Source organism: Draconibacterium orientale (assembly GCF_900111425.1).
GTDB classification, from domain to species: Bacteria; Bacteroidota; Bacteroidia; order Bacteroidales; family Prolixibacteraceae; genus Draconibacterium; species Draconibacterium orientale.
Map to the genome: position 1 here is coordinate 1 of NZ_FOHT01000010.1, position 57,671 is coordinate 57,671.

At 42.4% G+C, this 57,671-nt stretch carries 40 protein-coding genes (1 of these 40 running past the window's edge); 28 read left to right on the forward strand and 12 right to left on the reverse strand.

Features of this window, described 5'->3' with window-relative positions; translation table 11 throughout:
- Window positions 1-429 precede the first annotated feature (429 nt).
- The gene (hutI, locus tag BMW53_RS07205) at window positions 430-1,683 is read left to right on the forward strand and encodes an imidazolonepropionase (protein WP_038554465.1); all 1,254 of its coding nucleotides are present in this window, start codon (window positions 430-432) and stop codon (window positions 1,681-1,683) included.
- 411 nt (window positions 1,684-2,094) lie between these two features.
- Complete coding sequence (gene ftcD, locus BMW53_RS07210; protein WP_038563527.1) at window positions 2,095-3,792, forward strand: glutamate formimidoyltransferase; 1,698 nt, start codon at window positions 2,095-2,097, stop codon at window positions 3,790-3,792.
- Window positions 3,793-3,920: 128 nt separating this feature from the next.
- Here ftcD and BMW53_RS07215 read toward each other — a convergent pair whose 3' ends face one another.
- Together BMW53_RS07215 and BMW53_RS07220 are read right to left on the reverse strand one after the other, a co-directional pair.
- Entirely contained in the window at window positions 3,921-4,670 is a 750-nt protein-coding gene (locus BMW53_RS07215) for a DUF5995 family protein (RefSeq protein ID WP_038554462.1), read from the reverse strand.
- 118 nt (window positions 4,671-4,788) lie between these two features.
- Window positions 4,789-5,166 (reverse strand): MotA/TolQ/ExbB proton channel family protein, encoded by a 378-nt coding sequence (locus BMW53_RS07220; protein WP_038554459.1) that lies wholly within the window; start codon window positions 5,164-5,166, stop codon window positions 4,789-4,791.
- A gap of 210 nt (window positions 5,167-5,376) precedes the next feature.
- On the opposite strand from BMW53_RS07220, the gene BMW53_RS07225 reads away from it, so the two are divergent.
- The 6 genes from BMW53_RS07225 to BMW53_RS07250 all read left to right on the forward strand — a co-directional run bounded on the left by BMW53_RS07225 (window position 5,377) and on the right by BMW53_RS07250 (window position 10,339).
- Window positions 5,377-6,462 (forward strand): sensor histidine kinase, encoded by a 1,086-nt coding sequence (locus BMW53_RS07225; protein ID WP_038554456.1) that lies wholly within the window; start codon window positions 5,377-5,379, stop codon window positions 6,460-6,462.
- Window positions 6,455-7,168 (forward strand): LytR/AlgR family response regulator transcription factor, encoded by a 714-nt coding sequence (locus tag BMW53_RS07230; protein ID WP_038554453.1) that lies wholly within the window; start codon window positions 6,455-6,457, stop codon window positions 7,166-7,168. The genes BMW53_RS07225 and BMW53_RS07230 overlap by 8 nt, the downstream gene beginning before the upstream one ends.
- A 240-nt stretch (window positions 7,169-7,408) precedes the next feature.
- On the forward strand, window positions 7,409-8,068 hold the full coding sequence (locus tag BMW53_RS07235; RefSeq protein WP_051567511.1) for a TetR/AcrR family transcriptional regulator: 660 nt from the start codon (window positions 7,409-7,411) through the stop codon (window positions 8,066-8,068).
- Window positions 8,069-8,072: 4 nt separating this feature from the next.
- The gene (locus BMW53_RS07240) at window positions 8,073-8,927 is read left to right on the forward strand and encodes an ABC transporter ATP-binding protein (RefSeq protein WP_038554451.1); all 855 of its coding nucleotides are present in this window, start codon (window positions 8,073-8,075) and stop codon (window positions 8,925-8,927) included.
- Window positions 8,920-9,618, forward strand: coding sequence for a fluoroquinolone export ABC transporter permease subunit (locus BMW53_RS07245; protein ID WP_038554448.1), 699 nt, complete (start codon window positions 8,920-8,922; stop codon window positions 9,616-9,618). The genes BMW53_RS07240 and BMW53_RS07245 overlap by 8 nt, the downstream gene beginning before the upstream one ends.
- A 10-nt stretch (window positions 9,619-9,628) precedes the next feature.
- Complete coding sequence (locus BMW53_RS07250) at window positions 9,629-10,339, forward strand: Rv2686c family ABC transporter permease subunit (RefSeq protein ID WP_038554445.1); 711 nt, start codon at window positions 9,629-9,631, stop codon at window positions 10,337-10,339.
- Window positions 10,340-10,345: 6 nt separating this feature from the next.
- Here the strand turns inward: BMW53_RS07250 and BMW53_RS07255 are convergent, their stop codons facing one another.
- Both BMW53_RS07255 and BMW53_RS07260 read right to left on the reverse strand, forming a co-directional pair.
- Window positions 10,346-11,098, reverse strand: coding sequence for an NUDIX hydrolase (locus BMW53_RS07255; RefSeq protein ID WP_038554442.1), 753 nt, complete (start codon window positions 11,096-11,098; stop codon window positions 10,346-10,348).
- Window positions 11,099-11,263: 165 nt separating this feature from the next.
- Complete coding sequence (locus BMW53_RS07260) at window positions 11,264-12,136, reverse strand: AraC family transcriptional regulator (RefSeq protein WP_038554439.1); 873 nt, start codon at window positions 12,134-12,136, stop codon at window positions 11,264-11,266.
- A gap of 132 nt (window positions 12,137-12,268) precedes the next feature.
- Here BMW53_RS07260 and BMW53_RS07265 point away from each other — a divergent pair, with 132 nt between their 5' ends.
- The 5 genes from BMW53_RS07265 to BMW53_RS07285 all read left to right on the forward strand — a co-directional run bounded on the left by BMW53_RS07265 (window position 12,269) and on the right by BMW53_RS07285 (window position 17,775).
- Complete coding sequence (locus BMW53_RS07265; RefSeq protein WP_074780414.1) at window positions 12,269-13,396, forward strand: L-rhamnose/proton symporter RhaT; 1,128 nt, start codon at window positions 12,269-12,271, stop codon at window positions 13,394-13,396.
- A complete protein-coding gene (gene rhaM, locus BMW53_RS07270; RefSeq protein ID WP_038554436.1) occupies window positions 13,396-13,710 on the forward strand; it encodes an L-rhamnose mutarotase in 315 nt (104 codons plus the stop codon). Before BMW53_RS07265 ends, rhaM begins: the two co-directional genes overlap by 1 nt.
- Before the next feature lie 24 nt (window positions 13,711-13,734).
- Window positions 13,735-14,997, forward strand: a complete 1,263-nt coding sequence (locus BMW53_RS07275) for an L-rhamnose isomerase (protein ID WP_038554433.1) — start codon at window positions 13,735-13,737, stop codon at window positions 14,995-14,997.
- A gap of 71 nt (window positions 14,998-15,068) precedes the next feature.
- Complete coding sequence (locus tag BMW53_RS07280) at window positions 15,069-16,430, forward strand: FGGY-family carbohydrate kinase (protein ID WP_038563522.1); 1,362 nt, start codon at window positions 15,069-15,071, stop codon at window positions 16,428-16,430.
- Between the two features lie 49 nt (window positions 16,431-16,479).
- The gene (locus BMW53_RS07285) at window positions 16,480-17,775 is read left to right on the forward strand and encodes a class II aldolase/adducin family protein (protein ID WP_038554430.1); all 1,296 of its coding nucleotides are present in this window, start codon (window positions 16,480-16,482) and stop codon (window positions 17,773-17,775) included.
- Between the two features lie 285 nt (window positions 17,776-18,060).
- On the opposite strand, the gene BMW53_RS07290 is transcribed toward BMW53_RS07285, so the two are convergent.
- Complete coding sequence (locus tag BMW53_RS07290) at window positions 18,061-18,780, reverse strand: GntR family transcriptional regulator (protein ID WP_038554427.1); 720 nt, start codon at window positions 18,778-18,780, stop codon at window positions 18,061-18,063.
- Between the two features lie 194 nt (window positions 18,781-18,974).
- On the opposite strand from BMW53_RS07290, the gene BMW53_RS07295 reads away from it, so the two are divergent.
- The 6 genes from BMW53_RS07295 (at window position 18,975) to BMW53_RS07320 (ending at window position 29,514) form a co-directional block, all read left to right on the forward strand.
- Window positions 18,975-20,288 (forward strand): dihydrolipoamide acetyltransferase family protein, encoded by a 1,314-nt coding sequence (locus tag BMW53_RS07295; protein ID WP_038554424.1) that lies wholly within the window; start codon window positions 18,975-18,977, stop codon window positions 20,286-20,288.
- Window positions 20,289-20,431: 143 nt separating this feature from the next.
- Window positions 20,432-21,793: a dihydrolipoyl dehydrogenase gene (lpdA, locus tag BMW53_RS07300; protein ID WP_038554421.1), complete on the forward strand. Its 1,362-nt coding sequence runs from the start codon at window positions 20,432-20,434 to the stop codon at window positions 21,791-21,793.
- 137 nt (window positions 21,794-21,930) lie between these two features.
- On the forward strand, window positions 21,931-24,399 hold the full coding sequence (locus BMW53_RS07305; RefSeq protein WP_038554418.1) for an alpha-ketoacid dehydrogenase subunit alpha/beta: 2,469 nt from the start codon (window positions 21,931-21,933) through the stop codon (window positions 24,397-24,399).
- A gap of 95 nt (window positions 24,400-24,494) precedes the next feature.
- Complete coding sequence (locus BMW53_RS07310; protein ID WP_051567510.1) at window positions 24,495-25,712, forward strand: PHP domain-containing protein; 1,218 nt, start codon at window positions 24,495-24,497, stop codon at window positions 25,710-25,712.
- 112 nt (window positions 25,713-25,824) lie between these two features.
- Window positions 25,825-27,786, forward strand: a complete 1,962-nt coding sequence (locus BMW53_RS21250) for an SDR family NAD(P)-dependent oxidoreductase (protein WP_038554415.1) — start codon at window positions 25,825-25,827, stop codon at window positions 27,784-27,786.
- Between the two features lie 453 nt (window positions 27,787-28,239).
- Window positions 28,240-29,514 (forward strand): zinc-binding dehydrogenase, encoded by a 1,275-nt coding sequence (locus tag BMW53_RS07320; RefSeq protein WP_038554413.1) that lies wholly within the window; start codon window positions 28,240-28,242, stop codon window positions 29,512-29,514.
- Between the two features lie 287 nt (window positions 29,515-29,801).
- On the opposite strand, the gene BMW53_RS07325 is transcribed toward BMW53_RS07320, so the two are convergent.
- The 5 genes from BMW53_RS07325 to BMW53_RS07345 form a co-directional block, all read right to left on the reverse strand.
- Window positions 29,802-32,096, reverse strand: coding sequence for an alpha-L-rhamnosidase-related protein (locus BMW53_RS07325; protein WP_051567509.1), 2,295 nt, complete (start codon window positions 32,094-32,096; stop codon window positions 29,802-29,804).
- Entirely contained in the window at window positions 32,089-33,312 is a 1,224-nt protein-coding gene (locus BMW53_RS07330) for a YyaL domain-containing protein (RefSeq protein ID WP_081804736.1), read from the reverse strand. Before BMW53_RS07330 ends, BMW53_RS07325 begins: the two co-directional genes overlap by 8 nt.
- A gap of 163 nt (window positions 33,313-33,475) precedes the next feature.
- A complete protein-coding gene (locus BMW53_RS07335) occupies window positions 33,476-35,188 on the reverse strand; it encodes a RagB/SusD family nutrient uptake outer membrane protein (protein WP_081804735.1) in 1,713 nt (570 codons plus the stop codon).
- A 12-nt stretch (window positions 35,189-35,200) separates the two neighbouring features.
- A complete protein-coding gene (locus BMW53_RS07340) occupies window positions 35,201-38,260 on the reverse strand; it encodes a SusC/RagA family TonB-linked outer membrane protein (RefSeq protein WP_081804734.1) in 3,060 nt (1,019 codons plus the stop codon).
- Window positions 38,261-38,311: 51 nt separating this feature from the next.
- Complete coding sequence (locus BMW53_RS07345) at window positions 38,312-39,214, reverse strand: glycoside hydrolase family 16 protein (protein ID WP_038563505.1); 903 nt, start codon at window positions 39,212-39,214, stop codon at window positions 38,312-38,314.
- 324 nt (window positions 39,215-39,538) lie between these two features.
- Between BMW53_RS07345 and BMW53_RS07350 the strand changes: the two genes are divergently transcribed.
- From BMW53_RS07350 to BMW53_RS07360, 3 genes are all read left to right on the forward strand, one after another.
- Window positions 39,539-43,693, forward strand: coding sequence for a hybrid sensor histidine kinase/response regulator transcription factor (locus tag BMW53_RS07350; RefSeq protein ID WP_074780443.1), 4,155 nt, complete (start codon window positions 39,539-39,541; stop codon window positions 43,691-43,693).
- A 153-nt stretch (window positions 43,694-43,846) separates the two neighbouring features.
- Entirely contained in the window at window positions 43,847-45,028 is a 1,182-nt protein-coding gene (locus tag BMW53_RS07355; RefSeq protein ID WP_081804733.1) for a glycoside hydrolase family 43 protein, read from the forward strand.
- A gap of 12 nt (window positions 45,029-45,040) precedes the next feature.
- Window positions 45,041-46,849, forward strand: a complete 1,809-nt coding sequence (locus BMW53_RS07360) for a glycoside hydrolase family 2 protein (protein WP_038554405.1) — start codon at window positions 45,041-45,043, stop codon at window positions 46,847-46,849.
- Between the two features lie 221 nt (window positions 46,850-47,070).
- Here BMW53_RS07360 and BMW53_RS07365 read toward each other — a convergent pair whose 3' ends face one another.
- Window positions 47,071-47,982 (reverse strand): AraC family transcriptional regulator, encoded by a 912-nt coding sequence (locus BMW53_RS07365; protein ID WP_038554402.1) that lies wholly within the window; start codon window positions 47,980-47,982, stop codon window positions 47,071-47,073.
- Between the two features lie 122 nt (window positions 47,983-48,104).
- Here BMW53_RS07365 and BMW53_RS07370 point away from each other — a divergent pair, with 122 nt between their 5' ends.
- The 4 genes from BMW53_RS07370 (at window position 48,105) to BMW53_RS07385 (ending at window position 53,776) form a co-directional block, all read left to right on the forward strand.
- Complete coding sequence (locus BMW53_RS07370; protein ID WP_038554399.1) at window positions 48,105-49,892, forward strand: L-fucose isomerase; 1,788 nt, start codon at window positions 48,105-48,107, stop codon at window positions 49,890-49,892.
- Window positions 49,893-49,897: 5 nt separating this feature from the next.
- Entirely contained in the window at window positions 49,898-51,373 is a 1,476-nt protein-coding gene (gene fucK / locus BMW53_RS07375; protein ID WP_038554397.1) for an L-fuculokinase, read from the forward strand.
- Between the two features lie 35 nt (window positions 51,374-51,408).
- On the forward strand, window positions 51,409-52,197 hold the full coding sequence (rhaD, locus tag BMW53_RS07380) for a rhamnulose-1-phosphate aldolase (protein WP_051567507.1): 789 nt from the start codon (window positions 51,409-51,411) through the stop codon (window positions 52,195-52,197).
- Between the two features lie 376 nt (window positions 52,198-52,573).
- Window positions 52,574-53,776 (forward strand): multidrug effflux MFS transporter, encoded by a 1,203-nt coding sequence (locus tag BMW53_RS07385; protein ID WP_038554394.1) that lies wholly within the window; start codon window positions 52,574-52,576, stop codon window positions 53,774-53,776.
- 270 nt (window positions 53,777-54,046) lie between these two features.
- Here the strand turns inward: BMW53_RS07385 and BMW53_RS07390 are convergent, their stop codons facing one another.
- Window positions 54,047-54,763 carry an NUDIX hydrolase gene (locus BMW53_RS07390; RefSeq protein WP_051567506.1) on the reverse strand — a complete coding sequence of 239 codons (717 nt, stop codon included), beginning with the start codon at window positions 54,761-54,763 and terminating at the stop codon, window positions 54,047-54,049.
- Window positions 54,764-54,990: 227 nt separating this feature from the next.
- On the opposite strand from BMW53_RS07390, the gene BMW53_RS07395 reads away from it, so the two are divergent.
- Complete coding sequence (locus BMW53_RS07395) at window positions 54,991-57,417, forward strand: glycoside hydrolase family 3 N-terminal domain-containing protein (protein WP_038563498.1); 2,427 nt, start codon at window positions 54,991-54,993, stop codon at window positions 57,415-57,417.
- A 113-nt stretch (window positions 57,418-57,530) separates the two neighbouring features.
- On the forward strand, window positions 57,531-57,671 hold the beginning of the coding sequence (locus BMW53_RS07400) for a carboxylesterase/lipase family protein (RefSeq protein WP_051567505.1). It continues 1,425 nt past the right edge of the window; the window shows 141 of its 1,566 coding nt (coding positions 1-141); it begins with the start codon at window positions 57,531-57,533; the stop codon falls past the right edge of the window.

Genomic DNA, 57,671 nt, shown 5'->3' on the forward strand with positions numbered 1-57,671 from the left:
CGTTTTCTTTTCGGATTGTTATCGTAAGGTAAGAAGTTGTTAATTAAGGAACCGCCGTATACGAGAACCGTACGTACGGTGGTGTGAGAGGTCGGAAAATAAAGTAGGAGGAAAACTATTTTATTTTCCTCCTACTCGATCTGCTGAGTATTTTATAGATCCACAACTTTCAAATAAATCTGATTTTCCATTAAACTGGAAGCTTCTTCCGGAAAGTTATCGGAAATCGTTTTCCAGCCCTATTTGATGAAGTAATTAAACTCGTCGTTATTTCACTATTTCCATTGGCAAATTTACCAACTACGGTTCTATTATTTTAAACTTTAATTTGGTTTTGCTGATTTCCATCATTTCAAAAACGGCTGGTAAAAGGTTGATTTATGCCTGCATTTTTGTACCTTTTTAAAACAAACAGTAAACAGCAGCAGAATGAAATTATTACTTGAAAATATAAAAGAGCTGGTTCAGGTGGAGGATCAACCCGTTTTGTTCAGGGCCGGAAAAGAAATGGCAAAGGTGAATACCATAAAAAATGCTTTTCTGATTATCCGCGATGAAGTGATTGAGGATTTTGGGCCGATGGACCAGCTAAAAGACAAATATTTGGATGATGACCTGCTGATTGAGATTGATTGCTCGAACCGATTGGTTTACCCCAGTTTTTGCGATTCGCATACGCACCTGGTTTATGCAGCACCGCGCGAAAAGGAATTTGTGGACCGGATAAAAGGCCTGTCGTACGAAGAGATTGCCCGCCGGGGTGGTGGTATTTTAAATTCGGCAAAACTGCTGCACGAAACCTCGGAAGAAGAACTGTATGAAAGTGCCATGGAGCGCCTTTGGGAGATTGTAAAAATGGGAACCGGAGCCGTGGAAATAAAAAGCGGGTACGGCCTGAATACCGAAGACGAATTGAAAATGTTGCGTGTAATTCAACAGATTAAACGCACTTCGCCCATTTGTGTGCGTGCGAATTTTCTGGGGGCTCACGCTATTCCGCTGGGGTATAAAAATAATCCATCGGAATATGTCGATATCATCATCAACGAAATGATTCCGCAGGTTGCTGCCGAAGAACTGGCCGATTTTATTGATGTGTTTTGCGATCAGGGCTTTTTCTCGGTAGAGGATACTGAACGTATTCTTATGGCCGGATTAAAATATGGCTTGCGGCCAAAAATTCACGCGAACGAACTGGGATTAACCGGCGGTATCCAGGCCGGGGTGAAATACAACGCACTTTCGGTCGATCACCTGGAATATGTGGGCGAAGATGAAATTGCCGCGCTCATAGATTCGGAAACGATGCCGACTGTTTTGCCGGGAGCTGCTTTCTTTCTGAATATGAAATTGTCGCCGGTGCGCGAAATGATTGAAGCCGGTTTGCCGGTAGCGCTGGCATCCGATTTTAACCCCGGTTCGTCGCCCAGCGGAAACATGAGCCTGATTTCGGCAATGGGCTGCATTAACTTTAAAATGTTGCCCGAAGAAGTGATTAACGCCACCACACTAAATACAGCCTATGCCATGGGAATTAGCGAAAGCTACGGAAGTATTGCCCGCGGAAAAATTGCGAATCTGTTTATTACCACTGAAATACCGGGAATTGAATATCTGCCGTATGCCTACGGTTCAAACCTGATAGAAACGGTTATCATTAACGGCGAGGTTCAAAACTTTTAGGCTTCGACACCACTCAGCGTGATTGTTTTTAATTCTACTTTTACAGATTATCTTTATATCAGATTTTATGGATTTTTACCGCTTTGAAGAGCAATGTAATTAGGTTAAGGCTGTAAGCCTTTGTTAATTCAGCCCAAGGCGACGCCTTGGGGCCAACGATTGATGTTTTTGGTCGCCCTGAAAGGGCAGCTAAATTGCCTTTTGGGATTAGGGGAAAACAGATTGATTTTATTAATAGATTAATGAATCTGTTGAAGTGGAATTAATCACTGCAAAAAATCATAAGCTAAATCTTTTGCTATTTATACATTCGCATAAATTGTCATTTCGACGAGTAGGCGAGGAGAAATCTGTTGCAAAACGAAGAGATTTCTCACTGTGTTCGAAATGACAGAAATAAACCGAAACAAAATGAAAAAAATAATCGAATGCGTTCCCAACTTCTCTGAAGGGCGTGATATGAGTATAATCAAGGAAATTACCAATGCCATTGAAAGTGTGGCCGATATTAGTTTGCTGGATGTCGATCCCGGAAAAGCAACCAACCGTACTGTAGTCACTTTTGTAGGTACGCCCGATGATGTGATTGAAGCTGCATTCCGTGGAATAAAACGCGCTGCCGAGTTAATCGATATGCGACAGCACAAAGGAGAGCATCCCCGTTTTGGTGCCACCGATGTTTGTCCGCTGGTGCCGGTGGCTAACGTAAGCATGGATGAAGCCATAGAATATGCACGAAAACTGGGGCAGCGTGTTGGCGAAGAACTCGGAATTCCGGTGTTTAGCTACGAGTTTGCCGCTTTTAAAGAAGAACGCCGCAGTTTGGCCAATTGCCGTTCAGGCGAATACGAAGCCTTGAAAGAGCGCATCACAACAGAAAAATGGAAACCTGATTTTGGCCCCAATGAATGGAACGACAGAGTTGCCGGAAGTGGTGCAACAGCTATTGGGGCCCGCAACTTTTTGGTAGCTTACAATATCAATCTGAATACAACATCAACACGCCGTGCCAATGCTATTGCTTTTGATATTCGCGAAGCCGGACGTGTAAAACGCGAGGGAAACCCCATTACCGGAAAAATTGTAACCGATGAAAATGGTGAGCCGGTTCGTATTCCGGGCAGCCTGAAAAAGACCCGCGCCATTGGCTGGTACATCGAAGAATATGGTGTGGCTCAAATCTCCATTAACCTAACCGACATAACCGTTACACCGGTATATGTGGCTTTTGATGAAACCTGCAAAAAAGCAACCGAACGTGGAATTCGTGTTACAGGTTCGGAGTTGGTGGGTTTGATTCCATTACAGGCGATGCTGGACGCCGGAAAATATTTCCTGCGCAAACAAGAACGTTCAACCGGTATTTCGGATGAAGAGCTTATAAAGATTGCCATCAAATCATTGGGGCTGGATGAACTGGCACCTTTTGATCCGAAAAAGAAAATCATTGAATATGTGATCGAAGATAAATCAGTGAAAAAGCTGGTTGATATGACTTTAACACAGTTTAAAGATGAAACAGCTTCGGAATCGCCGGCTCCGGGAGGTGGTTCCATTTCGGCTTATGTTGGTGCTTTAGGTGGCGCTTTGGGAGCGATGGTGGCCAATCTTTCGGCACATAAACGTGGTTGGGACGAGCGTTGGGAAGAATTCTCTGATTGGGCTGAAAAAGGCAAATATTACCACAGCGCCTTGCTGAATTGTGTGGATGAAGATACCGATGCATTTAATAAAATTATGGCCGCTTTTGGATTGCCAAAATCCAGCGATCAGGAAAAAGCCGAGCGCAAACAAGCCATTCACGATGCTACAAAAAATGCCATTGAAGTGCCACTAAAAGTAATGCAACTGGCGCACGATTCATTGGAAGTAATGCAGGCGATGGCAGAAGTTGGTAATCCGAATTCGGTTTCCGATGCCGGGGTAGGAGCCTTGTGTGCACGAACAGCTGTTCATGGTGCCTACCTGAATGTAAAAATTAATGCAGCTGGTTTTGCTGATGCAGATTTTCTGGAAAAGGCTTTGGAAACAGCTGAGAACTTACTAAAAGCGGCAAAAGAAAAAGAGGCTGCAATTCTGGCAATTGTGAAGCTTAAAATAGAAGGCTAAAATCCTTTGAGAAACTTTGTGACCCACTTCGTGTACTTTGTGGTTAGAAATTTAACCACGAAGTTGCGCAAAGATCGCTCAAAGTTTCACAAAGTATGCTGAACAAATTAAGGCGTTGAAGCCAAATTTTATCGCCTTAATTTTTGAATTTTATCGGCAACCGTGCCACGTTCGGTCCATCGAATAATTTGGAACAAGAAGTTGAGAACTTTCCCGGGATCGGTTATCAGCCGGGTTTTATCAGCAACTTTTTTGTCTCTGACTTTAATCGTTTCGGGCCAGTCGTTTTTGTCAACAGCAACAATTTCTTTGGCAAAGTTCCAGGCACCATCCCGCGCAATTTTCATACTAAAATCTACCAGAAAATTATCGGCCTGACCCAGCCACAAAAGCAACTTTCGGAGAAAAGGCCAAATGGAAGAGAGCCCGTTTTGCACTTCATCTACCATCGATGCCAAAATCTCGTTTATCCGTTTAAAATCATCTTCCAGTTCAACAATGTTAGTGTTGTTTGAAATTTCAGCGGCCGCAATGCCAAGATCAAGGTTAATGTGTGCGTTCATTCCCAGTAAAAGGTGTTGAACCACCAGATGGTTATTGTTTTTGGCTTCAGTAAAGGCAATGTTCCATGAGTGAGTTACCGGGTTATTCTTCCCGGCAAAATACGCATCGATGTAGCGTTTGGCAAAAACAACATCAAGCTTTTCCATTCGCGGGCCGTCATCAAAATAATTATTCTGGATTTCCTCTTTTACCTTAATCGTTACCTTTTGGTAGAGTACGGCAAAATAACCCAGCGTACTTCCGGTTCTCAAAGACTCTTCAATAATGGAATTCAGTGCAAGAATAACATCATCAATATTTTCGATTGGTTTCATTTAGTGCATCATTTGGTTGCGTTATAATTAAGCAACAAAAAACAGGGGTAAGTGTTGAAATTATGCGCTAAGCGGACCAAACCGCAAAGTGCACAAAGCAATGGAATGACAGTATTGTTTAATTGTTTTCGTGTGGCTGAAAGTTCTTTTGCATACTGATAAGCACAACAATTCCCAGTCGTGTTAAAGCAAATACCAGAATGCCGCACAAAGGAGCAATCAATGCTATTTTTAGTCCGTCAGCAAAAACACTTGGCGCTACATCGCCCATTGCCTGAACTTTATCGAAGATCATAATAAGTCCGAAAACGCGCCCCAAAAATCCCCAGGCAACTGCAAACCAGCTTATTTGCTTCATTAATTCAATGGTTTTGTATTTTTCTCCTTTCATTAATATTCCGCGTACAAACAGCCCGATAAGTACAAAAAATGTCAGTAAAATAATGTAGGTAAAAGCAGGACCGCCTTCGTTAAGTTTGTCGATAATTGCATTCATAATTTTAGTTTTAAATAAATACTAATCAAATGTACGTCAGAAAATGATGGCATTTATTTTATTGCGACAGATGGAACATTCTATGCGCGTTTTTTCAAAATTAATCTTATAAACCGAAAACGGAATGTTGTAAATGCAACAAAACGATGAAAACCCGTAATTCGTCGCTAAAAAAATGCCGGTTCACGAAAATTAAGTAGTATTGTATTAATGAACTTTTGGAAGAAAATAAATTTTAAAACGATCCTTTTTCATTCGCTGTTTTGGGTGGCGGTGTGGTTTTTCTTTTTCTATTTTTTTAGCTATAATTCGGATAAAGTGGATTATGCACTGTGGTTTTCGAGCGGGTTATTGCCCTTAACCATTGGCGTTACCTATTTTGTAAATTACCGCCTAATTCCGCGGTATTTGCTGGCCAAACGTTATTGGAAATTCGCACTGTACAGCTTTTATACCTTCGTTTATATTTCATACGTTATCTCTTTGCTTATTTATACCTGCCTGATTTTGGTACTTAAATTCAACCTGAACGAGATGCCGCCAATGAGCAAAAATTTCTTCTTTGTTTTGCTGCTGGTTATTATCGTTGTTGGTGTAATTAGTTTTGTAAGCATATTAAACCAGAGTTTTAAAACCGCTACAGCAAATAAGGAATTGCAGAACAAAATTCTGGAAACGCAACTTCAGTTAAAGGAGCAGGAGTTGCTTTATTTGAAGCGCCAGATTCATCCGCATTTTTTGTTTAATACTTTAAATACCATTTACGGTTTTGCCTTGAAACAGTCGAAACAAACGCCCGATATTATTCTGAAACTCTCGAATTTGCTCGATTATATATTGTACCAGGTAAATAAACCGCTGGTAAGTTTGAAAGAAGAAGTGCTTCATATTCAGGAATACATTGAGCTGGAGAAAGTGCGTTTTCAAGACACCTTGAAAGTAGATTTTCAGTCGTCGGAAGTGAAGGAGGAAATTCAGGTGGCGCCAATGTTACTGATTCCCTTTGTTGAAAATGCCTTTAAACATGGTAACTTAGTGGATGGATTTTTGCAAATTAAAATTGAGGTGCAGGTTGACAATGACTGCCTGGAATTTGAAATTGCAAATTCGTTTATTAATGAGGATAACGCACACAAAAATGGCGGGCTGGGATTGCTGAATATCAGAAAACGGCTGGATTTGAATTATCCGCGAAATTATGAATTAACACACGAGATAAAAGAGAACTGGTATCGCGCGAAACTAGTTATTTGCGACCTGGCAAAAAACGAACAATCGAACCGGAAAGATGAGTAAAAAAATACCTTGCATAATAGTTGACGATGAGCCCATGGCACGTGAAATTCTGAAGAGCCACCTCCGGAAAATTGAAACGGTTGAAATTGTTGCGTTGTGTAAAAATGCTATCGAGGCTTTTAATGTGATCAGCAACCAGTCGGTTGACCTGATTTTTCTTGATATAAATATGCCGGAGATTTCGGGGCTGTCGTTTGCCAAATCCATTAACAATTCGGTGAAAGTAATTTTTACCACAGCCTATCGCGAGTATGCGGTTGACGGTTTTGATTTGCAGGCCGTGGACTATTTGCTGAAACCCATTTCGTTTGGCCGGCTGATGCAAAGTATTAATAAATACCTGAGCGAAAATCAGCAGGTAGATTTTGATGAACCTGTACGAATTGAGCCCGAAAAAAGTGAGTCGATATTTGTTCGCTCCGACCGCAAAATGATTAAAATAAATTTCCCGGAGATCCTGTATATCGAAAGCCTGGCCGATTACATAAAAATTCATTTAAGGGATAAAACCATTGTAACACGCGAAACCATCTCGAGCATTGAAGCCAAATTACCACAGCACGATTTTTTGCGGGTACACCGCTCGTTTATTGTGGCCGTAAGGGCAATTAGCTCGTTTACTGCCGAAATCATTGAAGTTGGTAAAAAGCAAATTCCGGTAAGTCGCAGTTATAAAGATGCAGTGCTGAAAAAGCTTCAATCCTGAATGTTTTTCATTAGTACGATTTCTATATTAATTTAAGTAGGGGAGAGATGCTGAATCGAGTTCAGCATGACGTTTCAATTTATTTACTGTGTTTGTTCTGGCGTCAACCTGAACTTGATTCAGGGTCTTTAATTGTCTGTACAAAGACGAGAGGTTGTTGTAAAACATGATCCATTTATAATATATATGACCACTCAGTCATTTTATTATTTTTACATTTGTGACTGAGCAGTCATAATTATGCCAAAAGAAACATTTATAAAGCTGAAGGAGGAAAAGAAAAAGCAGATTACCGATGCTTTTTTGAGGGAGTTTGCGGTGAAAACCTACGACGAAGCTTCCATTTCGATGGTGGTAAAAAGGTTGGGAATTGCCAAAGGCAGCGTTTACCAATATTTCAATGATAAACTCGATTTGTTTATGTATCTGGTAAACGAATCGGTGGCTGTTAAAATAAAGTACACCGAAGCCGTTAAACGCGAAAATTACCCCGACTTTTGGGCTTTCTTTTCAGCTTTGTACGAACACGGATTTCGTTTCGATGACGAGAATCCCTTGCACAGCCATTTTTTGCATAACCTAACCCAAAATCTTAATTCGCCTTCCATAAAACATTTGTATAACGAATTGCTTTCGCAGGTGGTGGCAGCTTTTGAAAATATGGTGGAATATGAAGTGGAAAAAGGTTTATTCCGTTCTGATATTCCGATAAATACACAGGGATTTTTTTTGTATAAACTGGGCGTAAGTATTCAGGAGCAACTGGAAGTGACAGGAATAATTCACCCCAAGGAAAGTATTGAAAAGCTGCAGCCGGTTTATTTTGGGAAAAAGAACGATTTAATGCAAGTGGTTGCTGATTATATAAAGCTGGCCAGACGGGCTTTTGATAAAAACTAAACGAATGATACAGGTTGAAAATTTGGTGTTTCAATACCCCGGAAATGATGAACCAACGTTAAAGGGGCTTGATTTTTCGATTGCCAAAGGCGACATTTTTGGTTTTCTCGGGCCATCGGGAGCCGGGAAAAGTACCGCGCAAAAAGTTCTGTACAAAATTCTGGAAGGCTACAAAGGACAGGTGAATATTGATGGGAAAAATCTTTCGGAATGGAACAATTCGTATTTTGAACGAATCGGCGTTGGTTTTGAGTTGCCCAACCATTACCTGAAGTTAACGGGGAAAGAAAACCTGGAGTTGTTTGCGGCTTTCTACCCAAGTGGTGAAAAACAAAACAATGCACAGCTGTTTGAAATGGTTGATTTGCAAGATGCCATGGACAAGCCGGTTGAAACCTATTCGAAAGGCATGAAAATGCGCCTGAATTTTATCCGGGCCATACAACACGATCCTGATATTTTGTTTTTCGATGAGCCAACCACCGGCCTCGATCCGGTGAATGCACGTAAAATAAAACAGCATATTCTGGATTTGAAAAACCGGGGTAAAACCATTTTTGTAACTACGCATAGTATGGAAACCGCCGATGGTATTTGCGATCGTGTGTCGTTTATTGTAGATGGGAAGTTGGTGCTTACCGACACTCCTCGCAACCTGAAGAGTATTTACGGTAAAGAAGCGGTAACCGTTGAGCTGAAAAACGGGCAGTCGGAAGAGTTTCCGCTGAAAGACCTTGGTGTAAATCCGAAATTTCTGGACTTTATAAAGCAGGATGAGGTAAAACGCATTCATACGCTGGAAGCTACTTTGGAAGAGGTTTTTATTCGTGTAACCGGAAAATCGTTGGGTGATGAATAGTTTTGGCTCGCAACTAAAATGGCAGTTTATTTTGCTGCAAAAGAACAGCATTATAACAATCAGTTTTGCTGTAACATTGGTATATGGCCTTCTATTATATTTCTTAAGAGACATTGGCAGTTTGGATAAATTGCTGATTGCTCTTGTGCTGAACGATCCGTCGGTAATTGGTTACTTTTTTATTGCACTGGCCATTTACATCGAGATGAAACACCGGATTTTGCAGGCCATTTTTGTAACGCCGTTTAACCTGCATCATCTGTTTTTGTCGAAAGTTATTTCGGTCTCGTTAATCGGGATGGTGTGTTCGTTGGGGTTGGCATTTTCCGTAAAAGGATTTCACTTTAATATCGCCTGGTATGCAATTGGTTCGCTTTCCATCTGTGTTCTTTCTTCGTTGTTGGGCTTGTATATGCTTACATTTTCCAACGAGTTCTTAAAATTTGCCATGACCTCAATTCCTGTTTTTCTGATATTTGTAAACCTGCCACTTCTTCAATATTTAAATGTTGTTGAAATGGGATTGGTGAAATACATTTTTCCCATTCAGGGAAGTCTCGATCTGATTGATTATTCGGTAAGCGGCACAGCAATTAATTTTGCATTTGCAATCGCATCAATTGTGGTGTTTATTCCGTTTTTTTACTGGCTTGCATTTCGCCGCTTTTCACGAAAAATTGTTCATCAATAAAACACCGGAGATGAAAAAGTTATTAAAACTGGCTTTTACTGATTTTAAGCTGATTTTTCGCGATCCGTCGCTGAGATCGTTTTTGGTGTTGCCCGTAATTCTGTTTGTGCTTATTATTTGGGGCGTGCCTCCTTTAATCGAAAAATACGATTTTTTGTTTCCGTACCTGTCGTTGTTTTTGGTGGTTGGCGTTATCGAAAACACCCAAATGTTTTGCTTTATAAATACCATGGTTTTGATAGACGAAAAAGAGTCGGATGTGGCAAAAGTTTATGGAGTTGTTCCGTTAAGCAAGATGGAATATGTGTTTTCCCGTTTTTTGCTTCCGTACCTGTTTACTGTTGTTTTGAACCTGATTTTATTATTTGTTCAAACAATTTGCGATATTTCGACGGCATCAGCACTGCTTATTTCGTTTCTGGCTGCGCTGGTGGTGCCGGTTTATGCCTTGGCAATAAATTCACTTGTGCAAAACCGCATGCAGGGAATGGTGTATGTAAAAGCATTTAATATGCTGGTGTTGATTCCGCTTGCTGCCTTTTTTGTTCCCGAAAAGTTCGTGCATTGGTTTGGTGTTTTTCCAACGCACTGGGTATTTCAGGCAATCGATCGGGCAACACAAAACCTGTCGATAGGAGTATTTGCGGCCATTGGATTTGTTTTTTTCCTTGCTTTGTTGTGGTTGGTAAGCCGAATTTTTGTACGGAAACATTTTGTGTAAAAGCTTCTACCAAATTCCACTCAATCCATCTTCCAGCGCTTTTTTGTAGCTTTCGCGGTTAAATTCGTACAAAAACGGTGCTTTATGGGCGCCGCCGGTTTTTCGCTCATTCAGTTTGTTCAGAATTTTATACGATAATATTTTTCGCTGAAAATTTCTACGGTCGAGTTCGCGTCCCAATATCGTTTCGTAAAGTTTTTGCAATTGCGGCATGGTAAACTTCCGGGGCAGCAATTTTAATCCAATGGGTTGCTGATTTAGTTGAATGCGCAAGGTTGTCAGTGCTTTATCGATAATATCCTTATGGTCGATAAACATCTCAACATCGGCAAAGGGGCTTATCCATTCGCAGGATTCCGAAAGTGCATCGGGCTGGGGATTTACTTTCGAGAATTCAACCAGGGCATAAAATCCAACTGATATGAAACGTTTTTTGAAAAATGCTACAATTTCAGGTGGTTTATTTTTTAAAAATTCAGGATCGTCTTTTTTGGGTTTATCCCTGTACGGGTCGCTAAACACATTAAACTGTTTCAGAAAAATGTTGTCCAATCCGGTTCGTTCTTTAAGCGTGCGCTCGGCTGCCTGCTCCAATGTTTCTTCGTGCTTTAAAAAACCACCGGGCAAACCATAGGCATCCGTATGTTTTAACCGAAGCATTAAAACCTTTAGTTCATTATCGTGAAAACCAAATATTACACAATCTAAAGAAATATGATCGAGTACCTCTGAAACGTTGAGTTGATGTTTATTAGCCAATGTATAAATATTTAAAAAAACACAAAATAACCGATTTTTTTTGAATCTCAGCTGCTTCCGCGAACTTAGATGGGTTGGCGGTTAAAAGCAATGACATTTACATGTTTTTTGAGACATGCTTCTGGAATGGCAGTATCCGTTTTTTTTGAAACGCTTTTTTTGCAATTAATTCACACGTTTACGAAATTCCGAAGGATTCATGCCCACTTTCTTTTTAAATATCAAACTGAAATAGTGAATGGTTTGAAAGCCAAGCTCAAGGCTGATCTCCTTAATGCTTTTATCGGTAGAAATCAGCAGTTCTTTGGCACGTATTATACGCAGTTGCAAATGATACTGGCCGGGCGAAACACCGGTGTATTTTTTAAACATTTTACGAAAATACGAATAGCCAACATTGTGCCGGCATGCCAATTCCTCTAAGTCGAATTCCTGCGCCGCATTTTGTCGCATTAAAAAACGTACTTCTTCAATTACCTTCGAAATCTGCTTTCCGGAGAAACCTTTTCGTTTTTCAATTGAAATAATGTAACCCAGCAGTTTTACCACCATTCCTGATGCGATTTGCTGATAGCCGGGGTGTTCTTTTTCAATCAGGTCGAATATTTTTAAATACGAATCGATAATATCTTCGCGAATGCCACATTGTATAACCGGTTGCCGTACCGAGAATGTGGGGTGTTTTAATAGATGGCTGGCTACACTCCCGTTAAATCCTACATAGTTTTCTACCCAGCCTGTTTTTTTTAGGGGGCGATACCGGTGCCATTCATCCGGGAAAATAACGAGCAAACTTCCCGGCTTTACCTGGAATTTTCCGGCTGAATTTTCAAATATTCCTGTGCCTTCTGTTATGTAATTCAATTGAAATTCATGAAGAACCCGTCCGTTTTTCCATTCAAAATAATATTCCGACGGATGTTCTTTGGTTGGGTAATGTGTATTGGCTTTTATTCGGGCATATCCGGCCACCTTTAAATATAAGCCCCAGTTTATATCCTCTTCACTTGTTGTTAGATATTTAAAATACTCGTTCATTTAAATTGTGCCAAAAAATATAAATTATTTGCCAGTTTCTGTATTGATGCGCAAGAAAAAGCATAATATTTTTGACTTGTCTTTACATAACAGAACTTAAAACTTTTATAAACCAATTAAAAATTAATCAAAATGCAGGCTCTACTCGGAATTATTTTTCATTCGCTTGGAGGTATGGCATCCGGAAGCTGGTATATGCCGTATAACTGGGTGAATAAATGGCGGTGGGAAATCTACTGGATTACAGGCGGAATATTCTCGTGGCTGATTATGCCTTATCTGGCTGTTGTTTTTACGATACCCGACTGGCAGGGAATTCTTCAATCAGCCGAAGGAAGTGTTATCCGCAATACCTACATAATGGGATTACTTTGGGGGATTGGCGGATTAACCTATGGTTTGGCCATTCGCTATCTGGGTATGTCGCTGGGTAATTCCGTATTGTTAGGAATAACTTCAGTGGTTGGGTCGCTGGGCTTACCTATTTTGCGTAATATTCCGGGAGTTGCCGATTTGCTCCCCGCAGGACTTTCTTTCTCCGACCTTTTTGGTAGTACCGGCGGTAGAATTGTGTTACTGGGTATTGTTATTTTGGTAGTTGGAATTATTTTGAGCGGACGCGCCGGAATTATGAAAGACCGCGATTTGGCAGGGAATAAGGAAGGTGTTAACGAAGAATTTAAACTGGCAAAAGGACTTATTATAGCCGTTATTTCGGGTGTTTTAAGTGCATTTTTTAGTTTCGGAATCGATACCGGAAAAGAAATGGCAGAAGTGGCCCGGTCGATGGCTGTGGAGCAGAACTATTCTTTTATAACAGAAAATGGCAACGGATTTAAATATCTCTTCGAAAACAACATTATATTTTTTGTGATTTTGTGGGGTGGTTTAACAACCAACTTATTGTGGTCGCTTGCGCTGATCTTAAAAAATAAAACCGGCAGCGATTTTGTCAACAAAAAAACACCATTGCTGCGTAACTATCTTTTCTGTGCCTTGGCAGGAACCACCTGGTTTCTTCAGTTCTTTTTTTACGGAATGGGCGAAACGAAAATTGGCAACGGCGCCAGTTCGTGGACACTGCACATGGCAACCATTATTCTTACTGCCAACTTGTGGGGATTTTACCGGAAAGAGTGGAGAAGTGTTTCACGGAAGGCTTTCAATATGATTCTTGTCGGAATCGGAACCATTCTGTTGTCGGTTATCGTAATAGGAATTGCCAAATGGTTATATCCTGAATTAAATGCCCTGGGATAATGGAACGGATAGCTTTTAAAATGTACCTCAACGAAGGGCAAAAGGAAGAATATAAAAAACGACACGCTGAAATTTGGCCCGAGCTGAAACAATTGCTGAAAGAGGCCGGCATAAGCGAATATTCGATTTTTTTTGATGACGAAACAAACACCTTGTTTGCATTTCAGAAGGTAACTGGCGAAAGTGGTTCGCAGGATTTGGGAGCAACTGAAATTGTACAAAAGTGGTGGACTTATATGAAAGACATCATGAAATCAAATTCGGATAATTCGCCTGTTTCGGTTCCACTGGAGGAAGTTTTTTATATGGAATAAATAGAAATCGATAAGACAATAATTATGAGTGAATTAATAAAAAAAGCTTACGAAATAGCTAAAGAACAATATGCTGCAATTGGTGTAGATACTGATGCTGCTTTGAAAAAAATGAACGAATTAACCATATCGCTGCACTGTTGGCAAACCGATGATGTTGGTGGTTTTGAAACACCCGATGCAACACTTTCAGGTGGAGGTATTCAAACTACCGGAAATTATCCCGGTAAAGCAAAATCAGTTGCCGATGTTCGTCAGGATTTGGAGAAAGTAATGTCGTTGCTTCCCGGAAAACAACGTGTAAACCTGCATGCCATTTATGGCGAGTTTGGAGGCGAAGTGGTTGATCGTGACCAGATAGAATTGAAGCATTTCCAGGGCTGGATCGACTGGTGTAAAGAGCAGGGAATAGGTATGGATTTTAACGGTACTTTCTTTGCGCATCCGAAAGCCTCCGATGGTTTTACCTTGTCGAGTAAAAATGAAGAAACCCGTAAGTTTTGGGTAGAGCACCTGAAACGTTGCCGGGCTATTTCGGCTGAGACCGGAAAACAACTGGGAACGCCTTGTGTACACAATACGTGGGTGCCTGACGGATCAAAAGATACACCGATTGACAGAAACGGGTATCGCACTTTGCTGCAAAAATCGCTGGACGAAGGTATGGCTGTAAAGTATCCGAAAGAACACATGAAAGATGCTGTTGAAAGTAAAACTTTTGGTATCGGGTTGGAATCGATGACAGTTGGCTCAAATGAATTTTATGTGGGTTATGCCGTGAAAAACAATATCCTGATGTGTATCGACAATGGTCACTATCACCCAACCGAAATTGCTGGTGATAAAATTTCTGCCGTTCTTCAGTATATTGACGGTTTGTTGCTTCACGTAACCCGTCCTGTACGTTGGGACTCTGACCACGTAGTTACACTTAACGAGGAAATCCAGCTGATTGCATCAGAAATTGTACGTAACGATTTTATGAGTCGGGTAAATGTAGGGCTCGATTTTTTCGATGCATCTATAAACCGTATTGGTGCTTATGTAACCGGTACACGTGCTGCCCAAAAGGCGTTCTTAATTGCCATGTTGGAGCCAACTAATGATTTGGTTGCCATTGAGGAAGCCGGAAAAAATTTCGAGCGTTTGGCAATGCTGGAAGAACTAAAAACAATGCCGTTCAGCGCTGTTTGGGATTACTACTGTTTGCAGGAAGGCGTCCCAACCGGAATGGCTTACATTGGTGAAATTCAACAGTACGAAAAAGATGTGCTGTTAAAAAGATAAGTTGAGTTTATAACTGGAATCCTTTTTTGCCTGATAGTAAGGTGGAAAAGGATTTTTTATTACCTGCAAAAATGACCGAAGTAATAGCTGTTTTCGACATAGGAAAAACCAATAAAAAAATATTGTTGTTCGACAGTAACTTCAAAGTTGTGAAACAACACGAAGAGAAGTTTCCGGTGATAACCGACGACGATGGATTTGAATGCGACGACATTGATTTGATTACATCGTGGATAGGTAAAAGCCTGCAAGAAATTGTAGCCGACATTGCGTATGATTTAAAAGGGGTAAACTTTTCAACTTACGGAGCATCGCTGATGTTTTTGGATGAGAAAGGACAGCGCCTTGCACCGGTGTATAACTATTTGAAGGAAGTGCCGGAAACGATTGCAGCGAGTCTTTTCGAACAGTATGGAGGTAAAAATGAATTTTGCCGAAAAACGGCCAGTCCGGCGTTGGGGCTGCTGCTGAATTCCGGTATTCAGATTTTATGGCTGAAAAACCAAAAGCCTGCCGTTTACGATAAAGCAAAAGCGGTGTTGCATTTCCCACAATTTTTGTCGTACACTTTGTCGAAACAAATAGTATCGGAGCCTACATCAATCGGTTGTCATACTTTTATGTGGGATTTCGATCAAATGAAATACCATCAGTGGATTGCTGATAACGAAATTGCTTTGCCGGAACCTGTTAACAACGATGTGGTTTTTCCGGCCTGCGTGGGAGGAAAAGAAGTAAAAGTAGGAACCGGGATTCACGACAGTTCGGCTTCGTTGGTGCCTTACTTGAAGGCCAGTCCTGCAAAATTCATCCTCGTTTCAACCGGAACATGGTGCATTAACATGAACCCATACAACAAAGAGCCCTTAACTGCCAGTGAACTGGAACAGGATTGTTTGTGTTTCTTAACTCCAAACAAAGAGCAAGTGAAATCTTCGCGTTTGTTTATGGGGCATTTTCACGAAGTTTGGGCCGAAAAGCTGGCCAAACATTTTGGTGTTGCGCAAGACCGGTTTAAAAAGGTGAAAAACGATCAGGAATTGGTTGATACGCTTTCAAACAAATATGGCGAAAGCTCCGTATATTTTCCCACAGGCAAGGAAAGTTTCGAGGATGGTTTAAAATTGGTTGATCTGAGTATCTTTGCAAATTACGAGGAAGCCTACACCCAGTTGATGATCGATCTGACAGCACTTTGTGTAACTAGTATTAATCTGGTTATTCCTGAAAATGATGATTCAGAGATTCTTTATGTTTCAGGAGGTTTTGCCCGAAACCCAATTTTTATCGGCTTGCTGAAAAAAAGTTTACCGGCTAAAAAAGTTCTGATCTCAGAAGTTGATAACTCCAGTGCCTTGGGGGCTGCAATGGTTATTTCCGATACTTTTTCGGATGCTGATGTGTCGAAGCTTGATCTGGGGATTCAAAAGTAAGAATGCAATAATTTACAAGACAGAAGACGAATAGTTTAAAATTTAGAAAATGAGAAAATTGAATACGAAGTGGATGCATCCGCGTGATCAGATCATCATGATTATTGATAAGATTTACAAAGGAGGACTGACGACAACTTCCGGAGGTAATATCTCGATAATTGACGATGATGGGGATGTGTGGGTAACACCTTCGGCTATTGATAAAGGAACGCTGCGCCCTACAGATATTGTTTGTGTGAAAAAGGATGGAACCATCGAAGGGCGCCATAAGCCGTCATCGGAGTATCCGTTTCACATCGCCATTTACAAATGCCGTCCGGAGATTAAAGCCGTAATTCACGCGCACCCGCCGGCATTGGTTTCGTTTAGTATTGTTCGTCAAATTCCAAATACCAATGTAATTCCGCAGGCAAAACATGTTTGCGGGCCAATTGGTTATGCGCCATACGCTTTGCCCGGAAGTAATGAGTTGGGCGATGTAATTGCCGATGAGTTTGCAAAAGGAGTAAACGCCGTAATTATGGAAAACCACGGAACAGTGGTGGGCGGAAGTGATTTAAGTGATGCTTTTCAGCGTTTCGAAACCATGGAATTTTGTGCGCGAACACTGATAAACGGAAGCACAATTGGTAAGCCGAATTATTTATCGGATGAGCAGATTGATGCATTTGAGAATCAGATTCCACGGTTATTGCCCGAGATGGAGAAAGTGGAACATCCATCGGACGAGCGAGCTATTCGGGAGCAGATACAGCGTATTGTTTTACGCGCCTGCGATCAGGGAATGATGATCAGCTCATACGGAACTGTTTCGGTGCGATGGAAAGGCGATGACTTTCTGATTACACCTACCAATGTTGCACGTTGGGATATTCAGTTAAAAGACATTGTGCAGATTAAAGATGGTAAACGCGAGCCCGGAAAGCTTCCGAGTCGTTCAACATGGCTGCACCAGGAAATTTACAAACGTTTTCCGCACATCAATTCCATCATTCTTACGCAAACACCTTACCTGATGGCTTACAGCGTAACAGGTGAAAAAATTGATGTTCGAACTATTCCGGAGAGCTGGATCTTCCTGCAAGACATTCCGAATGTACCGTTTGGTTCTCACTTTGCCGGCGAAGAAACCATTTTGAGTACCTTGGGAGAAAATACACCGGCAGTAATCATTAACAACGATTCGGTACTGGTAACCGGCGATAAATTACTGGGTACATTCGATAAACTGGAAGTGGCAGAGTTTAGTGCTAAATCGCTTACCATGGGAGCATCGCTCGGGAAATTGGTTCCAATCAATCAGGAACAGATTGAAGATTTAAGGAAGAAATTTCTATCGTAACGATATATAATGAAAAGGGCTGCGGTTGCAGCCCTTTTTTTATGAAAATTTTTCGCATCGTCTAATTTCCCCAGCTTAACATTTGAGCTGTTTTCCCTTTGTAAGGGAAAATGTCGATAGACAAAAGGGTAGAGTTTGTATTTTATATTCTTTACCCTTCATCCTATCGGGAGCTCCCCTTAAAATGGGAGCATGATCAAAGATATTCTGTAGTGTTACAAAATTATTCACTTTCAATCCCATTCATGAATCTCGGAGTAATGAATATTTTATGCTTGTTGGTTTTTAAAACGTTCCAAAAATAGCGTACTTCTCGCTGTTGCAATACACCTGGCTGTAAATAAAAAATCCTTCACGACTGGTTTCCATTTTGCGGTTGAGGTGAAGTATCGGGTGCCCTTCTTTTACATTCAGGTATTCCTGAATTTTCTTGTCAGCCAAAATGGCCATCAATCGCTGCTCGCCACCGGTAACTTCAATGTCGTACATGGTGCGCAAAATGTTAAACAAGGATTTATTCTCGAGGTTACGGCTGATAAAACGACGCAGGTTGATGTTGGGCATCATGGTAATATCATAAAAAACCGGCTGCTTGTTCATAATGCGCAATCGCTCGAAATAAATACAACCAAATTCTTCCTCATTATTCAAGAGCGGATAGGCAAGATTTGTGGTATCCCACTGCCGGATCTCCGGTTTTACAATTATCTCAGTAATAAGGTTTTCCTGTCCAACAGCACTCGTTGTTCCCGATAACGACAGGATTCCAACACCCTGCGGAACGCCCATTACAATACTCCCTTTTCCTTGTTTCTTTTTAATGTATCCTTCGTGAACAAGGCGGTCGAGTGCTTTGCGAATCGTTGGCCGGGTGGTCTGATGCACCGTACAAAGTTCGTTTTCTGAAGGTAGAATATCACCTTTCAGATATACGCCATCGGTTATGTGTTTGCGAATGATTTCGTAAACAACTTTGTATTGCGGTAAATTTTTACTCAGACGCATATTTTTACTTTTTTCAGGAGTGACAAATATAAACGATTTTCTCTTTTGATGTGAATACAAAAATGTATAAATGTATTTACAAGTTACTTGTAAATGTCTTGAAAAGATTGTAGCTTAAATGTTTATGTAAAAACAGTGAATTAACTTGTAAATACAAGTTGGCTCGTTTAAGTTTGTTGAAAATTAATAGAACTATGGCTACACCGATAATAATGCCCCGTCAGGGGCAGTCTGTTGAATCCTGCATCTTTACCGAATGGACGAAAGAAGTGGGAGAGGAAGTTAAAAAGGGCGATGCGCTCTTTGCTTATGAAACCGATAAAGCATCATTTGAGCAGGAAGCTGAGGAAGATGGTGTTTTACTGGCTGTGTTTTGCGAAGAAGGAGATGAGGTTCCTGTTTTGCAAACCATTGGCGTAATTGGCCAGCCGGGCGAAAATATCGATGAGTTAGCTGCCGGAACTGCACCTGCAGCGGCCACTGAAGTAAAAGAAGAAGTGGTAGAAAAGCCTGCTGAGGAAAAAGAAGAAGTTAAGGTGGTTCTGAAAGAAAAGGCTGAAGGCGGGAAAGTAAAAATTTCTCCACGCGCCAAAAATCTGGCTGAAAAAGATGCAGTGCCTTACGAATCTATTGAAGGCTCAGGCCCCGGTGGACGCGTAATCGAGCGTGATGTTAAAGCTTATGAAGCATCGCAGCCGAAAATGTCGCCGCTGGCTAAAGAAGTTGCCAAAGCTGAAGGATTGGAAGCAGCCGGAGAAGGTAGCGGATTGGCAGGAACAGTAAAAGCATCCGATCTCGGAACAAAACCTGTTTATGCCGATGATTTCGAGATCAGGGAAATGCCACATATCCGCAAGTTGATCGCCAAAGCAATGTTTCAATCGTTGCAGTATTCGGCACAGTTGACGCATCATTTAGGTGCCGATGCAAGAAGATTGCTTGCCTTGCGTAAAGAAATAAAAGCCCAGGAAGGCGCACCGAATATCACACTGAACGATATGGTTTGTTTCGCCGTAATTAAAGCCCTGAAACAATTCCCCGATGTAAATGCTCATTTCCTTGGCGATAGCGTAAAATATTTCAATAAAGTACATCTTGGGTTGGCCGTTGATACCGACCGTGGTCTGATGGTTCCGGTGATAAAAAATGCGGATGACCTTTCAATTACAGGTTTGTGCAACCAGTTTAAAGAGGTTGCCGATGCTTGTCGTACCGGAAGTATCGATCCTGAGTTGCTTTCTTCTGAAGCTGCATCGTTTACCGTTTCAAACCTTGGAAACTACGGTGTCGAAATGTTTACACCGGTTATCAACCTGCCACAGGTAGCTATTCTTGGTGTGAACACAATTGTACCACGACCCAAAGATCTTGGCGACGGAGTTTACGGATTCGTACCTTACATGGGCTTGAGTTTGACTTACGATCACCAGGCGCTGGACGGCGGAATGGCCACACGTTTTGTGAAGCAGGTGGCTATTGAAATTGAAAACTTAACGATTGAATATTAGCCCCTCCGCACCTCCCCAGAGGGGAGGAATAGAGAAGCTGATCTGTATTTGTTAAAGAGCTTACGATGTTAAAAAAAAAGGTGTTTGAAAAATAAATTTTAAAGAAATAAAACCCTCCCCCTTGGGGGAGATGGAGGGGGCTTATGAAGTACGATTTAGCAATAATAGGTGCCGGACCTGGCGGGTATGTTGCCGCCGAAAGAGCCGGAGCAAAGGGACTGAAAGTGGTTCTTTTCGAAAAGAAAGAACTGGGCGGTGTTTGTTTGAACGAAGGTTGTATTCCTACAAAAACATTGCTTTACAGTGCCAAAATTTACGATAGCGCAAAAAGCGGAAGTAAATACGGTGTGGAAGCAAACGATCTGTCGTTTAGTTTCGATAAGATGATGGCCCGTAAGAATAAAGTGGTGAAGAAACTGGTTGGCGGCGTTGGCATGAAAATGAAGCAGTTTAATGTGGATGTGGTCAACGAGGCGGCAATGATAAAAAAGAGAAGTGCCGATGGTATTGAGATTGAAGCAGGAGGTAAAGCTTATGTAGCTGCCAACCTGATGATTTGCACCGGCTCTGAAGCTTTTGTGCCTCCAATTCCCGGAGTACAGGATAATGATGATGTACTTACCAATCGCGAAATTTTGCAACTGAAAGAGCAGCCAAAATCATTGGTGATCATTGGCGGAGGTGTTATCGGAATGGAGTTCGCCAGTATTTTTAACAGCCTTGGAACGAAAGTTACCATCATTGAAATGTTGGACGAGATCCTGACCGGAATGGACAAAGGCCAAAGTGCCATATTGCGCCAGATCTACGCGAAAAAAGGCATCGAGTTCAATCTGTCGTCAAAAGTTACCAAAGTTGACGGAACAAAAGTAAGCTTCGAAAAAGACGGTAAAACAACCGAAATTGAAGGTGATAAAATATTAATGAGCGTTGGTCGCAAGCCGGTAACCACAGGTTTTGGTCTGGAAAATCTGGGTGTTGAATTATTCAAAGGCGGAATAAAAGTCGATGAAAAAATGCGCACCAATATTCCTAACGTTTACGCTGCCGGCGATGTAACAGGTTTTTCATTGTTGGCACACACTGCCAGCCGCGAAGGTGAAGTGGTGGTAAACAACCTTTCAGGTCGCCCGGATAAAATGCGTTACAATGCCATTCCCGGAGTGGTTTACACCAATCCTGAAATCTCGGGTGTTGGTTTAACCGAAGAAACTGCAAAAGCAAAAGGAATCGACTATAAAATTGCTGAATTGCCGATGGCTTACGCCGGACGGTTTGTTGCTGAAAACGAGGGTGGCAGCGGATCGTGCAAAGTATTGGTAGGTGCAAAGTACGGCGAGGTGCTGGGTGTTCACATGATCGGAAATCCATCGAGCGAAATAATCTACGGCGCCTGCATGGCCATTGAAGCAGAAATGACACTGAAAGAAATGGAAGAAGTGGTTTTCCCGCATCCAACCGTTTCGGAGATTTTTAAAGAAACCGTTTTCAGTTTTGGGCACTGATTGTTGAAACAGAGACCCTGAAATAAGTTCAGGGTGACGTTCAGTGCATAAGCAAGGACACAACCGACTACGTCATGCTGAACTTGTTTCAGCATCTTAAAAAAGAAAACAAGTAAAAATTAATAAAACAATATACCATGCCTAAATCGCAATTTATTGATCCGGTTGAAGTAAGAAAACCGGGTTCAATTCAATTCAAAGAAATACCTGTAAATCAATACAACAAAAGTATTGAAGAGGAAAAAGCAAACTTCTCGAACGAAGAATTCGTCGATATCTTCCATGATATGGCTTTGATTCGTGAGTTCGAAACGATGTTGAACCTGATTAAAACAAAGGGGGAGTACGAGGGAATTGAATATAACCACCCGGGACCTGCTCACTTGTCAATCGGACAGGAATCGGCAGCTGTTGGTATGGCTTATCACCTGGGAGTTGAGGATTTTATCTTTGGTTCGCACCGTTCTCACGGAGAGATTTTGGCCAAAGGTATGTCGGCCATCCATAACATGAGCGACGACGAATTGATGGATGTAATGACCAACTTCTTCGACGGTACAATTCTGAACATCGTAAAAGAAGGTCACGAAGGCAACGTAAAATCGTTGGCACGCCGTTTCTTGATTTACGGAACACTGGCCGAGATTTTTGCCCGCGAAACAGGTTTCAATAAAGGTTTAGGCGGATCGATGCACGCTTTCTTTACACCGTTTGGAGTGTATCCGAACAACGCTATTGTTGGTGGTTCTGGCGACATTGCTGTGGGTGCTGCATTGTTCAAAAAAGTAAATAAAAAAGAGGGTATTGTTGTGGCCAACATTGGTGATGCTTCAATGGCTTGCGGTCCGGTATGGGAAGGTCTGGCTTTTGCATCGATGGACCAGTTTGAGCAACTTTGGGAGGGTGCCTACAAAGGTGGTCTGCCAATCATTTTCAATATCATGAATAACCAGTACGGAATGGGCGGACAAACCTGTGGCGAAACGATGGGCTACGACATTGCCGCTCGTATTGGTGCAGGTGTAAACCGCGATAGCATGCACGCCGAGCGCGTTGATGGTTACAATCCGCTGGCGGTAATTGATGCCTACAAACGCAAAATGGAACTGCTGAAAAACAAAAAAGGTCCTGTTTTGCTCGATGTTTTAACGTATCGTTACAGTGGTCACTCACCTTCTGATGCTTCGTCGTACCGCAGCAAAGAGGAAGTGGAAGCCTGGGAGAAGCAGGATTGTATTGCTTCTTACGCTAGCGAGTTGGTTGGTGCCGGTGTGGCAAAAGAAGCAGAGCTTGCAGATATTAAAGCCGACATTGTTGAGTTGATGAAATACGCCATGAAACTGGCTATTGATGATAAAGTTTCGCCTCACATGGATATGGAAAAATATCCGGAACTGATCGGCGATATGATGTTCTCGAACGAGAGCCTGGATAAAATGGAAGACCGCGAAGTGGAGGTGAATCATCCGATGGAGGAAAATCCACGTGTACAGCAGCTGGCTAAAAAAGAACGTTTTGCTTTTGATGCGAATGGAAAACCATTCTCAAAAATTAAACAATACCAGTTACGCGACGGTATCTTCGAAGCTGTTGTTGATCGTTTTTACAAAGATCCTACCTTGGTAGCTTACGGTGAAGAAAACCGCGACTGGGGTGGTGCTTTTGCTGTTTATCGTGGATTAACAGAAGCGTTGCCATATAATCGTTTATTCAACTCGCCAATTTCGGAGGCGTCGATTATTGGTACAGCCATTGGTTATGCCATGTGTGGCGGACGCGTAATTCCCGAAATTATGTACTGCGACTTCCTCGGTCGTTGTGGCGATGAGGTGTTCAACCAGATGCCGAAATGGCAGGCCATGTCGGGTAATGTAATTAAAATGCCCGTGGTGGTTCGCGTTTCTGTAGGATCGAAATACGGCGCACAACACTCTCAAGACTGGACTTCGCTGGTAGCGCACATTCCCGGATTGAAAGTGGTATTCCCGGTAACTCCATACGATGCCAAAGGTTTAATGAACACGGCATTGCAGGGAACCGATCCTGTGATTTTCTTCGAAAGCCAGCGTATTTACGACATTGGCGAGCAATTCCACGAAGGAGGTGTGCCGGAAGGATATTACGAAATTCCATTTGGCGAACCGGATGTAAAACGCGAAGGTAAAGACATTACCATTCTTACCATTGGGGCAACGCTGTACCGCGCTCTTGAGGCTGCCGATAAACTGAAAGAAGAATACGGAATGGAAGCCGAAGTTATCGATGCCCGTTCAATCGTTCCTTTCAACTACGAAAAAGTGCTGGAGTCGGTTAAAAAGACCGGTAGAATTATCATTTCGGGCGATGCCAACTCAAGAGGTTCGTTCCTGAACGATATGGCAAGAAATATTACAGAGCTGGCCTTCGATGATTTGGATGCACCTCCTGTAGTTGTTGGTTCGCGTAACTGGATCACTCCGGCGCACGAACTGGAAAAATATTTCTTCCCGCAGGTTGACTGGTTCCTGGATGCGATTCACGAAAAAATCGTTCCGCTTAAAAAACATGTTGTGAAAAACAACTATACAAATGCCGAGCAAATTCGTAGAAATAAGTTAGGTATATAATCTTGGTTAGTTGAAAAGCATAGTGTGAATACATTTTTGGTAGGAAAGGATTTTTTATATTCACACTTGCTTTTAACCAATAACAATTAACTGATATGAATTTTCTTAGAGAATATCCGGATATTGAAACATTAATGCGAATTGGAGGCGATGTTAGCATACCTCATGTTAATGGTCACATTCATACACCATACTCATTTAGTTCGTTCGATAATATTGCGCAGATTTTTGATCTGGCAAAAGACGAAGAGGTTGATGTGTTGGGGATTAACGACTTTTTTGTTTCCGACGGCTATAACGAATTTTATAACTACGCGGTAAAAAACGGCGTATTTCCATTGTTTAATGTTGAGTTTATAGGGCTGATTCCTGAGCTGCAACGCCGCAATGTTACCATCAACGATCCGAATAATCCGGGGCGCATTTATTTGAGTGGCAAAGGGCTGAATTATCCTTACCGGGTATCGGAAGAAAGCAAAAAGTTTTTGGACGACCTGATTGCAGAAAGTCAGAAACAGGTGACGAGGATGATTGAAAAGGTAAACTATCTTTTGCAATCGATTTACCCGGAAATGAGCCTGACCTACAATGATGTAAAATCGAAATACGCGAAAGAATTGGTGCGGGAAAGGCACATTGCCAAAGCTGTTCGGATTTTAGTGGAAAAAAACTATCCGAAAAAATCGGGCAAAATGATGTTCTATACCGAGCTTTTTGATGTGGAACCCAGGTCGAATCCTGAAGATATTCCTGCCATTGAAAATGAAATCCGCAGTAAGCTTTTAAAAGCCGGAGGTTCTGCCTTTGTTCCTGAGTCGCCTGCATCATTCCCGCCGGTAGAGCGCATAAGCGAGTATATTTTGGATGCCGGAGGAATTCCGTGTTATCCTGTTTTACTCGATGACAGAAAAGGAAATGTGATCACCGTTTTTGAACGAGACTGGGAATTTATGGACGAGCAACTAAAAGCAATGAATGTGCACATGATCGAATTGATCCCGTCGCGGAATTCAGTGCCGAAATTGCGCGAATTCATTAAATATTTCACTAAAAAGGGTTATGTAATTTCATTGGGTTCGGAGCACAATACACCGGGCGTTTTTCCAATAGAGGTAAAAGTTGATGGGGAAGACATTCTGCCCGAAGATCTGAAAAAAGTATCGTACGATGGGGCTTGTGTTATTGCAGCTCATCAATACTTAAAAGCCAATGGCGAAGAGGGATTCGTTTCCGCAAATGGCGATCGTACACAGCGTGCGGTAGCCGAAATGATTACCCTTGGTAACGCGGTTATAAAAGAAATGATCGCATAAAAAGAAGTTTCTCGCAGACAACGTAGAAAACCGCAGATAAACGAAATTCAAAAGAAATCATCTGCGAAAATCTGCGTAATCAGCGTGCAAAATTCAAAGCGAAAAGTTAATTATGGAAGGATTAGAAAATCTTATCAAGATATCGCAGTTCTATGGCAAAAATCCGGAGATGGTGATTGCCGGAGGTGGAAACACTTCCTATAAAAACGACGAAAATATTTGGGTGAAAGCCAGTGGTCATGCGCTTGCAACAATTACCGAAGATGGTTTTGCAAAGCTCGATCGTAAAAAACTGGGAGTGATCTCTGAAAAAACATACAGCGCCGATCCGTTCGAGCGTGAGCGCCAGATTAAAGATGATCTGATGGAAGCTACCATCACAAAAGATCGTCGCCCATCGGTGGAAACATCCATGCACGATGCCATTGATTATGCTTACGTGGTGCACCTGCACCCGACAAAAGTAAACGGACTGATGTGTGGCAACGAGGTTGAAAAATACCTCGAAGAATTGTTTGGCGACCAGGTGGTTTATATTTCGTACATCGATCCGGGGTACGTGTTGTTTAAAGAGGTTGAAAAGCAACTAACCAAATTCAAAGCGGATAATGGCAAAGCTGCCCAAATCATCTTTTTACAAAATCACGGAATTTTTGTAGCAGCCGATTCTGTTGATGAAATTGGAACGATTTACAGTGATGTATTTGCTAAACTGAACAGTGGATTAAAAGTAGAATTGTTGGAAGAAGCACTTCCAATTCGCGATGACATTGCGGAGTTTATTCCTGCTATCCGAATGATGGTTTCTGAAGAGGAAATTAAAACGCTGAAGCTTCGGAACAATGCAGTAATCGCACAATTCGCCAAAGATGCAACGGCTTTTGAAAAAGTGGCCAAGCCATTTACTCCGGATCTGATCGTTTATTGCAAATCAAAATACGTATTTGTTGAAAATACCGAAAACGTTGAAGACTTGTTGAAAGAGGCTAAAGAAAAAATTGCAGCTTTTATTTCAGTAAACGGATTTGTGCCAAAAGTAATTTTGCTGAAAGGAATTGGTTTGTTGGCTGTTGGCGATCATGCGGCACAGTGCGACACCATTCTGGATGTATATGAGGATGCAATGAAAATCAGCGCATATTCAGAATCGTTCGGAGGTCAGCATTTTATGACACTAGAACAGATTGCCTTTATCGATACCTGGGAGGTAGAAAATTACCGCCGCAAAATTGCTGCCGGAACATCTGTTGGCCGCGTTCAGAATAAAACCATTATTGTTACAGGCGCAGCCATGGGATTTGGCGAAGGTATTGCCCGCCACCTAAAAGAAGAAGGGGCTAACATTGTTGTGGCCGATATTAACGAAGAAGTGGGGCAGAAAACGGCTGCCGAACTGGCTGCCATGAAAGGCAATAACAGTGCGATTTTTGTAAAAACCAATGTGGCCGACATGGATAGCCTGGCTAATTTAATGAAGGAAACGGTTGCTACTTTTGGTGGGCTTGATGTATTTGTTAGTAACGCTGGCGTGTTGCGGGCCGGTGGTTTGGAGGAAATGACTCCCGAGAATTTCGAGTTTGTGACCAAAATAAACTACAACGCTTATTTCTACTGCACCAAAGTAGCCTCCAAAATATTGAAACTTCAAAATGCTTATAAGCCGGATTACTATTCTGATATCATTCAGATCAACTCAAAATCGGGCTTAAAAGGAAGCAAGAAGAATTTTGCCTATGCCGGGGGTAAATTCGGAGGAATCGGGCTTACTCAGTCGTTTGCGCTGGAACTGGCACCCGCGAAAATTAAAGTGAATTCGGTTTGTCCGGGTAATTTTTACGAAGGCCCGCTGTGGAGCGATCCTGAAAACGGTTTGTTCATTCAGTACCTGAATGCAGGAAAAGTGCCGGGTGCAAAAACAATCGATGATGTGAAGCAATTTTATTTAGACCAGGTACCGCTTGGAAAAGGATGTTCGCCAAAAGACGTGGTGAAAGGAATTTTGTACCTGATCGACCAGGAGAATGAAACCGGACAGGCGCTGCCAATTTCGGGCGGACAGTCGATGTTGCACTAGGATTAGAGATATTGAGAATTTGAGAGGGTGAGACCGTGTGAAATTGTCCGGGAAACCTTAAGGAATGCGCGGGAAACCAGAATATATGCACAAGTAACGTTAAGGAATAGATGGGGAACAGTAAGGATCGCGTGAGGAACGACAAGGAATACACGGGGAACATTAAGGAACTCATGAGCAACGTTAAGGAAGGCATAAGGCCGGTAAGGAATCCAAGAGAAACTGTAAGGAGCGCATGAGGAATGTTAAGGAAACCATGGAAAAACAAGGATTTCCGGCATGCCCATAAAAATAACAGTTAATAAAACAATGTAGTAATTAAGCAGAGGGACAAAGGTTGGGAAGGATTAAGGATGAACGATGAGTGATTAAGAAAGCTTCGGGTTACGAGCAAGGAGCTTCAATCTTCCATCAATCTAATTCAATCTTTTCAATCTGAAAATAAAAAGGAAAATGAAGACAAAAGCAGTTCGATTATACGGTAAAAAAGACCTTCGTGTGGAGGAGTTTGAATTACCACAAATCAGTGATGATGAGATTTTGGCAAAAGTGGTAACCGACAGTCTTTGCATGTCGAGTTACAAAGCAGCCAACCAGGCCAGCGATCACAAACGTATTCCGGATGATATTGCTGAGAATCCGATTGTAATCGGTCATGAGTTTGCCGGTGAGATTGTTGAAGTAGGGGCCAACTGGCAAAGTAAATTTACGGCCGGGCAGAAATTCTCGATCCAGCCGGCCATTTATTACGAAGAAGGTCCGGTGGGCGTTTTAAGCGCTCCTGGTTATTCGTACAAATACATTGGCGGCGATGCCACTTACGTGATCATTCCAAAAGATGTACTCGTGCAGGATTGTTTGCTGGCATACGAAGGACCGGGTTATTATCCGGCATCGCTGGCCGAGCCTTTAAGCTGTGTTATTGGGGCCATGCATGCCAATTACCACACCACTGCCGGAAGCTATGTGCACAAAATGGAAATTGTTGAAGGTGGGAAAATGGCCATTCTTGCCGGTGTTGGTCCAATGGGGTTGGCAGCAATCAATTACGTTTTGCGCCGCGAGGACCGGAAACCATCGCTGCTGGTGGTTACCGATATCGATCAGACAAGACTGGACCGTGCTGCAGAACTTTATACTGTTGAGTTTGCCAAAGAGCGTGGTATTGAGTTGAAATACATCAATACAGCAGAAATGGCTGATCCTGTTGCAGGATTGAAAGATTTGACCGGCGATACAGGTTACGACGATGTTTTTGTTTTTGCTCCGGTGGCTCCGGTGGTAGAGCAGGGCGATGCCATTCTTGGTTTCGATGGTTGTCTGAACTTTTTTGCCGGCCCATCGAACACCGAATTCACTGCAAAAATGAATTTTTATAACGTACATTACGCCTATACCCATATTGTTGGAACATCGGGAGGTAACACTGATGATATGAAAGAAGCGCTGGAAATTATGACCGCAGGACTGGATCCGGCAGGTTTGGTCACCCATATCGGGGGTTTAAATGCCGTGCCGGAAGCTACTTTGAATCTGCCAAATATTCCGGGAGGTAAGAAGTTGATTTACACGCATTTTGATTTTCCGCTTACAGCAATTGCTGAATTTGAAGAGAAAGGAAAAGAAAATCCGGTGTATGCTGGGCTGGATAAGCTATGCAAAAAGTATATGGGATTGTGGAATGTGGAAGCCGAAGCCTATTTACTGGAAAACGGCGATAAACTATAGTGTCAAATCAAGTGTAAGGTGTTGTTTAAACCGTCGTAATTTTTTGTGTTTTGTGAAGTTAGAAAAAGTAAGCATAGCCAAAGCTACGTGAGTCTTTTTATAACAAAACAAAACCGAAAAAGTACAAGGTTTGGGACGATAGATTATACTTGATTTGATACACGAATTTAATCGAAGATTGGTGTGTTGACATCAATCGGGCGTTAGATATAAACTTAAAAATAAACGTAAAACAACAGCAGCGAGGACCTCTTGCTGCTGTTTGTTTTTTTGTAAAAACTGGAAAGCTATTCCTGAACTTGGTTTTGAATTTCAACAAAATTCTCTCCCGGATTTAATAGGAGTACGCCATTTTTTACGCTTGCCTTCTTCCCGTTTATTTTGATGGTTGAAGATTTCGGATCATCCAAATAAAAAAATGCATGCATGTTACCGGGAATCGTTATCGTATATTTCCGGAGTTGATCATTTTCTTTTTGGTAGCTGCATTTTATTGCCCCACGGATGGTAGGAACGTTTATTGACGATTGCTTTAAATACCCCGGCTGAGGACGAATCGCCACTTCTTCAAATCCGGGCTTGGCAGGTTGTATTCCCCACATATTTCGTGCAATTATATTGGCAGGTACAGCACCCCAGGCATGGTTCCAGTCTGAGTTTGGTTTGTATTTCATGTCCCAGGCTTCCATGGTAATTGTTGAGCCAACCTTAATCATATTGTACCAGCTTCTGTCGTGTGTGGCAGTCAGCAGGTCTAATGCATAATCAGCAGCACCGGCGTTATATAACGCTTCCATTAAATACTGAGCGCCATAAACACTGCAAGCCATTCCACGCGTTTTTATGTAGCTTGCCACATTTTCTTTATACTCATCAGGAACAACCCCAAAAGCAAGTGCAAACATATTGGCGTGTAACGAAGCATGATCGGTGCCAACGCCATCGTAATAACACCCTTTTGTTTTGTTGAATAGCTTTTGATTGATTGCTGCTTTTACCTTTTCGGCTCTGTGTTCAAAATCAAGTTGCTCTTTATTTTTACCTAATATGCCGGCAAATTCGGCCATAATCTTCATGTTTCCGTAATACATGGCGTTTACCACCGTATTAACCGGCTGAAAAACAAAACCGTCATCTTCGCCCATTACACCGCCGAAACCGCCTTTTTGAGGCCAGTCAACAATTTCGCGTAAACGTTGCGTGGTATCCTGAAAACCAAGTTTGGCCATAAAATCACCGTTGTGATTAGGCGATGCTGTTGAAATAAAACCGTCTTCTACCTCAAGGTTCATCAGGGTTTTGTATTTCAACGATTCGTAATATTTTTTTATCAGGGCCGTGTTTCCGGTGTACATGTAATCCTGATAAACCAGTAAAGCAACATGAAGTTGCCACTCGGTAGGCCAGGTCGGATGCGGCATAAAGTATTCAATGGTTTTTCGGGCCATTGTATATTCATTATCTACCGCATAATGGCTCAGTTGGTTCAGGTAAGCATCTGCTTCATACGGTATTCTTTCGCGGTCGCCATCGATGTAATAGCCGGTAAATGAAGTTGCTTTAATGGAATATTTGCATAAATCCCAAACCTGGTTAAGTAGGGTGTCGGAACTGGAGAAACTTCCGGCATTATCATCGAAATAATTAAAATAGGCTTTTTGAATAATTTGTGTGGGATCGAAATTGGCTCCGAATCCATCAATTTCGGCGAAACGAAAAGGCATAAGAACCGGAAATGAATCGGGTAGGGAGACGGCTTGTGAAGCGGTATTTCGTTGATCGGGTACCAGTTGAATTTCGTATTGTTCTTTGCCCGGATAAACATTAAGCGAAAGCTCCTGGTAGCGTATTGTTCCACCCGGATTCTGATCAATTCGTCCATCCTTAAGTTTTTCTCCCAGCCTGATTTTTAGTGTCTCTTCCTGTAATGGCTTGTATTTAAGCGAAAGTGTTGAAAAAGCATCCTTCCCAAAATCAAAAAAGTAGCTCTCGTCATCATTTTGGCGAATTAGTGAAGGTTGAATATTCTCTATCGTAAAAAAGTTGGAAGAGGTATATAGGTCGGAATCGAAATTTCCGGTTTTAAATTCATGAACATCAGAGTACTTACCTGCCTGATTGTTGCTGCCGGTAATTTTTACTTTCCAGTAGTAGTTGGTATTGGCTTGCAGTTCTTTTTCAATTTGAATACGGTTTGAATTCGGGTTTTTCACCTCGCCGCTGTCCCAAACATCGCCTGTGTTCGCCGCAAGTTTTTCTTTTGATGAAGCCACCAACACCCGGTACGCCGACTGATAGCCGATACCGGAAGGAACAATCCAGCCCAAATGTGGTTTTTTGTTGATGATTTTTGTGTGCTGAGCCTGGCGTATGGTTTCAACATGTAAGCCGAATGGTTGGGTGTTCTCCGATTCTGCTAACTTGTTATCGGCGGCTCCAATTGTTACAGCGAAATCATTACTGTAGTGCAAACTGATGAGGTTGACACTGTTGAAAGCCAGGCCGCTTTTCGTAACGAGTAGGATTAAAACTATCAGATTGAAATACCCACGAATTTTCATAACCGATAAATTATTAGTCATTAAAAAGTTGTTGTCCTTGCAGCACTTTTTTCATACGCAGAAGCGCTTCGGTAAAATAATAGTCGGCGTAGCTTAAAGGTACGTTAACTTCGCTTTTATTTGGCATATGCCCAACGCTGTGTTTTAGTATAAAATTTCCGTTAGTGCCTGGTGTTGCCAGATATTCGTCAGAGCTCAGTGTGCGAATCTGTTTTTCTGCAATTTGAAGATACTGTTCTCCTTTTTCTGATGAGATGTAGGTGCTTAATTCAATTAATGCCGAGCACATAATTGCACCGGCCGATGCATCGCGCAAGGCATTGGGAATATCCGGTGCATTAAAATCCCAGTATGGAATTTTGTCTTCAGGAAAATTGGGATGATTGATCATAAAATCGGCAATATGTTTTGCCTGATCTAAATAAGTTTTGTTTCCGGTTTTGCGGTACATCATGGTGTAACCGTAAAGGCCCCAGGCCTGTCCGCGTGCCCATGCCGAATCATCAGCATATCCTTGCGAGGTGTTTTTTTTCTCCACGGCTCCGGTAATCGTGTCGTAGGAAATTACGTGGAAACTGCTGTAATCATCGCGGAAATGGTTTTTCAGGGTGGTGTTGGCATGTGTGCGAGCTACATGGCTAAATGTTGTGTCGTTAAAAGTTTTGGCGCTCCATTCCAGCAGTTCCAGGTTCATCATATTGTCGATGATAACCGGGTATTGCCACTGAGCGCTCCAACTGGAATAATCCCACGAACGAATGCAGCCAATGGTTGGATTAAAACGTGTGATCAACGATTTTGATGCATTGTGGATCACTTCTTTGTACTCCGGATTTCCGGTAAGGCGGTAGCCGTTGCCAAAACTGCAAAAAATCATAAATCCAACATCGTGATTATCGGTGGTGTACTGTTGGTCTTCAACACGCAAGGTGAAGTTTTCGGCCCATAGTTTTAGCGAATCTGAAGGAGAATTTTCATACAAATACCACAATACGCCTGGAAAAAATCCGCTTACCCACCAATCGGAATTACAGGTAACCAGCTTGCCGTTTTTGTCAATCGTTTGCGGAAGTTTGTCGGGTTGATTTTTTAACGATTCAGCCATTCGTAAACTTTGTTGTGTGGCAAACTCCAATGATTGGTCGATTACAGAAATTAATGATTGACTGTTACTTTCTGGTGTTTTACAACTGAAAAACAGGATTAGAATGACAAAAATAGAAGTGGCTTTTAACATGATGAATTGTTTTATACATGAAATCAGTAACAAGTATAACAAAAAGAAATGCCCCGAAGGGCATTTCTTACATACTAACGTAGTTTTACGAACTACCTAACTCAAACTAACATACTAATTATTTGAAACCATTGCGGTTTTATTTGTTTAGTTGGTCGAAATTTTAATTGTAACCCGGGTTTTGTTCCCACTGAACATCTTTGTTACGTTGAATTTCGCTTAACGGAATAGGGAGCAACAGGTTGTTCGAACTAATTCCGCTGATTGCACCTTTAATGGTACTTTCGGTATTAAGTGCAGCGCGCTCAACCAAAGTACCGGTACGCATCAATGTCATACGTCGGTTTTCTTCAGTAAACAATTCGCGTGCACGTTCATCCAAGATAAAATCAAGGTCGATATCAGCTGCCGATACTTTTCCTAATTCGCTGTTACCGCTTTCTTCGCGGGCAGCTTTAAAGGCACGGTCGCGTAAAACATTAATATCATCAGCGGCTCCACTTGTATTATTTTGTTTTAAACGAGCCTCAGCACGAAGCAGGTAAGTTTCGCCAAAACGCATAATCGGGAAATCCTTAATGTTTGTCCAGCCCCACTGGTCGGTAGGGTCGAATGAATCCCATTTACGGGTATATGGGAATGCAACTTCCAGCGTATCGCTGGCTGCAATTAATGCGGTATCACCTTCCGCCACATTTTTTACCATAACTGCATCCGGTGAATCTGCTGCAACTCTGAAACCGTTTGCATCTACACCCCAGGTTGCACTGTAACCCGCAGAGTTGTAGTAGAATGTTCGTGTAATGTTGTTTTCCGAATTACGGATGTCGCCCTCTTCGTACAATTCGTATTTAACCCAGTTACTTGGGCGGATACGACCGTTTCCACGACCTCCGTATGGGTGTACAAAACTTTCATCAACACCATCGTAAACATAAGTCATTCCTGGTACATTGTGATAAGCCGGTACCCAGTTACGACGTTGCTGAGGTGCGTTGGTAAATCCGCCTGAAATTCCACCTTTGTTGTATTCCAGTTCGAACGTCCAGATGGCTTCGGTATTTCCTTCAGAACGACGCTGATTACCGAATTTGAACATGTCGCTGAAATAGTCGCCGTTTACATCTATAGCAACACCGTAGCGTTCCTCAACAAGCGAGAAAAGTCCGCTGTTGATAATGTTGGTCAATACCGTTTCTGCTTCAGCAGGTTGATCCAGACGCAAATACACTTCTCCCAAACTTTGCATAGCCATGTGTTTGTTGGCGCGGCTTTCGCTCACTGTACCAGTAATGTCAGGTAAATTCTCTGCTGCATATTTCAAATCTGCTACAATTTGTGCATTTACCTGAGAAACAGGAGTACGCTCCAAATCGGTGCGTGCAGAAGATGTTGGCTCGGTAAGCAAAGGCACGTCGCCATACAATGTTGCCAGAATATTATAGCAGTATCCGCGGAAGAATTTGGCTTCGGCCATTTTTGCCGGATCACCATCTTCGCCAATAGCAACAAGTGCATTATTTGCATTGTTGATGATTAAGTAACATATTTCCCACATGTACTTTACTGCGGCATTCTCCGAGTTCAGGTCTTCGTATTTGAAAAACGGAATTTCAACGCCTTGAACACCGCCGGGAGAACATACATCAGTTCCATCCTGCCAAACACCAGCCCATCCTTGTTGGTCAGACCAGGTGTGAATTCTACCAAAATTATAGTGCAAACCTTTCAATGCGGCTTCAATACCGGCTTCGTCGGTTAAAGTTTCAGGAGCATACGAAGAATACGGTGTCTCGTCCAAAAAGTCTTCGCTGCAAGAGATGGCTAAAAACGTTAAAGCCATCACTATCAATATATGAAATTTATTCTTCTTCATTGTTGTATTCTTTTATAGAGTAAGATTAATACCAAAAACAATTGTTCTTACTGCCGGATAGTTGATTTCCCAATTACTCCAGCCACGTTGCGTATCGCGTTCTTCAGGGTCCCAGCCGATCCAGTCGGTAAAGGTGTACAGGTTGCGTCCGCTCAGGTATACGCTTAAAGCGCTGATACCGGCTTTGTCGAGCAAATGTTGAGGTATATCGTAGTTAAGTGTTACGTCTTTAATACGAGTGAAGTTGTTTTTAACCGGGAATCCGTATCCGTGAGGATTGGAGTTTTTGTTCAATGAACGCCACTCGTTGCTTTGATTTTCCGGTGTCCAGTAGCCAATTTCAGCAAAACTGTTACGGCGCTCAATTTCGTCAGAAGCCATACCTATGTGCGAGTTGTTACGCATAGCTCCCTGAACGGTTTGAATAAATACGTTCAGCGTAAAGTTTTTGTAGGCGAAAGTGTTGGTTAAACCACCTGTCCATTTTGGAGCTGTTTGGCCAAGGATAGTACGGTCGTCGTCGGTAATAACACCGTCTGGCACACCGTCAGGGCCACTAATGTCAGCAAGTTTTACATCGCCGGCTTTAGCTACAGGGTCCCAGTTTAAATGATCGCCATTGGCAATTTCGCTTTCCTGCCAGATGCCCACTTTTTTGTAATCGCGGATAACACCGATAGGTTCGCCAAGAAACCAGCCACTACCTATATCATCAAGGCCGTCGCCATACAATTCCGAAATCTCGCTTTTGCTGTTAGAGAAAACGATAGAACTGTTCCATTTGAAGTTGGCAGTAGCAACGTTAACGGTATTCAGTGTAAGCTCGATACCTTTTGTAGTTGTTTCGCCGATGTTTGCTGTTACAGAGCCAAATCCTGAAGCAGATGGCAATTTACGTGATAATAACAAATCAGAGTTGTTTGCAGAATACACATCCAGCGAACCGTTGATGCGGTTGTTGAAGAGCCCAAAATCCAAACCAAGGTTAAAACTTTCTTTTGTTTCCCAGCTTAAGTCACTGTTTCCTAAGCGATCGGTAACCATGGCAATATTTGTTGATCCGCCAAATGGAATTTGTCTGTCGGCCATTGTAGTAAACGTACGGTAAACGCTAACAGCTTCGTTTCCTGATTTACCATACGATAAACGCAGTTTCAGGTTGGTAATTTTTTCGGCATTTGCCATAAAACTCTCATGACGAATATTCCAACCAAGGGCTACTGAAGGGAATGTACCGTATTTCATACCATCAGCAAAAACTGATGATCCATCGCGACGTACGGTAACTGTAAACAGGTAACGACTGTCGTACGAATAGTTTAAACGGCCCATTTGCGAAACTGCTGCGTAACGGTCGGCATAGGAGCTAACACTTGAGCTGGCACCTGCCTGCATTCTGTTCCATCCAAGCTCGTCGTTAACAAAATCGCTGGCCTGTGCCCAGTTAGTGTTGTATTCTCTTTCCTGAGATGAATAAACTCCGGTAAGGTCGATGTGGTGTTTGTTCAAATCATAGTCGTAACGCAAAATGTTTTCGATGGTATATGCCTGCGTTTCGCTACGGTCGATAGTTGCAGTTCCCAGTAAGTCGTTTACCGATTGACCAGTGTAGTTACTGTTGCGGCTTTGAATGGAAGAATGACCGGCATTCAAACGGTAAGTTAATCCGGTAAGCGGTTTCCATATGTCGCCAAAAGTAACATAGGCAAAAGCATTTAAGTTTACGTTGAACTGACGACGCTCAGGACTGGTAGTGGTAGCAAGCATTGGGTTGGCCCACAGCGTTTCACCAAACATTGGGTAAATGGTGTAGGTGCCATCTTCTTCGTACATTCTTCCGTACGGGCTCATTGCTTCCGCATTCAGCAGGTTGGCGCGGCCACCGTCGCGGTTGTGGTAAACAATCGATGAGTTGGTTCCGATTTTCAGGTAACTGGTAACCTGTGCATCAATGTTGGTGCGAATTGAATTACGTTTGTAATTATAACCTTTTACAACACCTTTTTGGTCTAATAAATCTCCGGAGATGTAATAGCTCATCTTTTCGCTTCCACCGGAAACACTGATGTTGTGATTCTGCTGGATCCCGGTTTGTGATACTTCATCGATCCAGTCGATAGTATGACCATTTTTGTAGTTTTCTACCTCGTACTGGTATTTTACCGGAGCTTCGTAAAGTGGTGAACCGTTGATGCGGTTACCTTCGGCATAGCGTGCAAGCAATTCATCAGTTGATACCATTTCCGGAATATGGGCAAATTCTTCAACACCAACATAACCGGAATATTTAATAGTAGGTGTTGATGATTTACCACTTTTGGTAGTGATAAGAATAACACCGTTGGCACCATTCATACCATAAATAGCAGTTGCCGAAGCATCTTTCAAAATCTCGATTGATTTGATGTCGTTAGGGTTGATGTCATTAATCGATCCTCCCATTTTAGAAATAGGAATACCATCAACAACCACATACGGACTTGTTGATGCTGTTAACGAACCGCCACCGCGAACAAGAACTGAAGGCGCTTCACCGGGAATAGACGAAACCTGTGTAATGTTAACACCTGAAACGGCACCCTGAACGGCCTGCATAACGTTTGAAACCGGTATTTTGGCCAGTCGCTCTTCCGATACCGAACTTACCGAACCGGTAATGTCCGATTTCTTTTGCGTACCGTAACCAACAACCACAACCTCGTCAACACCAATAACGGCGTCTTCCATAGTAACCTGAATGCTGGTTTGGTCACCCACTGTAAGCTCTACTTCTTTCATACCAATAAAAGAGAAAACAAGAATGTCGCCAGCCCGAACATCGCTAAGCGAGAAGTTCCCGTCGATGTCGGAAACCGTTCCGTGTGTAGTTCCTTTTACTAAAATCGAAACACCGGGTAATGACTCACCGCTAGTGCTAAGCACCTTACCAGTGACAGATTTTTCCTGTAAAGTAGTTCCGGAACCGGCAAATGCTGCAGTTCCATGAACAATGATTAACATCAATGCCAAAGCCATGGTTTTTAAAATCCCATTGCTGAAATAGCATTGATTCAATTTACTCTTCTTTTTCATAAAGATTCGTGATTTAATTATTAAAATTGAAATAGTTATAAAATTGAATATTTAGTTGGTTGTCTCTTTGTACACTTTTACATAGTCAACCTCAAAGCGAATGGGGAATTCCGTGTGCGTAGGATCGCCACCGTTTGCCCCAATTGCCAGGTTAAGCAACAGGTAGAATTTCTGATCGGAAGTAAACGGATTGCCTCCGTCAGGATTAATTGTTTGTTGCAGATCGATTTGGTTCAGTAACTCGTTATCCAGGTAAATGCTGATCTGTTTTTTATCCCAGTGCATCGACCAGGTGTGGAATTTCTTGGCCCAGTCGGGATCGTTTTGAGTAAAATGTGCGAAAGGAATTTTTGCCTCATCCCACCTGGCCTGGTAATTGATTTCCGAGCCCCAGGCAGCGTTTGCCAGTAGGTGCGGAATAGTATTTATACGATAGAACTCCATAATATCTATCTCGCCACAATGCGGCCAGCTTTGCTCGGTTCCCAGTAGCCAGATAGCTGGCCAGGAACCTGGAGAAACATTAATTTTTGCGCGTATCTCAAAATAACCGTAAGCCGGCCACTCCTGCAGTCCTTTTGTTATAATGCAGGCCGATGTATATTGTGCATTTTCGCGGTTAAACCGCCAGTTGTCGCTGAGTGGATTATAATTTGGATTGACGGTTTCTTGGCGGCGTGCTTCTATTGTTAGAAGGCCATTGGCACAACTTGCATTTTGGGGTTGATACCATTGTAGTTCGCGGTTGCGCACAAACCCATATTCAAAATTCCAGTTTTGTGGATTTGGAGAACCGTCGTTATCGAAATTATCCTCCCAAACCAGTTGAAAATCTTTAGGTTTTGTTTGCTGTTTGTTTTGTTTGTTGCTTGCATAACAATTGGCGGTAACAAAAATGCACAGAAGCAAAAACAGCTTTGTAAGAATAGTCTTCGTATGGTTAGTACGATTCATAGGTAAAAGTTTTAGTTCATTGGTTTGTTTCCCTTTTATCAGGAAAACATTACAAAGCTCGGGTAAAAAAAATGGAATGATTTGAACAAAATCGATGTACACTTTCAATTAATTGAAATCGATTGCATAAAATTGAAAAAAACTGTTACAAATTTGACGGGCAGGATTTGCGCAATTAGTCAATTGTGTGTAGTGGTCAGATTTACAGTGTTTTGCAAAGACGAGATTTCGGGGCGTAGGTGTTGTTATGTTTTTAACGTATATTGAGTGGTGCAAGCCATATTTTTCAAAATTCATATAAATTTGCACAAAGCAAAAACTAACATGCCACGAATTATTAAACTGCTTTTTGTTCTGCTTTTTTGTTCATGTGCTGCATTGGCACAAAACGAGCTATACTTTTCTCATCTGGGAACAGAAAACGGACTTACCATCGATAAATCAAACACCATCACACAGGATCAGAATGGTTTTATGTGGATTGGCACCTTAAACGGCCTGACACGTTTTGATGGTTACGACTATGTTACTTATCATCCTCATTTTCATGATTCCACTTCAATATCCAACCGCGAAATTACGAAGTTAATGGTTGATAAAGCCGGTAATTTGTGGATTGGTACAGCAAGTGGTTTAAATTTTATGAACCTTGAAACCGGAGCTTTAAAACGATACAAAATCCGAAGCCGGATTTTATCGTTGGCAGAAGATCACGATGGTTTTATTTGGATTGGCACCTGGAATGATGGATTGTATAAGCTGAATCCTGAAAACGATGAAATGAATCATTACCTGGCAAACGAGGTGGTGAGCGATATTTACGAAGACTCGCGCCGGATATTGTGGATAGCCACTTACAATGGCCTGCTTCATTTTTATCCTGAAAGCGGTGAATATAAACGTTATATTACAGAGGCCGGTAAAAATTCGCTTTCAAATTCTACCACTACCCAAATTGTTGAATCGAGAGATGGAAACCTGTGGATTGGAACATGGGGTGGCGGTTTAAACAAAGCAGAGGTAAATAACGATGGTGAAATAATCCGCTTTACCGCTTATCGTGAAACCGCCAAAGCAAACAGTTTGGGCGATGATGTGGTGTTTAAATTGTGTTACGACCAGTTTGATAATCTGTGGATCGGATCGTGGAATGAAGGTTTAAGTTTACTGAAATACGATCAGCAGCAACTTCCGCCTGCGGAAGCAGGTTTTTGGAATTATCAGGCATCGGTTAATAATCCTGGAAGTTTATCGTCAAATGCCGTATCGGCTATTTTTGTTGATAAAAGTGGCTTGCTTTGGGTAGGCTCGTCAAAAATCGACAGAGCCTCGATAACTGATAATGGATTAAATCGTTACGTGTTGCCGTCAACGGTTGATAATCTCGGAAACAAAATCTACATAAAAAGTTTTGCTGCTTTTAACAATCAGCTGTGGATTGGCACTTCGTACAACCTTTTGCAGTACGAAAACAAAAATGGGGTATATGTTTTAAAGAAAGATTACGGCGAGCAGAAATACACACACAACGGCCGCGAATTTATTGCCTATACTATTTTCGATATGTATGCCGATAGCACAGGACTTTGGATTGGTACCGAGGATGCAGGGCTTATTCATTATCAGTTTACCCGCGATATGGAACTCGATCTTTCAAGCCGGGAGTACTATAACGAGAATACTGAAATAGCGATTCCGGGCAATAAAGTCATCGAATTAGTTCCATCAAAAAAATACCCGGGCGTAATTTATGCCGGAATAACTGAGCGTGGTTTTGTGATTTTAAAAACCGACAGGAATAAAATTGTTTCAGTTGAAAGCTTTTCGTCCGGCCCCGAAAATCACCAGATAACCAGTAATATCATCCGGGCTTTACACGAAGATAGCTCGGGAGATGTATGGATCGGGACGGAAAACGGTTTAAATTGTTACCATCCCGAAACCGGGAAATTCGACAAATATTTTTACTCAACCACCGATAAAAAATCGTTGAACGACAATGCGGTAAATGCCATTCTTGAAGACTCACCTGGCAAGCTGTGGATTGGAACAACATCCGGTTTAAACCGGAAAATCAAGGAAGTTGATTCATCAGGAAATGAAGTAGTAAAATTTAAAGGTTTTCCAGAAATTGAGTACCTGCAAAACGACCTCATTTCGGGATTAATGGAAGACAAATCGGGAGATTTATGGATTCGTACTTACCGCGGTATTGTTGAGTTCGATGTACAAAATGAGGCAATTGTAAGCCGGCACTTTTCGCAGGATTACCAAAATGATCGTGTGGAAAGAAACGCCCAGTTCGTTCTTGAAAATGGAAAAATTCTTGTTGGCAACCTCTCCGGATTTATCGTGCAGGAGCCCGAAACTATCAGCCAAATGGAGCAAACAGCAAATGTAGTGATTACCGACTTGCTGATTTACGACAAAAGTATGAACGATGAGCTGGAGCTCAGAACGGAATATGGAATCGATACCGACATTCCTTACGCCGAAAAGGTGAAGCTGTCGTACAAAGACAAAATGCTGACCTTTAGTTTTTCGGATATGGATTATAAAAATCCGGGAAAAAACGAATACTTTTTTCGGATGGAAGGTTTTGACGAACAGTGGAACAGTGCCGGAACGCGAAATACAGCCACCTACACCAATCTTCCGCCGGGCAATTATACGTTTAAAGTTGTGGCGAGCGCCGGCAACAGGGTTGATTACGCTAAAGCCAGCACCTTTCAGGTTTCCATGTCGCCACCCTGGTGGAAATCAATTGTCGCCTATATCGTTTATGGCCTTTTGTTTATTGCCGTTATGTATTTTTTTATGAAATACTCGATAATAAATGCGCAAAAGAAAAGCGAGCTGGCCTTTGAGCACTTAAGGGCCGAAGAGTTACGCAATCTGAATGAACAAAAAACGCTGTTCTTTACCGATATAACACACGAATTAAGAACGCCGCTGACACTAATTCTAGGGCCGTCGAAAGAATTGCTCGACGATACAAAACTAAGTGAAGAATCGCACAAACTGGCGCAATTAATAAACACCAGCGCCTATAAACTTTTGCGTTTGGTGAATCAACTGATTGAGTTCCGTAAAATTGAAAAAGGTATTCCTGATAATCTTTACATTCAGCATTGTAATCTGGTAAATCTGCTTCACGAGGTTTATAATTTCTTTAAGCCAATGGCCGATTCACGGCAAATCGAGTTCAAATTAAATGCTACTCCTGAAATTATCATGGCGAATTTCGATCCTGATAAGATGGAGAAAATAATCTTTAATCTTTTGTCGAATGCATTTAAATATTCGCCCGATAACAGCGTAATTTCTATAACGGCTTTTGAGCGGGAGAACACAAATGCGGAAAAGGAGGTGATAATTGAGGTTAAGGACAGTGGTGTTGGAATTGCAAAAGAGCACCAGGAGAAAGTTTTTGAGCGTTTTTTCCAGATAAAGCAACTGCGCACACAAAGTACCGGTGGAATTGGTTTGTTTATGGCCAAAGCAATGATTGAGCAGCACGACGGAACGATTGAGCTGGACAGCGAAGAAGGTAACGGAAGTTGCTTCCGGCTGGTATTGCCACAGAACAGCGAGCTTGCAGCAAATGCCGAAAAAAGCGAAAAATGGAAACCCGAAGATTCGATAACAAGCTTGGTGCAGCCTGAAGACGCCACTTTCGGGAATATTTTACACGACACTTCTTTTAGCGAAGTGGATAAGTCAAAACCGCATGTGTTGGTTGTTGAAGACGATGCGAATTTGAAGGCGTTTTTGTGCACCGGCTTATCGAAACACTTTAATGTGGCATGTGCCGATAATGGTATGGAGGCGCTTGAAAAAATAGAGGCAAACACGCCCGATCTGATTCTTTCGGATATAATGATGCCCGAAATGGATGGTTTTGAATTGTGCACCCAATTGCGAAACGACCTGAATTTCTCGCACATCCCGGTAATTTTCCTTACGGCCAAAACCATGCACGAAGACCAGGTTAGAGGATTAAAGCTCGGGGCGGTGGATTATATTTATAAACCGTTTAATATGGTTTCTTTATCGCTAAAGATTTACAATTTATTGAACCTGCAAAAACAAAAGCAGGAACGCTTACGCACAGAGCAAATTCTGGAGCCCGAACACATTGAATTGTCTTCTTTGGACGAGGAATTTCTGAAAGCTGCGGTTCAATCGGTGCAGGATAATCTGGACAATACCGCTTTCGACGTGGAAGCTTTTAGTGCCGAACTGAAAGTAAGCGCCAACCAGGCCTACCGAAAAATAAAAGCACTTACCGGGCAAACGGCCAACGAGTTTATCCGTACTCAACGATTAAAGGTAGCATCGGGGCTGCTGGTACAGAAAAAAAGATCGATTAGCGAAGTAATTTACATGGTTGGATTTACCAGTCCGTCGTATTTTAGTCGCTGCTTCAAAGATTTTTACGGTTGCACACCAAAAGAGTACATTGAAAAAAATACCTGACTGAGCAGGTAAACCGGCATGAAAGGCGGTTTATCGAATATGTACAATTTTACGTTGAATTTATGCCAGTGATTGAAATTGCGGACTGATATTTTTGCTTCACTTTCTAATGAAAGCTGAGAAGAAAATCAATAAAGCAAAATTGCCGTTATCATGAAACCACAATCAAACCAACTTTATCCCATTCTCTTTACTTTTTTTTGTGCCTCGTTAATGGTTGTATTAATGGGATGCAATTCGAAAAAAGAAGAGCCGCAAGGATTTCAAAATTTTAATCCGGGGCAATCCTGGCCCGATGCCGACAGTGTGCATATTAATGCTCATGGAGGTGGAATTTTGTTTCACGATAATACCTATTACTGGTTTGGCGAATACAAAAGTGAGCATACCAGCTCGGCCCAGGTGGGGGTGAATTGTTACTCTTCAACTGATTTGTACAACTGGAAACCTGAAGGTGTTGCACTTCCTGTAAGCGACAGTATTGGCAGCGACATTGAGACCGGTTGTGTTATGGAGCGCCCAAAGGTGATTTACAACGCCAAAACCCAGCAATTTGTGCTGTACTTTCATTTGGAGTTGAAAGGTAAAGGCTACAGTGCTGCGCGAGTTGGTATTGCCGTTAGCGATAAGGTTACCGGGCCTTATACTTATCTGCGTTCATTACGTCCGAATGCCGGCTTTTGGCCGCAGAACATGACTGAAGCCCAGAAAAACAGCAGCCTTACAATGGCTGATTTTTCCGATTGGTGGACCGATGATTGGATGGCTGCTGTTCATGATGGTTTGTTTATCCGCCGTGATTTTGAAGGCGGGCAAATGTCGCGCGACATGACTCTTTTTGTTGACGATGACGGAAAAGCCTACCATATTTATTCATCGGAAGAAAACCTGACGCTGCACATTGCCGAATTGAGCGATGACTATTTAAGCTATACTGGAAAATATATTCGTGTTGCTCCCGGCGGACACAACGAAGCGCCAGCTATTTTTAAAAAAGACGGGAAGTATTTTATGATCACATCCGGTTGTACAGGTTGGGATCCGAATGCTGCCCGACTATTTACGGCCGAATCCATTTGGGGCCCCTGGGAACAACATCCAAACCCATGTGTTGGCGACGATGCCGATCTGACCTTCCACTCGCAAAGTACCTATATTTTGCCAGTGGCCGGGAAAGACGATGCTTTTATTTTTATGGCCGATCGGTGGACGCCCAAAAAGCCAATCGAAGCAAGCTACATCTGGTTGCCCATTCAGTTTGAAAATGGATTGCCGGTATTAAAATGGATGGATCAGTGGAACCTCAGCATTTTTGACGAATCAAACGAATTATAATAAGTAGAAATAATGAAGAAATTAGCAGTATTTGCATTGCTCTTGTTGCCCTTTATGGGTTGGGCGCAGGATGTTTTTATTCAGCATGCAAACGGACGGGAATTCACCAGCCTGAACGGGAAGTGGAAATATGTACTCGATCCTTACGAACAAGGGCAAATCGGTTTTATGCCCGTTTATGAGAATGTAAAGCAAAAGGACAAATCAGATCGTATAGAATACAGTTTCGATGATGCGCAATCGCTTTGGGTACCCGGTGCGTGGGATGCACAAAAACCTGAGCTCGCCTACTACGAAGGAAGTATATGGTACCGCAAAACCTTTGATAAATCGGATCTGTCGAACAACAAGCGTTATTTTGTATACGTTGGCGCGGCAAATTATAAGAGCACCGTTACGCTTAACGGAAAAGTGGTGGGTACACACGAAGGTGGATTCACGCCTTTTGCTTTCGAAATCACCGATTTGATTCAGGAGAAAGACAATTTTCTGATTATCGGAGTAAACAATAGCAGGCTTAATGATGGAATTCCGTCGAAAGTTACCGATTGGTTTAATCATGGAGGAATTACCCGCGACGTGCTGTTGGTTGAAGTGCCTAAAACTTTTGTGAGCAATTATTTCCTGTCGTTAGACAAAAACTCGCTTAACGCAAAAAGTAAAAAGATTAACGGGAAACTTCAGCTTAACGGAGCATCATTTCCGCAGAAAGCACGAATTGAAATCCCTGAATTAAAGGTTAACGAAGAAATTAATGTGGAAGCCGACGGGGGCTGCAATTTCTCTATCGACGTGAAAAATATGGAGTTGTGGTCGCCTGGAAATCCAAAATTGTACGAAGTTTCCATCTCTGCAGGAAATGATAAAGTTACCGACCAGATCGGATTCAGAACAATTGAAACCGAAGGCAAGAAGATATTATTAAACGGCGAACAGATTTTCCTGAGGGGAATTTCGCTGCACGATGAAAATCCGCTGCGTGCCGATCGTGCCAATTCGGTTGATGATGCAAAACTTGTATTGGGCTGGGCAAAAGAACTGGGCTGTAATTTCGTTCGTCTGGCTCATTATCCGCACCAGGAAAATATCCTTCGCGAGGCCGATAAAATGGGTATTTTGCTTTGGGAAGAGCTGCCTTTGTATTGGGGAATCGACTGGAGCAACCCGGAGGTTCTTGAAAATGCAAAAAGACAGTATTCAGAAGTGATAAACCGCGATTATAACCGGGCGAGTTCAATTATCTGGTCGATTGCCAACGAAACAACACCTTCTGATTCGCGAAATGCATTTTTGGGTGCTGTGGCCGAGCATGTTCGTTCGCTGGATAATACCCGCTTATTGTCGGCTGCTTGTAAAAAGGATCAGCCCGGCGATGGAAATACGGCCAAATATTACACCATCAACGATCCTTTGATGAAGTATCTCGACGTGGTGAGCTTTAACGAATATTTGGGTTGGTACGGCGGTTTGCCCGACGAGTGTCGCGAAAAAGTAATATCATCGGATGAAGACAAACCAATTATTGTCAGCGAATTTGGAGGCGGTGCCTTGCAGGGATTTCATGCCGACAGTCTGACACGCTGGAGCGAAGAGTTTCAGGAATATTTGTACCACGAGAGTATTAATATGTTCGACAAAATTGATGGGTTGGCAGGAATGACACCCTGGATTCTGGTTGATTTTATGTCGCCGCTTCGGCAGTTGCCAAACGTACAGGATGGCTGGAACCGAAAAGGCCTGATTTCTGAAAAAGGATATAAAAAGAAAGCTTTTTTCGAACTGCAGAAGTATTACAAAAAGAAAGAAGCAGAATACAAATAATTTTTTTCAATATTGATTGTATTGAATGTTTGATTGCAGCAGCGGGAATTTCTTGCTGCTGTTTTTTTATGAAGTCTATTCTTTATCTCCAATTATCGACTCCACCTTACCTTCCCAAAGGGGCGGAATTATCCCCCTTTGGGGGATTACAGGGGGCAGAACAAAGAGAATGCAAAATACTATCAATCCTTCTGGAGATATTCAAGAATCAAAAATATTATTCAGGAGCTCATTCCAAACTCCTTCCTGTAGCGCGCTGGAGAAATGCCGGTACTTTGTTTAAAGATGCGGGAAAAATGGTAGCGATCGGCAAATCCTGTGTTTAGTGCAATTTCGTCGATACTCAGGTTGGAGTGGTGAAGCATGATACAGGCCCGGTCGATGCGTTTATTGCGGATATACTTTTGAACCGAAATTCCCACTTCGTTCGAAAACAGCCGGATAAAAGCATTGGTTGCCATTTGCGCTTTTTCGGCTAAGTTCGAATTGCTTAAATTACCAGCTATATTTTCTTCGATGTAGCGTAAACAACGAATAATCCGGTGATCGTTTGAAATCAGATCCCAGTTCGATTCAGGTAAATCCGTAAGTAAATCAGAAATTAAAGCTTTTATCACCAAGCTGATGTGGAAGCTAAAGAATTTGTGTTCTTTGTTCAGGTGGTTTTTTATCAGTTGCAGTTTCGACTGGAGATGATCGGTGAGTTCAAAACTGAAAACTCCGGGTGAGATATTATCGTAAGGAATTCCAATATTAAAGTGAATAAACAGATGTAAAAGGCTGGGTTTTGACGACGCTTCCTGTCGGTCAGAATTTACATCAACACGTCCTCCTACCAACGAAAATCCTTCTTTGGGTATTTCATAATCATACAAACGAGTGGCATACGAAGTATTCGGCGGAATCAGTATAATTTTATTGGGAGATAAGTCGTATTCAGTATCGTTATAAATGATTTTAGCCCCTTCGGCGCTGTTGTGGTAAATGCGCCAGTAAGGGAATGAAAGTTCGTTGTATTCCCAGTTCTCAAGCCACCAGTGCCGGCAGCAAAGCAGCTGAGTATTATAGTTCGGGAAAAACTGAATAACATCAGAAGGATCGCCTTTTTCCGGCTTTGTTTTATAGGTATTCATATCTGGTGATGTTAGAAACAGATACAAATATAGTAAAATCAGCCATTGGTTTCGGTAAGGCTTAATCGTACTTTGTGAGCACTAAGTAATACAATAAATTTTAAAAATCTAAATAGGTAATTATGGCTAACAGATTAATTGGCGACTTGCCAAAAGTGGGCATCCGCCCGATTATCGACGGACGTGAGCGAGGCGTTCGCGAATCGCTAGAACAGCAGGTGATGGACTTGGCAAAAGCTGCCGCAGCTTTTATTTCCAGCGAATTAAAATTCCCCAGTGGCGAAACGGTAGAATGTGTTATCGCCGATACCTGTATTGGCGGTGTGGCTGAAGCAGCCCTATGCGCCGAAAAATTCAGAAAAGAAGGCGTAGGGGTTTCTCTCAGTGTTTCGCCTTGCTGGTGTTACGGAACCGAGGTGATGGACACCGATCCGCTGATTCCGAAAGCAGTTTGGGGCTTTAACGGAACCGAACGTCCGGGGGCTGTTTATCTGGCTGCAGCTTTGGCCGGATATACGCAAAAAGGATTGCCAACTTTCGGAATTTATGGTCGCGATGTGCAGGATGCCGGCGACACAACAATTCCTGAAGATGTAAAAGAAAAAATACTGCGCTTTGTAAAATCGGGGCTGGCAGTGGCCCAAATGAAAGGGAAATCGTATTTGTCGATTGGCTACAGCTCAATGGGTATTGCCGGTTCGATGGTCGATTCAGGTTTCTTTCAGAAATATCTGGGAATACGAACCGTATTTGTGGAGTCGGTAGAAATTCTGAGACGAATCGAGGAAGGTATTTATGATGAAGAAGAGTTTCAGAAAGCATTGGCCTGGACAAAGGCAAACTGTAAAGAAGGAAAAGATATAAATAAGCCTCAAAATCAGGCAGACGCGGCCCGAAAAGAATACGAATGGGAGATGGTGGTGAAAATGACACTGATTTGCCGCGACATGATGATTGGTAACAAAAAAGTGATTGAAAAAGGCTTCCACGAAGAAGGGGTAGGACGAAATGCCATTCTGGGCGGTTTCCAGGGGCAGCGCCAGTGGACCGACTATCAGCCAAATGGCGATTTCACCGAAGCCATTTTAAATTCGTCGTTCGATTGGAATGGTATTCGTCAGGCTTTTGTTTTGGCTACCGAAAACGATAGTTTGAATGGTGTTTCAATGTTGTTCGGGCATTTGCTAAGTAATACCAGCCAGATATTTTCTGATGTGCGCACCTACTGGAGTCCGGAAGCTGTAAAACGCGTTTGCGGTAAAGAACTGACCGGTTTGGCCGAAGGTGGAATTATTCACTTGATCAACTCCGGCTCAACAACGCTCGACGCTACTGCGCAGCAACGCGATGCCGAAGGAAATCCCGTTATGAAACCTTTCTGGGAAATTAGCGAAGAAGAGGTACAAAAATGCCTGGAGAACACTTCGTGGCCACAGGCCGACAGGGAGTATTTCCGTGGTGGCGGTTATTCGTCGTTGTTTAAAACTGCCGGACAAATGCCGGTTACCATGAGTCGTTTAAACCTGGTGGATGGTTTGGGGCCGGTGTTACAAATTGCTGAAGGCTGGACGGTTGAATTGCCCGATGATGTGCACGAAATTCTCGATGAACGGACCAATCCAACCTGGCCAACCACCTGGTTTGTGCCACGCGTAAATGGCGAAGGAGCTTTTAAAGATGTATATTCGGTAATGGCCAACTGGGGTGCTAATCACGGTGCAATTAGTTACGGTCATATTGGTGCCGATCTTATCACACTGGCCTCGATGTTACGCATTCCTGTTAACATGCATAATATTGATGGCGATAAGGTTTTCCGGCCAAGTGCCTGGGCGTCGTTTGGCGAAGCGAAAGAAGGTTCCGATTTTCGTGCCTGTGAATCGTACGGGCCACTTTACGGTAAAAAATAATTCGTATGCCTGAAAAAGATCTGGCAATAGTATTCGATTGCGGAGCCACAAACCTGCGGGTAATTGCCATGGATGTGCATGGCAAAATTGTGGCTTCGGAATCGACTGCAAACAATACAAGTCCCGATCCTGAATTTCCGGGTGGCGTAATTTGGGATGTGGAAGAAATGTGGGGAAAACTTTGTTCTGCCTCGCAGAATGTGATGACAGCAATCGATACAAAACGCATTGCGGGCGTAACTGTTACTACTTTTGGTGTTGACGGTGCTTTTGTTGATGCGCAAGGCAAATTGCTTTACCCGGTAATTTCGTGGCAATGTCAGCGCACAACGCCTGTTATGAACGAGATTGGAAAATATATTCCGCTTGAAGATTTGTATGCCGAAGCTGCTACTTTCCCATACGCATTTAATACCATTAATAAAATGGTTTGGATGAAGGAAAACCGACCGGAGGTAATTGAAAAGGCCCATCGTTTTTTGTTTATCACCTCACTGTTTATTTTTAAACTGACAGGCGCGTTGAAAAACGATGCGACCATGGCAGGCACTTCCATGTTGATGGACATGCAAAAGCAGCAACCATCGGAGAAGATATTTGCAGCGCTGGACATTCGGAATGATATTTTGGGAGCTATTGCAGAATCCGGAGAACGGGCCGGAACCGTTCATCAAAAAGCGGAAAGTGAGACAGGCATACCCAAAGATGTGCCGGTGTTTTTTGGTGGTCACGATACACAGTTTGCTGTATTTGGCTCGGGAGCCAATGAAAACGAACTGGTGCTGAGTAGCGGAACCTGGGAAATAATCATGGCCCGAAGTGCCGGTTTTAAGTCGGGCAAAAAGGAACTGGCAGCACAGTTAACCACCGAAATGGATGCCGAGAAAGGACTGTTCAATATTGGACAGAATTACCTGGCTTCGGGAATTTTGGAATGGTTTGCCAAAAACTTTTACCCGGAACTTCGTGACGATGCATTGTACCGCAAAATGATCGATGATGCGAGTACTGTTCAGCCCGGAGAATCATCAGTTTGGGTGAATCCTTCGTTTTACGGCGAAGGCGGAGCCAATAATTTTGGGGCGATAAACGGTTTAACCATACACACCAAACGAGGTGAAATATACCGGGCATTTCTGGAAAGTCTGGCCTGTAGGTTACGATATGGCATAGAAGCGCTGGAAAATGCAGGCGGTTTTAAAGCTGAAAAAATAATTTGTGTGGGTGGTGGATCAAAAAACTATCTTTGGAATCAATTGCGTGCTGATGTTTGCAATTTGCCCATACAATTGGTCGATCAGAAAGAAACAACCGTTTTAGGTGCAGCCCTGTTTGTGTTTGCAGGAAGTGGTTTGGCAAAATCGCCCGAAGCAGCGCGGCAGCTGGTGGATTATAATCCAAAAATTATTGTGCCATCCGAAAATCAAAAACTGTACGGCAAATTGTATCAGAAATTTAAAGAACGCATGCAGTACGTTTAATTGAAGAGTTGAATAACAAAACTTAATTATTAATTGTGGAGGCAATAAAAAATCTTCCGGCAAAGGTCATAAATCATATTATTCAGGTTAGCGAAGTTGCCGGTTATTTATGGGCAAAAGAATGGGCTGAAAAAAGCTCGGGAAATATTTCCATTGATTTAAGCGGACTTTTCCGGGAGTCAGCAATCAACCGCATTCATGACGAAGTTCCCTGCGATTTTCCAAAAGAGGCCGCCGGAATGGTGCTTTTTGTTACCGGTTCCGGTTGTCGGTTGCGGCATCTGGTGGATCGGGTAGATGAAGTTGCTGCAATTATAGCTGTCAATTCAGCAGCTACGGCCTATTCGGTTTTGTGGGGAGGTAAAAGTGCCGGTTTTAAACCCACTTCAGAACTGAGGGCGCACATAAAAATTCATCTTTTTAATGCGGTTAACCATACCGGCAAAAAAGCTGTTGTTCATGCACATCCGAGCGAGTTGGTGGTTTTAAGTCACCATAAATTGTTTAAAGATGAGGCCTTGTTTAATCACTCGCTTTGGAAGATGTGCCCTGAAATAAAACTGTATGTTCCGCGTGGAATAGCTTGCGTTGAATATGCCCGATATGGAACCGAAGAACTGGCAAATCTAACGCTGGAAGGATTAACCAACCACGATGTGGTTTTGTGGGAAAAACATGGTGCTTTAGCCACCGGAGTTGATATGGAAGAGGCCTTCGACTTTCTGGATGTAGCCAATAAAGGTGCAAAACTACTGTTGTTGGCCTGGAGTGCCGGATTTGATCCCGAAGGACTTTCGCCCGAACAACTGGATGAGCTGAGCTGAATAATTCCCTGTGGTTTTGCCTCTGGATACGTATTCCCTCCGCTGCTGAGCTACCTTTTTTATATAATTGAAAATCTGAAAAACAAAAAAATTATCAATAATCAATATCCAATGTACAACAACGTTAATCACATTTATTTGAAGAAGTTGATTTGGATATTGATTATTCTAAATTGGATATTTTACATTGTAAATGGTGATAAACAAAAAGTGTAATATCTAGGGAAAGGATGTTTCTAAAGGATGGTAATGGTCGACTTCAAGAATTTTCTTTTATTAAAACCTGATACTGTTAAATTCTGCAGTGCTATAGCCTTAATAATTCAGGTCTTCGTTTTAAACTTATACCTTCGCGCCAAATTGAAACAAAAGAAGTATGAGTTTAAACCGTTCAGGCAAATTCTTTATTCCCGTATTCACAATGGTTATGGCTGCCATGGTGGCTATGTCGCCATTTGCAATTGATACCTATATAGCTGCCTTACCCGATATTGCTGAGTTTTTTGGCGTAAAGCTAAACGTAGCCGAGTTGACCATTACGTTGTACTTTCTGGGATTTGCTTTTGGTAATTTTTTCGGCGGTCCCTTGTCTGATGCCTTTGGGCGAAAAACAATTGCACTCACCGGAATTGCGCTTTACGGCTTGGCCTCGTTACTTATAACTACCTGCACTAAAATTGAATACGTGCTGTTGTTGCGTGTGCTTCAGGCTTTTGGCGGAGGTTTTGCAACGGTTACGGGTAATGTGTTCATTCGCGATTGGTACAGCGGAAAACAGGTAGCTCGCTTTGTTACCATTATTAGTATGATTATTATGCTGGCTCCGTTGTTTGCTCCGGTTATGGGCGCCGCATTAATTCACTGGTTTGGTTGGGTGAGTATCTTCTGGTTTTTACTGGCATTTGCTATTCTGTTGTTTTTGTCCATGTGGTTGCTTATTCCCGAATCACGGGCGCCGGAACTGATTACCCGTAAAATTACAGGCCGGCAGCTGTTGGAAAAATACCGGGTATTTTTCTCGAATAAACAAAGTACAATTTTGCTGTTTGCCATTAGTTTGCCCATGTCGGGATTATATGTTTTTATTACAGCAGCTTCGTTTATCTACATCAAGTATTTTGGTGTATCCCAAATGCGCTTTCCGTTGTTTTTTAGTGCAAATATTGTTCTGAACATCATGTTGTCGTTTTTAAATACCATTCTTTTAAAGAAACACGATGCAGAAAAGATTTTACGCTACGGATTATTGTTGCAGCTGATTTCGGGCATAACACTGGCCATTTCGGTGTTGATGCCGGAGCCGCAATTGTGGTCGGTATTTGCATCAATTGTATTGTATGTTGGAAGTTTGGGTTTGGTTTTCGGGAACGGAACAGCCACCATTTTGAACCACAATCCTGAAGTGGCAGGATCGGCAAATGCTACCATCGGAATTGCCCGTTTTGCCATTAGTGCCTTAATCGGAAGTATAATGGCCCTGTTTCATACCGGCGATCTTATTCCCTTCGGACTGGTACTTTTTTTCTGTACCCTTTCCGGAAATATTCTGTATAATTGGGCCTTGCGGATTAAATCCTAACAGTTGTAGTTACGCTCATCCTGCGCATTAATTTCCCGTCCTGCAATAGTTCTACATCCTCCTGCTGGTTTTTTTGCAATCCTGCAGGGGTTTGCTCCGTCCTGCATCATTTTTTTCAAATCCTGCAGGCATTTTTGTGATTCTGCTTAGCAGGAAAGCATCAACATATGGCAGGGAGGTATTTCAGTGTGCAGGACGCCTCAAAGGGCTGCAGGATGGGTAAATGCTTAGCAGGGTGCTGTTAATTAGTGGATTAGTTGTTTTTTATTGTTACCAGATTCCACTTAAACCTTCTTCAAGTGCTTTTTTGTAGCGTTCAACATTAAACGAATAAAAGTAGGGCGACTTGTGCGCACCGCCGGTTTTTCGCTCTCTTAGCTTATCCAGAATATTGTAGTTCAATATTTTTCGCTGAAAGTTACGGCGGTCAAGGTCGCGACCAAGAATGGTTTCATAGAGAGTCTGAAGTTCGGGCATGGTAAATTTATGAGGCAGCAATTTTAAGCCAATGGGCTGCTGGTTAAGCTGTAAACGCAAGGTACTGATGGCTTCCTGAATAATTTGTTTATGGTCGAGCAGCATCGTAACATCGGCAGTTAAAGAAACCCAGTCACAGCGGTCGGAAAAAAGATCAGGTGTGGGTTTTACTTTCCGAAAGTCAACCAAAGCATAAAAACCTACAGAGATAAAACGTTTACCGAAAAAAGTCATGTCGGGTTTTGTACCGGCCATGTCGGCATCGAATATCGCTTTATTCGATTTTGATCTGTCGGGATCGCTAAATGCCTTAAATTGCTTCAGAAAAAGATTGTTTAGTCCGGTGCGCTCTTTAACTATGCGTTGTGCAGCCTGCTCCAACGTTTCATCGTGTTTCAAAAATCCTCCGGGAAGTGTATATTCTTTCGAATATTTTAAATGCAAAAGCAAAACTTTAAGCTCGTTGTTGTTAAAACCAAATATCACACAATCGAGTGATATATGATTCATAAACTCTGCTGAATTGAAAGGTTTAGTCGCTGTCAAAGTCCTTAATTTTTAAGCTCACAAATTAAAAAAAAATCTCGAAGTATTATTTGAGTATGTTTAAAAATATAATAATGTGTCGAAATGACACTGGCAATGGAATTTATTCCTATCTTCAACCCGGTCGATATAACTTTGTTAGTCGGCTAAAACGGTAAAACTAAATTAGAACTAAATTCTTCACCATGATTATGAACGAATCCAGACGTATCAGTCTATTAATTTTAAGTATTCTATTTCTTGCTTCCGGATATGTGTCTGCAAGCGTCTCACAACAAAAAAGCGTAAAAGAAATCGTTAAGTCGATGAGCCTGGAGCAGAAAGCCCAATTGGTAATCGGTACCGGAATGTATTTTCCGTTACCCGACTCGATTCGTGAAAAAATGCCGCCATCGTTTGGTGGAGGCCTCGACACCAGCACTCCTTACGGAAAAATGGTTGACAAAATCAGGGGATATTTGCCCGGAACTGCCGGAGTAACTGCGGAATATCCTGAACTGGGAATTACCAGCCAGACATTAGCTGACGGCCCTGCCGGATTGCGCATTAGTCCAAGCCGCCCGGGAGAAACCGACACGTACTATTGTACAGCTTTCCCCATTGCAACCGTAATGGCTTCATCGTGGGATACTGAGTTGGTTGAATCGGTAGGAAAAGCCATGGGAAAAGAAGTGCTGGAATATGGTGCCGACGTGCTTTTGGCACCTGCACTGAATATTCAGCGCGATCCCCTGTGCGGCCGTAACTTCGAGTACTATTCAGAAGATCCGCTGGTAGCCGGAAAAATGGCAGCCGCGATGGTAAAAGGTATTCAGTCGAATGGCGTTGGAACTTCAATCAAACACTTTGCGGTTAACAACCAGGAAACCAATCGTATGTCGGTTGATGTGATTGTGAGCGAACGTGCGTTGCGCGAAATTTATTTGAAAGGTTTTAAAATCGCGGTTCAGGAAAGTGAACCCTGGACAGTGATGTCGTCTTACAATAAAGTAAATGGTGTTTATGCTTCTGAGAGTCACGACTTGTTGACTAAAATTCTGCGCAACGACTGGGGATTTAAAGGTTATGTAATGACCGACTGGGGCGGCGGTAGCGATGTTGTTGCTCAAATGAATGCCGGAAACGATATGATCCAGCCGGGTTCTACTGCGACCATAAAAACGCTTATCGAAGCTGTTGAGTCAGGAAAACTCGATGAAGCAGTTTTGGATACAAATGTTGAGCGTATTCTGAATATAATGGTGGAAACACCTCGTTACAAAGGAACTAAAATCTCGAATAAGCCTGATTTGAAAGCGCATGCCGAGGTTACCCGCCAGACAGCTGCTGACGGTATGGTATTGCTGGAAAACAACGGCGCACTTCCTTTTGCAAAAAACATTAAAAATGTTGCCGCATTCGGAAATTCTTCGTATGATTTTATTTCAGGAGGAACAGGTAGTGGCGATGTTAATGAAGCTTACACGGTTTCGTTGTTGCAAGGCTTGGAAAATGCCGGGTACAAAACGTACGACGAACTTAAAAATACCTACGAAGCCTATATGGAAGAAGCGCGGAAAACACAGGATAAATCCAGAAACTTTCTGGCCGCTTTAATGGGCGGAAAAATTCCTGTTGACGAAATGGCACTGGATGCAACTGTTGCTGAAGAGATGGCTGCAAAAGCTGATATTGCCCTAATCACTATCGGACGTAATGCCGGTGAAGGTGGCGACCGCGAAGCTGTTGAAGGCGACTTCTACCTGAATAAAAATGAAAAAGACCTGATAAAAACCGTAACTGACGCTTTTCATGCGAAAGGCAAAAAAGCAGTGGTTATTCTGAATATTGGCGGCGTTGTTGAAACCGCCAGCTGGAGCACTATTCCTGATGCCGTTCTTTGTGCGTGGCAACCGGGGCAGGAAGGCGGAAACTCGGTAGTTGATGTGCTTTCAGGAAAAGTAAATCCATCGGGTAAACTGGCACAAACCTTCCCGGTGAAATACGAAGATGGTTCGTCGTCGGATAATTTTCCCGGTGTGGCTGTAAAAACAGAGGGGGCAGAAGATAATACGGCCGATCAATCGGGTTTCTCGATGATGCGCCGCGTACCGTGGGAAGTGGTTTACGAAGAAGATATTTACGTGGGGTATCGCTATTTCAACACCTTCGATGTGCCGGTGGCTTACGAATTCGGATACGGAAAATCATACACCACATTCGAATACAGCCACCTGAAGCTGAGCGACAAAAAATTTGATGGAAAAGTTACTGTCTCCATCGATGTAAAAAATACCGGTGATGTTGCCGGAAAAGAAGTGGTTCAGGTGTATGCCAGCGCGCCGGGTAAACATTTGGAAAAACCGGAAGAGGAGTTGGTGGCCTTTGGAAAAACTGCTTTGTTAAAACCGGGTAAATCGGCAACGCTTTCGTTTGATATTGATGCTTCACTTTTGGCTTCTTTCGATGAAGCAAGCACAAGCTGGATTACAGAGGCCGGTGATTATACCGTAAAAGTTGGAGCTTCATCAAAAGACATTAAAGCAAAAGCAACATTTTCTGTTGCCAACGATATTACTGTTCAGCAGGTATCAAAAGCAATGGTGCCTCAAAAAGACTTTGAAAAAATGCATAGGTAGTGGGACTTGGTTAAATACTCTCACCCTGGAATTGTCCGGGGGAGAGTTTCCTTTCCTTTAACCTGTGAATAAACAACCCTTTTAAGACGAAACAAATTTAAAACCTGCTACTTATGAAAAACGTTCGCGTGATTTTGTTTTTTTGTATTGCCGTTGGTTTTGGGGCATGTTCAACTAAAACACCCCAACAAATAAAAGATAGTGTAACCCTTGCCGACGGAACGGTAAGTGGTTCGTTTGACGAGAGTACCGGA

Excerpts from the sequence above, each read along its gene's own strand:
- lpdA (WP_038554421.1), top strand. The coding sequence starts at position 20,432 with ATGAAGTACGATTTAGCAATAATAGGTGCCGGACCTGGCGGGTATGTT.
- BMW53_RS07220 (WP_038554459.1), bottom strand. The coding sequence starts at position 5,166 with ATGAATGCAATTATCGACAAACTTAACGAAGGCGGTCCTGCTTTTACC.
- BMW53_RS07265 (WP_074780414.1), top strand. The coding sequence starts at position 12,269 with ATGCAGGCTCTACTCGGAATTATTTTTCATTCGCTTGGAGGTATGGCA.
- hutI (WP_038554465.1), top strand. The coding sequence starts at position 430 with ATGAAATTATTACTTGAAAATATAAAAGAGCTGGTTCAGGTGGAGGAT.
- BMW53_RS07215 (WP_038554462.1), bottom strand. The coding sequence starts at position 4,670 with ATGAAACCAATCGAAAATATTGATGATGTTATTCTTGCACTGAATTCC.
- BMW53_RS07355 (WP_081804733.1), top strand. The coding sequence starts at position 43,847 with ATGAAACCACAATCAAACCAACTTTATCCCATTCTCTTTACTTTTTTT.
- BMW53_RS07395 (WP_038563498.1), top strand. The coding sequence starts at position 54,991 with ATGAACGAATCCAGACGTATCAGTCTATTAATTTTAAGTATTCTATTT.
- BMW53_RS07390 (WP_051567506.1), bottom strand. The coding sequence starts at position 54,763 with ATGAATCATATATCACTCGATTGTGTGATATTTGGTTTTAACAACAAC.
- BMW53_RS07240 (WP_038554451.1), top strand. The coding sequence starts at position 8,073 with ATGATACAGGTTGAAAATTTGGTGTTTCAATACCCCGGAAATGATGAA.
- BMW53_RS07325 (WP_051567509.1), bottom strand. The coding sequence starts at position 32,096 with ATGACTAATAATTTATCGGTTATGAAAATTCGTGGGTATTTCAATCTG.
- BMW53_RS07365 (WP_038554402.1), bottom strand. The coding sequence starts at position 47,982 with ATGAATACCTATAAAACAAAGCCGGAAAAAGGCGATCCTTCTGATGTT.
- BMW53_RS07335 (WP_081804735.1), bottom strand. The coding sequence starts at position 35,188 with ATGAAGAAGAATAAATTTCATATATTGATAGTGATGGCTTTAACGTTT.
- BMW53_RS07285 (WP_038554430.1), top strand. The coding sequence starts at position 16,480 with ATGAGAAAATTGAATACGAAGTGGATGCATCCGCGTGATCAGATCATC.
- rhaM (WP_038554436.1), top strand. The coding sequence starts at position 13,396 with ATGGAACGGATAGCTTTTAAAATGTACCTCAACGAAGGGCAAAAGGAA.
- BMW53_RS07370 (WP_038554399.1), top strand. The coding sequence starts at position 48,105 with ATGGCTAACAGATTAATTGGCGACTTGCCAAAAGTGGGCATCCGCCCG.
- BMW53_RS07295 (WP_038554424.1), top strand. The coding sequence starts at position 18,975 with ATGGCTACACCGATAATAATGCCCCGTCAGGGGCAGTCTGTTGAATCC.
- BMW53_RS07280 (WP_038563522.1), top strand. The coding sequence starts at position 15,069 with ATGACCGAAGTAATAGCTGTTTTCGACATAGGAAAAACCAATAAAAAA.
- BMW53_RS07230 (WP_038554453.1), top strand. The coding sequence starts at position 6,455 with ATGAGTAAAAAAATACCTTGCATAATAGTTGACGATGAGCCCATGGCA.
- fucK (WP_038554397.1), top strand. The coding sequence starts at position 49,898 with ATGCCTGAAAAAGATCTGGCAATAGTATTCGATTGCGGAGCCACAAAC.
- BMW53_RS07225 (WP_038554456.1), top strand. The coding sequence starts at position 5,377 with ATGAACTTTTGGAAGAAAATAAATTTTAAAACGATCCTTTTTCATTCG.
- BMW53_RS07250 (WP_038554445.1), top strand. The coding sequence starts at position 9,629 with ATGAAAAAGTTATTAAAACTGGCTTTTACTGATTTTAAGCTGATTTTT.
- BMW53_RS07360 (WP_038554405.1), top strand. The coding sequence starts at position 45,041 with ATGAAGAAATTAGCAGTATTTGCATTGCTCTTGTTGCCCTTTATGGGT.
- BMW53_RS07245 (WP_038554448.1), top strand. The coding sequence starts at position 8,920 with ATGAATAGTTTTGGCTCGCAACTAAAATGGCAGTTTATTTTGCTGCAA.
- BMW53_RS21250 (WP_038554415.1), top strand. The coding sequence starts at position 25,825 with ATGGAAGGATTAGAAAATCTTATCAAGATATCGCAGTTCTATGGCAAA.
- BMW53_RS07310 (WP_051567510.1), top strand. The coding sequence starts at position 24,495 with ATGAATTTTCTTAGAGAATATCCGGATATTGAAACATTAATGCGAATT.
- BMW53_RS07350 (WP_074780443.1), top strand. The coding sequence starts at position 39,539 with ATGCCACGAATTATTAAACTGCTTTTTGTTCTGCTTTTTTGTTCATGT.
- BMW53_RS07275 (WP_038554433.1), top strand. The coding sequence starts at position 13,735 with ATGAGTGAATTAATAAAAAAAGCTTACGAAATAGCTAAAGAACAATAT.
- BMW53_RS07305 (WP_038554418.1), top strand. The coding sequence starts at position 21,931 with ATGCCTAAATCGCAATTTATTGATCCGGTTGAAGTAAGAAAACCGGGT.
- ftcD (WP_038563527.1), top strand. The coding sequence starts at position 2,095 with ATGAAAAAAATAATCGAATGCGTTCCCAACTTCTCTGAAGGGCGTGAT.
- BMW53_RS07235 (WP_051567511.1), top strand. The coding sequence starts at position 7,409 with ATGCCAAAAGAAACATTTATAAAGCTGAAGGAGGAAAAGAAAAAGCAG.
- BMW53_RS07340 (WP_081804734.1), bottom strand. The coding sequence starts at position 38,260 with ATGAAAAAGAAGAGTAAATTGAATCAATGCTATTTCAGCAATGGGATT.
- BMW53_RS07345 (WP_038563505.1), bottom strand. The coding sequence starts at position 39,214 with ATGAATCGTACTAACCATACGAAGACTATTCTTACAAAGCTGTTTTTG.
- BMW53_RS07260 (WP_038554439.1), bottom strand. The coding sequence starts at position 12,136 with ATGAACGAGTATTTTAAATATCTAACAACAAGTGAAGAGGATATAAAC.
- BMW53_RS07385 (WP_038554394.1), top strand. The coding sequence starts at position 52,574 with ATGAGTTTAAACCGTTCAGGCAAATTCTTTATTCCCGTATTCACAATG.
- BMW53_RS07330 (WP_081804736.1), bottom strand. The coding sequence starts at position 33,312 with ATGTTAAAAGCCACTTCTATTTTTGTCATTCTAATCCTGTTTTTCAGT.
- BMW53_RS07320 (WP_038554413.1), top strand. The coding sequence starts at position 28,240 with ATGAAGACAAAAGCAGTTCGATTATACGGTAAAAAAGACCTTCGTGTG.
- BMW53_RS07290 (WP_038554427.1), bottom strand. The coding sequence starts at position 18,780 with ATGCGTCTGAGTAAAAATTTACCGCAATACAAAGTTGTTTACGAAATC.